This window comes from Humitalea rosea, from assembly GCF_003253705.1.
In the GTDB taxonomy this organism is placed as follows: Bacteria; Pseudomonadota; Alphaproteobacteria; order Acetobacterales; family Acetobacteraceae; genus Humitalea; species Humitalea rosea.
Window position 1 is genome coordinate 1 of the sequence record NZ_QKYU01000016.1, and the last position, 57,332, is coordinate 57,332.

Genomic DNA, 57,332 nt, shown 5'->3' on the forward strand with positions numbered 1-57,332 from the left:
AAACACCTGCTGCGCAAGGCCGCCGCGCGCACCAGCGACGCCGTCTGCGCTACCATCGGCACTCTCCTCGACACCTACACACCCGCGGAATGCACCAACTATTTCACCCATTCAGGATACAATCGAACCTAAACGCATCCCGCTCTATCGCGTGAGCACGGCGGGGTTGACCACATCGATCGGACGCCCCGCGGCAAAAGCCTTGATCTGGTCAGTCGCGTTGGTCAGCAGCGGGCCATACATCTCGCGCACCGAATAGCCGAGATGCGGCGTGCACAGCGCATTGGCCATGCCGATCAACGGGTCCGCCGCGCCCAGCACCGGCTCGTCGTCGAAGACATCGACGGCGGCGCGCCCGGGCCTGCCGGCAGCCAAGGCGGCGGCGAGCACCCCCGGCGCGATCAACCCCGCGCGCCCCGTGTTCACCAGCAGCGCATCCGGCTTCATCCGCGCCAGATCCACCGCCGACACGATGCCACGCGTCTCATCATTGAGTGCCAGATGCAGGCTGAGCACATCGGCGGTGGCGAAGAGCGCGTCGCGATCCTCCGCGACGGCGAAGCCGGCCTCGCGGGCCCGCTGGTTCGCGCTCTCCCGCCCCCAGCAAACCACCCGCATGCCAAAGGCCTTGCCGATGCTGGCGACCAGGCTGCCGATCGCGCCGAAGCCATAGACGCCAAGCGTCTTGCCCGAGATCGTCGTGCCGATCGAGTCGAGCCACAGCCCATCGCGCAGGCGCTGCGCCTCGCGCGGGATATCCCGCAGCGCGGCCAGGATCAGCCCCCAGGTCAGCTCGGCGGTGGCGCTGGACTGCCCGGTGCCGCGCGCGGAGACCACGATCCCATGCTCGGTGCAGGCGTCGAGATCGATATGCCCGGTGTTGCGCCCGGTCTGGCTGACCAGCCGCAGCTTCGGCAGGCGCTCGATCACCGCGCGCGGCAGGCGGGAGCGCTGCTGGATCAGCAGCACCGCCTCCGCATCGGCCAATCGCTCCACCATTCTATCGGCCGTCCTGGCCGTGTCGCGGAAGATGGTGACCGCATGCCCCGTGAGCGAGGAGAGGCCGATCACCTGGCGCAGCGCATCGGCGTAATCGTCGAGCACCACCACCTTCACGACGAGCGGCCCTCGGTGAGGCGTCGGAACAGCTCGGGGTCGGGCGGGGCGTAGCGGCCGCGGCGGGTGACGCCGAGCCCGCTGCTGGCCCGCAGCTCGGCCAGCATGCAGGCATAGCTCCAGGTGACACCGAAGACATCCATGACCGGGGCGTCGCGGAAGCGGAAGATGCCGCGGTCCGTGAGCAGGGCGGCGATGATCCCCTCGGCCGGGATCAGCACATCGGCGCCCATCGCGAGCGCGCGTTCGGCGGCGCGCTCGAAACCCGTCAGCATCGGCTCCGGCGTCTCGAAGGAGGCATGCAACGCCTTGCCCTCCAGCGGCGGGTCGAGCGCGAGCACCGCCGCGACGCGCGACCCCAGACCATGCTGCGGCAGCGTCTTCTCGATCATGCCCTTCACATCGCCCGAGGTGGTGACGAAGCCAAGCTTGGTGCCGAGCGAACATCCGACCAGGAGCGTCGTCTCGAAGATCGACACCACGGGGATGTCCACCACGGCGCGGATCTCGGCCAGGAAAGGCTCGCTGAAGGAGCCGATGATGAAGGCGTCATACCCCTCGCGCTCGGCGGTGATCGCCTGGTCGATGATGCGATCCAGGATGCGGTGATAGATGAAGGCATTCCCGAGGGAGACCGAAACCGCCTTCCCGCCATAGGTGCCGGGCGGCAGGCCGAAGGTCTCGACCACCGCGCGCTCGCCAAGGGCCCGCTCGCCCAGGCGGACCAGGGCCGCGCTATAGGCATTTCCGCGATTCAGCTCCGTTACCGCGATGATGCGCGGTGGGTGGCACGCGCCGATCCGGCATGTGGCGCTGCTCACCCCGGGATCCGTCGAAAGAAGCCGTAAAAGGCTCTGCATCGGGGAGGAACCGAAGATGCGAAAACTCCTAGGCATGATGGCAGCACTTCTCTTTGGCGCGATGGGGGCCGCGCAGGCGGCGTCGGATTACCCGTCCCGGCCGGTCTCGATCATGGTCCCCTATACCGCCGGTGGCCCTTCGGACATCGCGGTCCGGATCCTGGCGGAAGAACTCCAGAAAGTCTGGAACCAGCGTGTGCTGATCGACAACCGGCCGGGCGGCGGCACCATCATCGGCACCGCCGCGGTCGCCCGGGCCGCCCCGGATGGCTATACCCTGGCCTTCGCCGGCGGCTCCTTCGTGGTCAATGCCGCGACCCGCACGAACCTGCCCTACGACACGCTGAACGACTTCCGCGGGATCACGGTCTTCGCCGATGCCCCGCTCGATATCGTCTCAGCCCGGGCTTCGCGGCGAGCACGCTGCCCGAGGTGATCGCCCTGGCGCGGACGCGGGAGCTCACCTTCGCCACGGCCGGGCCGGGCAGCGTCGCGCACATGTCGGGCGAGTTGTTGGCGCGGGAAACCGGCATCCGGCTGGAGCATGTGCCCTATCCCGGCGATGCCGCGGCCTTTCCCGATGTCGTCTCGGGCCGCGTCAACTTTCGCGTGGGAAGCTGGTCGGACGACCGGCAGCATGTGCAATCGGGCGCGCTGAAGCTGCTGGCGGTGTTCTATCCGCACCGCCTTCCCGACTTCCCCAATACCCCGACGGTGACGGAGAGCGTGCCCTCGATGGGCAACTACCCGGCCGGGGTGTTCAACTCCATCGTCGTGCCGGCGCGGGTGCCGGAGGAGCTGGTTGCGCAGATTTCCGATGGGCTGCGCCGGGCCCTTGCCTCCGACGGCTTCAAGCAGCGCATCAGCGCCCTTGGCCTGTATCCGCGGTACACGACCGTGGAGGAGACCGCGGTGTTCCTGCGCAACCAGGTGACCACCTGGTCGGAGATCGCGCGCAGCGCCGGCATCCTGATCCAATAGGCGGCAACGTCGCGCCCGTCAGCCCTCGGGCGGGCGGGCGCAGGAGGCGCGGGGCAGCATCGTCGTCCGCGCCTGGAACCGCCGCGGCGGCAGGTCGGGGGTGCCGACCCGGTCCAGCAGGAAGCGCGCGGCGGCAGCACCCAGCTCACCATGGTCCCAACGCACCACCGCGATCGGCGGCGAGTGGAACTCGGCCAATTCGCTGTCCGCCCCCGCCGCGATCGACAGGTCGCGCGGGATCGACAGCCCGAGCTGGCGCACCGCGCGCAGCACACCCGGCAGCAGCGCCGTGCCGGCCGCGAAGATCGCCGTCGGGCGATCGGGCCCGGACAGAAGCTCCAGCGCGGATTCGAAGCCATATTCGGTGGCAAAGCTGCCCAGGCGCAGCAACCCCGGCAGCACCGGCACGCCCTGCGCCTCATGCGCCTCCGAGTAGCCGCGCAGCCGCTCCCGGGTCGGGCTCAGCGACGGCTCACCGGAGATGAAGGCGATCCGCCGATGACCCAGGCTCAGCAGATGCGCGATCGCCTCCTGCGAGCCCGAGGCATGATCCACCGTCACCGCATCGAGATTGGCGGGTGCCGCGCGATCCAGCAGCGTGATCGGCACGCGGCAGCGATTCAGCAGCCCCAGCAGATGCGGGCTGCGTTCGGAGGAGGTGGCGATCACCAGCCCATCCACCCGCCGCAGCTCGAAGCTGCGCAGCAGATCCCGTTCCCGCGCGAAGGTGTGGTAGGAGGAGGCGACGAACAGCGCATGGCCGCGCGCATCGAGTTCACGCTGCATGGCATCGGCGAAGCGCGCCAGCACCGGGACGGTCAGGTCGCGGACGACGCAGGCGAAGGAGCGCGTGGCGCCGCCACGCAGGCTGCGGGCGGAGGCATCGGGCGTGAAGCCGAGCTGCCGCACGGCCTTTTCCACGCGACCGCGCAGCTCCACCCCGACATTGGCGCTGTCATTGATGACGCGGGAGACGGTGCCGATGGACACCTCGGCAAGCCGCGCGACATCGCGGATCGTCGGTACGCCATTTGGCGTCTCGCCCTTGCGGCCGGCCGGCGGCCGAAGCGTCATGCCGATGCATCCCGTGCTGTTCGCATGCGGGCGAGACTGTCCCAGATCTCGCCCGCGCGCATCCCCCCATGGGCGGGGGCGGTCAGCTCTCGATGGTGATATGCGCCTCCCGGACCACCTGGCCCCAGCGCGCGGATTCCTGCCGCAGGAATTCCGCGAAGCGCGTGGGGCCGTAGGCGAGCTTGGTGAAGCCGTTGGTCCGCAGCACATTCCCGAACTCGGGGGTGGCCAGCACCTCCTGCACGGCGGCGTTCAGGGCCTCGGCCATGGCAGGCGTGGTGCCCGGGGCGGCGAGCAGCCCGATCCAGGCGTCGGCGACCATGGGCAGGCCGGCCTCGGCCATCGTCGGCACATCCGGCACCATGGCAAAGCGCTCGGCGCTGGCGACCGCGAGCATGCGCAGCCGTGCCCGTTGCGGGTTGGCGACGGCGACCGGCACCATCATCACATCGACCTGGTCGGCGGTGATGGCCAGGACCGCGGGGCCGGCGCCCTGGTAGGGGACGTGGACCATGGTGGTGCCGGAGGCGAGGCAGAACATCTCCCCGGCCGCATGCGAGGCGCTGGCGACGCCGTAGGAGGCATAGGTCAGCGGCTGCGGCGTGTTCTTGGCGAGTTCCACGAGTTGGCTGACCGATGTCACCGGCAGGCCGGGCCGGGTCACCAGGGCGAAGACCACGCTGGCCACACCCGTCACCGGCACGAATTCGGCGACATTGTAGGGCAGGCGCGGGTTCGCGGCCGGCAGCACGGTATGGGTATCGGCGGTGGCCAGCAGCACGGCATGGCCATCCGGCGGCGAGGCCAGCAGGCCCATGGTGGCCACGACGCCGCTGCCGCCGGGCCGGTTCTCGATGACCAGCGACTGGCCGAGCTTGGCGCCGAGATTCTGCGAGATCAGCCGCGCCAGCATGTCGGTGGCGCCACCGGGCGGATAGGGCACCAGCACGCGCACGGGCCGGTTGGGACGCCAGGCGCCCTGCGCCACGGCCGGGCTCGCCAGCCCGGGGAGGGCCGCGATGGTTGCCGCCCCGAGCAGCGCACGGCGGCTCGGCGAGGTGATGGTGCCTTTATGATCGGTCATGTTTTTTTCCTCCCTTTTCCTTGGTCCACAGCCTGCCCGGTGCGGGTCAGGCGCCCTTGAAACGCGGCGGCCGCTTCTCGTTGTAGGCGGCGATGCCCTCACGCCGGTCGTCGGTCGGGATCAGCTGGTAGTAGGCTTCGATCTCGAACAGCATGCCGGTGCGCAGATCCGTCTGCAGACCGTTGTCCACCGACTTCTTCGCCTGGCGCACGGAGATCGGCGCGTTGGCGCAGATACGGGCGGCGGTGGCGAGCACCTCCTCCAGCACGCGGCCGGGCTCGCACAGCCGGTTCACGATGCCCCAGGCCAGCGCCTGTTCGGCGGTGAAGGGCTCGCCGGTGAAGATGGCTTCCTTGGCGCGGCGGGCGCCGATCGCGCGCGGCAGATGCTGCGTGCCGCCGCCGCCGGGCATGATGCCGCGGGTCACCTCGGTCAGCGCGAAACGGGCGGTGTTCACGGCGTAGCAGAAGTCGCAGGACATCGCGATTTCGAGCCCGCCCGCGAAGGCCGCGCCATTGATCGCCCCGATCAGCGGCGCCGGGCAGGCGAGCAGCGCGCGCATCATCCGCTCGAACATGTAGTGCTGGCGCGAGAAGTCGGCATCGCTCATGCCGTCGCGCTCCTTCAGGTCGGCGCCGGCGCAGAAGACGCGCTCGCCCGCCCCGGTCAGCACGACGCAGCGATAGGCGTCGGGCACGACCTCCAGCGCGTTGAAGACGGCGATGATCTCCTCGCCCATCGTGCTGCTCATCGCATTGGCGCGTTCGGGGCGGTTCAGCGTGACCAGAAGCACGCCCTCGCTGGGCTCGGCAATGGCGAGCGTCTGGAAGGGCCGGTCGAGTTCGGCGAGCCTCATGGCGCGTCCTCCTTGATGGGTGCGGTGGCAAGCATGTGCTGGTGTTCGCCGAGGCGCGGCGCGCGGCCGGCCAGCGGCGGCCGGTGCCCGTCGAAGGACACCGGCAGGGCCACCGTCCGCACCCCATCCTCCGGCGTGGCGGCGAGCATGCCGAGCGCCTGGGTCTGCGGATGCGCCAAAGCGGCGTCCAGGGTCAGGACCGGGCCGCAGGGCACCCCGGCGGCGGCGAGGGCCGCACTCAGCTCCTGCGTGGTGCGCAGCCGCACCGCCTCGGCCAGCAGGACGATGAGGGTAGTGCGATTGGCGACGCGGCCGCCATTGGTCGCGAAGCGCGGATCGGTCGCGAGCCCCGGCAAGCCGAGTGCGGCACAGAGCCGCGCGAACAGCAGGTCGTTTCCCGCCGCGATCATGATCGGCCCATCGGCGCAATCGAAGGCCTGGTGCGGCACGATATTGCCGACGCCGGAGCCGAGGCGCTCCGGCAGCAAGCCGCTCGCGAGATAGTCGGAGGCCGGCACGGTGAGCCAGGCCAGCGCGGTTTCGTAGAGCGACACATCGACGATGCCGCCGCGCCCGGTGTCCTTGCGGCGCAGCAGGGCGGCGAGGATGCCGAGTGCTGCCCAGATGCCGGTGCCGATGTCGTTGATCGCGACCGGCACGCGGCTCGCCGGCTCGCCCGGATGGCCGAGCATGCTCATCAGCCCGCTCGCCGCCTGGATCAGCGGATCATAGCCCGGGTCGTTGCGCTGCGGGCCGCGGTGGCCGAAGGCGCCGATGTTGCAATAGACCAGGGACGGCTTGGCCTCGGTCAGCGCCGGGCCACCCAGCCCGACGGCGTCCAGCGTGCCGACGCGCAGGTTCTGCAACACCACATCGGCGCGGTCGAGGATGAGCGCGCGCAGGGCCGCGGCCGTGCCGGGATCGCGCAGATCGGCGCGCAGGCTGCGCTTGCCGCGATTGACGGCGTGGAACAGCACCGCCGCCCCGGCCGCGAAGGGCGGGCCCCAGTCGCGGGCATGGTCGCCCTTGCCCGCGTTCTCGACCTTCAGCACCGTGGCGCCGAGGTCGGCCAGCACCATGCCGGCGAAGGGACCGGCCAGGCTATGGCCGATCTCCACCACGAACATGCCGGCCAGGGGCAGGGGGGCTGGGTCAGCCAAGACCGGCCTCCCGCAGCAGCGCCTCGGCCTCGGCCGAGGGAACGCCAAGACCGGCCACGGTCACATAGCCATCGCGCAGATCATCCAGGATGCGTTCGCGCTTGCGCAGCGCGGGGTCGCCATAGCCGCCGCTGCCGGCGGGCTGCAACAAAACCTGGTCGCCAGCATGCACGATCTCATGCCCGGACTTGGCGGGCACCCGGACGGTGCTGCCGTCAGCGCGCCGGATCTCGCACCGAAACGTGCTGCCGGCCTCGCCACCGAACTGGCCGAGCGGGGGATGGATGCCGCGTTCGCCGCAGACGGTGAAGGTCGCCTCGTCATACTCGACGCGATAGACGCGGCGGGAGGTGAGGCCGCCACGGAACTCGCCCGCGCCGCCGGTATCGGGGACCAACGACCATTCCTCGACGGTCAACGGCGAGGTCTGCTCGATCAATTCGACCGCGGTGCTGCCGGCATTGCCGACATAGACGCGGATGCCGTTGACGCCATCCTTGTCCGGCCGCGCGCCCATGCCGCCGGCATGCGGATCGATCATGCCGACGAAGGGGCGGCCGGTGCGGCGCACGCGCTCCGCATCCGGATCGGGGCCACCGAAGACGCCGGAGAAGGCGCCGCAATTGCTCTGCCCGACCACGCGCCTCGGCACCGCCGGGGCCAGCGCCCGCAGCAGCAGGTCGATCAGCCGCGGCGAGGTTTCGGTGTTGCCCGCGACCACGGAGGCCGGGAAGGAGCAATTCACCAGGCTGCCCTTGGGCGCATCGATCGAGACCGGACGGTAGCAGCCCTGGTTGATCGGGATGGAGACATCCGTGATCGCCTTCACCGTGAACCAGGTGCTGTTGCAGGTCACGGAGAAGGGGCAGTTGATGCCACCGCGCGTCTGCGGGCCGGTGCCGGCGTAGTCGAAGTGGATGGAATCGCCGGACTTCGTGATCTTCACCTTGATCGGGATCTCGGCGGTCGGCCAGCCGGCCGGGCCGGCGACGGGCTCGACCTTATCCTCGGCTTCGTAGACGCCATCGGGGATCTGGCGGATCGCTTCCCGCATCAGCCGCTCGGAATGATCCAGCGCGCGGGCCATGGCATCGCGCAGCGCATCGACGCCATGCTTGCGCGCCATCGCCGCGATTCGCCGGTCACCCACGAAGCAGCCCGCGTATTGCGCCTGGATATCCAGCAGCCGCACCGAGGGATCGCGCGTGTTCTGCACGATCAGGGTCATCACATCCTCGACCGGCTTGTCATCGCGGTAGAGCAGGACAGGCGGGATGCGCACGCCTTCCGCAAAAATGTCCCAGGTCATGGCGGTGTAGGAGCCGGGGGCCTGGCCGCCGATGTCGGTCCAATGCCCGCGTGTCATGACGAAGGCGATGATCTGGCCATCGACGAAGACGGGGCGGGTGAACTGCACATCCGGCTGGTGGTTGCCGCCGCCGAGGTAGGCGTCGTTGCTGACGATCACATCGCCCGGCCGCAGCCGGTCACGGCCGATCGCCTCGACCGAGGCCTTGGTGGAGATCACCGCCGAGCCCAGCATGGTCGGGATGTCATTGCCCTGCGCGACAAGCTGCATCTCGGCATCGAACACCGCCGCCGAGGCGTCGCCGCCCGAATGCACGATGGGGCTGCCGGCCGTCCGCATCATCGCGATCTTCATTTCGCGGGCGCAGGCGTAGAGTCCGTTGCGGAGGATCTCGTAGGTCACGATGTCCACGGGTGCGTCCTCACAATTCGATCGACAGGTTCAGCGCGGAATCGACGCGGGCGGTGTCGCGGGCGCCGAGCACGACACAGCTGCTCTGCTCCTCGATCACGGCCGGGCCGGCGAGCACCATCCCCGGCGGCAGGTCGGCCCGGCGATAGACCGGCAGGTCGTGGAAGGCGCCATCGGCATAGACCGCGCGCTGGCGCCAGGGCTCCGGCTTGGCGACCGTGGCCCCCATCAGCATCTCGCCCCGCCAGCCGGTGGGCGCGCGGCCCTCCACGCGCAGGTTGTTGACGATGACGGGCTGGTCGGCTTTGTCGAAGTTCCACAAGCGGCGATGCGCCGTCTCGAAGGCGTCTCGGACGGCGGCAAAACCGCCTTCCGGCAGGTCGAAGGAGATCGCGTCGGGCTGGCCCGCGTAGCGGCAGTCCAGGCGGCGCATCACCTGCGTCGTGCAGTCGGTGGCGCCACCAGCGCGCAGCGCCTCCCGCACCTGGCCTTCGAGCGTGCGAAAGCCATCCTCCAGCGCGTCGCCATCCAGGGTGGAGAGTTCGCGTTCCAGCGCCGCCTGGCGATCCACCTGGCGATCCGCGAGCACCATTCCCAGCGCGCTGAACAGCCCCGGCGCGGGCGGGATGACGACGCGGCGCATTTCCAGCTCCCGCGCCAGGTCGATCGCATGCACCGGCCCGGCGCCGCCGTAGCAAAGGTAGGTGAACTCCCGCGGATCATGGCCGCGTTCCACCGTCATCAGCCGCATCGCCTGCGCCATCAGCGCATTGGCGACGGAGCGCACGGTGAGGGCTGCTTCCTCGATCGAAAGCCCGAGCGGCACGGCAAGATGTTCGCGGATCGCCTCCCGCGCCGCCGCGAGGTCGAGCCGGAAACTGCCCTCCAGGAAGGTCGCGGGATCGAGGTAGCCGAGGATCAGGTTGCAGTCGGTCACCGTCGGCTTTGTGCCGCCGCGGCCATAGCACGCGGGGCCGGGATCGGCACCCGCGCTTTGCGGGCCGATGCGGACACCGCCGCCGGCGTCGATCCAGGCGATGGAGCCACCCCCGGCACCGATGGAATCGATGTCGATGGTCGGCGCCCGCAGCGTGTAGCTGTGCAGCAGGCTGGAGGTGCGCAGCTCCGGCCGCCCGCCCCGCACCAGCGAGACATCGAAGGTGGTGCCGCCCATGTCGCCGAGGATCGCATCCGGCATGCCGCTGCGCTCGCACAGCCGCAGCGCCGCGCTGACCCCGCCGGCCGGGCCGGATTCGGCCAGCAGCACCGGCCGCGCCGCGACCAGATCGGCATGGGCGAGCCCGCCGTTGGAGGTCATGAACAGCAGCTCGCCGCCAAAGCCGACCTCGGCCAGCCGCCCGCCGAGGGTGCGGATGTAATGCGCGCAGACCGGCCCGAGCATGGCGTTCATCACCGTGCTGCTGGTGCGCTCATATTCCCCCATCTCGGGGTTGATGTCGCAGGAGGCGGTGACGAAGCAACTCGGCAGCCGCTCGGCCAGCAGGGCGGCCGCGGCGCGCTCATGCGCGGGGTTCAGGAAGGAGTGCAGGAAGCACACCGCCACGGCCTTCACGCCGCTGACGGCGATCGCCTTGGCGACCTGCTCCAGCTCCCCGATATCGAGGGGGACCGTGACGTTGCCGCGATGGTCCAGCCGTTCCGTGACCTCGAAGCGATGCCGCCGGGCCACCAGCGGGCGCGGATTGTCGAACATCAGGTCATAGAGGTCGGCCCGGTCGTGCCGGGCGATGCGGCGCAGCTCCAGCACGTCGCGGAAGCCGCGCGTGGTGACCAGCGCCGTGGGCGCGCCGGTGCCCTCGACGATCATATTGGTCGCCATGGTGGAGCCATGCCCGACGAAGCCGATGCGCTCGGCGGGAACGCCGGAGACCTCGATGATGCGCCGGAATCCCGCGACCGCGCCGATCACGCGATCGGCCGGGGTCGTCGGCACCTTGACGGTGTGGACGCGGCCGTTTTCCTCGATCAGCACGACATCGGTGAAGGTGCCACCTACGTCGATGCCAACACGCACCGTTGCGCTTGGGGACATGTGTTTCCTCTGGCTCTGTGCCTTTGGAAACGATGAAACGTTTTCACGGGCACGTCAACCACAGGCACGTCAACCACGGGCCGCCGCGGGGACCGTGGCCCCCGCGGCCTGCTCAGTGGGACATGAGAACCGGCGCCGTCATCTGGCCGAGCAGGGTCCGTGTCGCCCCGCCGAGGACGAATTCGCGCAGCCGCGAATGACCGTAGCCGCCCATGACGATCAGGTCGGCATCCATGTCGGCCGCCTCGTTCAGCAGGGTCTCGCCGGTCGAGATCTCACCGCGGATGACATGGCGCACGGTGACCTTCAGCCCATGCCGGGCAAGGTGCTGGGCGATATCGGCGCCGGGCTCCCCCCGGTTCTCCTCGGCATGGGGGTCGGGGTCGATGACCAACACCGTCACCGCCTCGGCGCCGGCCAGCAAAGGCAGCGCGTCATGCACCGCGCGCGCGGCTTCGCGGCTGGCGTTCCAGGCGATCAAAGCGCGGCGGACCGGGCCTTCGTACCGCCCGGCGTAGGGCACCATCAGCACCGGCCGGCCGCTGTCGAACAGCGCCGCCTCGACCGTAGCCGGGCCGGTCAGCCCGGAGCCCGAGGGATCGGGCTGGCCGACGATCACCAGATCCGCATAGCGGGCGTTGGTGGCCACGATCCAGGGGGTCAGCCCGTCCTGTTGCCGCCATTCCCCGCGCAGGGCCTCGCGCCGCAGGCATTCGCGGAACAGGGTTTCGGCGCTCGCGGCCTCGGCCGCGGCACTTTCCTGCATTCGGGTCATCATCTCCGCCATCGCGGTGCTCGCACCCGCCTCGCCCCCGGCGAAGACGGGGATCTGCACGTCGATGACGAAGAGACCGATCAGATGCGCGTCCAATCGGCGGGCCAGGCCTGCCGCCAGCTCAAGGCGCCGCGGGGAGGCCGGTGTGGAATCGAGGTGAACGAGGATGTCCTTGATCGGCATTGGTCTTCTCCCGCGAGGCTGCGTTGGTGGCGGACCCTAGGGCGATCCGCCATCCCCGCCTTGATCCGTATCAAGACCGCATGGGGCAGGGCGCGTCACAGCCGCTCCCACAGATAGGTGTCATTCTCCAGCCGCGCCTCCTCGGTCGCCTGGAAATCGCCGCGCGAGACCACGCCGAGCAGGCGGTCGCCCTCGACCACGGGCATGTGGCGGAAGCCGGCATCGCGCATGACGCGCAGCGCCTCGACCGCCCGCGCCTGCGGACCCATGGTGTCGGGGTGCTCGGTCATCACCTCCGCCAGCGTCGTCTTGGCCGCGTCGCGGCCCTCGGCGGCGATCCGGCAGACCGCATCCCGGCCGGTGAAGATGCCGAGCAGATGGCCCTGAACATCCGTGACCAGCACGGCGCCGATCCGTTGGGCCCGCATCTCGCGGCAGGCGTCCTGAACGGTGGTGTCGGGGCGCATCGTCACCGGCGCGCGCCGGACGATGACCTCTTCCATATGCCGATTCGTTTCCATGTCTTACGCCCTCCCACTTTACGCGGCCAAGCATCGAAGCGGTGGAGTCTGCCACGAAGCCGGGGGCAAGGTATTTGATCCGGCGCAAGCGGGTTCAAGTGGGGCTGGCTACTCCTCCCAGCCATGCGGCGCGCCGGCCAGCCAGCGGCCCCCGGCGGCGTAGAGCGCCTGGACCCGATCGCCCTTCAGCCCGGGCATGTCGGTCTTCACCGCATAGCCGATCCCGGTCTGGAGGTAGGCGAGGTGCCGGTACCCCTCCGGGAAGCGCCGCAGCAGCGCGGGGTCGAGTGCCAGCCGCGCCGCGGGATCGACCGGGTCCATGCGGTCCTTCTCATAGATAGGCTGGCGCAGCACGATGCCCCAGCGGGGGCCGTCCGGCGCGTCGCGTTCCTCGATGAAATCGTGGAAGCGCCCGGTGCAGACGACATCGACGAGCACGCCATGCACCTCAGCGCGCTGGCTGATCGTCATCTTGGTCTGCGCGATGGCGCGCCGTCCGGCGAGATCGACCGAACACCCGCCCAGGAAATGCAGGATCGAGACCCCCTTCGCCCATCCCGCCTTGGAGGCTTCGATGAATTCCGCGGCCGGCGCCTGGCACCAGGTCGCCATCATGCGCCCATCGTCATGCCAGCAGGTGGCGAAGCGCTCCCAGTCGCCGGCATCCCGCCACACGGCCCAGTTCTGCACGAGTTCGGCCACTTGCAGGCGGCGCATGAGGAGGGCGTCGGACATTGGGAGCTCCCGATCTGGCGGCCGGTTTGCGGTGATCGAACGCACGGGGATGGAGCGGCATTGAGCCGCTTCAGGCCTCGGCCGTGCTGGCCCCCTGGGCATAGCGGGCGATCATCTCCGCCACATCCTGCACCGGCTGCGGCCTGCTGAACAAATAGCCCTGCAACTCGTCGCAGCCCTCGAGCTTGAGGATCCTGAGCTGTTCCGCGGTCTCCACGCCCTCGGCCAGCACATCCATGCCGAGCGCCTTGCCGAGCCCGATGACCGCGCGGACGATGGCGATGCTGCCGGTGTCCTGCGCCAGCGCATGGACGAAGGACCGGTCGATCTTGATCTTGTCGAAGGGGAAGCGGCGCAGATAGCTCAGCGAGGAATAGCCGGTCCCGAAATCATCCATGGAGATACGCACCCCCATGGCATGCAGGCGGTGCAGGCTGGACAAAGTGGTTTCATTGTCCTGCAGCAGCACGGATTCGGTGATCTCCAGCTCCAGCCGTTCGGCCGGCAGGCCGGAGGCCGCAAGCGCCAGCTCCACGTCCCGCACCGGATCGCCGTCCATGAATTGCAGGGGCGAGAGGTTGACCGCGATCTTGATGTGGCTGGGCCATTTGGCGGCGTCGGCGCAGGCCTTGCGCAGCACCCAGGCGCCAATCGATTTGATCAGGCCGATCTCCTCGGCCAAAGGGATGAATTCCCCCGGCTGCACCAGGCCGCGCCGCGGATGCCGCCAGCGGACCAGCGCCTCGAACCCGACCAGGGCCTGGGGCTCGGCCGCCAGCAAAGGCTGGTAGTGGAGTTCGAACTGCTCCTCGATGAGGGCGCGGCGCAGCTCCGCCTCGAACTGCCGGCGCTTCAGGATTTCGGCATCCATGCCGGGCTCGAAGAAGCGCCAGGTGCCCCGACCCTCGGCCTTGGCGCGGTAGAGGGCGATATCGGCATTCCGCAACAGCTCATCGGCCGTGGCCTGCGTCTCGCTCCTCGGCATCACGCCGATGCTGGCGCCGATGGCGACGACCTGGCCCTGGATTTGGAAGGGGGCCTGGAGCGCGCCCACGAGCCGGGCGGCCAGCGCCTCCAGCTCGGCGGGTTGCTCCAGCTCCGTGATGACGGCGAATTCGTCGCCGCCGAGCCGCGCCACGATATCCGCCTCCCGCGTCGCATCGCGCAGGCGGCGGGCGACCACGCGGAGCAACTCGTCCCCCGCGGCATGGCCGAGCGAATCATTGACGCCCTTGAACCCATCGAGATCGATGCAGAGCACCGCCATCCGGCTCGGGGCGCCGCCATGCGACAGCCGCCGCTCCATCTGCTCGCGGAACAGCGTCCGGTTCGGCAGGCCGGTCAGCGCGTCATGCCGCGTCATGTGCAACAGGCGCTCATGCGAACGCCTGCGCTCGGTGACGTCCTCATAGGTCGCGACCCAGCCGGCCTCCGCCATCGCCTGGTGGGAGACCTGGATCACCCGCCCGTCGATCAGCTCATGTGTGCCGCCTTCGAGGCCGTCCAACCGCGCGGAGCCGCCGAGCCCCCGCTCACGCAGCATCCCGATCGCCACGCTGCCCGACCGGGCGGCCTCGGGGTCGGGCGCGCCGAACATCTCGTCGAAGCGCCGGTTGTGCACGATCAGCCGGTTCTGCCCGTCGAACATGCACAGCCCCTGCGTCATGTTGTTCAGGGCCGCCTGGAACCGCGCGCTCTGGGTGGAAAGGGCGGACAGTGTCTTGTCCAGCGCCCGCAGCGGCAAAAGGAGCATCGCGAACCATTCGAGCAGGCCCAGCAGCAGGCCGAAAAGGGCGACATAGCCGGTTTCGATCAGCAGCGGCCGCAGGCTGGTGTCCGCGGCCAGCCAGGCGATGGTCTCGCCGCCGACCACGACGGGAACGCGCAGTTCATGGGTGGGGGACAGCAGCGCGCCCGATTCCTGGACGACCATGCGGCCGGCCGTGTCCTCGATCCGCATGCGCGGCTGCACGCCATGGTCCGGCGGGAATTCGATGAGCTCGAGCAGGCGCACATGCTGGTACTGCCACAGCTCCTCATGCGCGTAGATGTAGCGGGCGACGCGATCGGAGCTCAGCCTGGCCTTGAGCGCCGCGGTATGGCCGATGTCGATGGCGCCGACGGCAAAATACCCGGCCGGCAGCCCGACCGCGATGATGACGGCCAGGGCAAGGCCGGCACCGCGGATCAGGGTCCGGATTTGTAGCTGGCTCAAGGACAGGATCATGGCGGGGCTCAGTTGGCGCCGGGCAGGCACCCGGCCTCGTTCAGCAGACCAATGGCCTCGGGGCTCCGCATGAACCGCATGAAGGCCACAGCCGGCTCGCTCGGCACCTGGAAGTGCACGAGGTGCAGGTCCTTGGCGAAAGGATAGGCGCCGCTGCGCAGGGCTTCGGCGGTGGGGGTGACGCCATTGATCGGAATCAGCCGCAGGTCGCGGTGTTCCATCAACATCTGTGTCAGCGTGGCGCCGATCAGCGACCCCCCGAGGTCCAGCGCCATATCGGCATTGTCCTGGTCGGTCGCCGCGGTCGGCAGCTCCGGCCGTCGGCGCGCGGCATCCAGCGCCGCGTCCATGCCGGGCAAGAGCGCGATCATGACCTGATTGTCGCTTTCGGCCCGCGGGCGCAGCACCACCTTGATCCGCGACCCATCCGGCCAGTTCATCCGCGGCGACTGGAATGCCGCCACGATGGCCTCCGGCGTCATGCTCGGCGGCGCGGGGTGGGAGGTGGCAAAGACATAGGGCGTGCGAATGGCGCCGGCCATCCTCAGGCCGCGGGCCGTTTCGGCGGCGGAGAGCGGGCGGCCCGACAGGGCGATGTCCACCAGCCCATCCGCCGCGGCGCGGATGCCCCCGCTGCTGCCCAGGCTCGGGATAACCCGGACGCCGATTCCGGTCTTCGCCGTGAAGGCCACCGCGAGATAGGTCATCAGCGCCGTCGCCGCGCCGGTGCCGCCGATACGCAGGATGTCGGCCGCGGCGGCCCGGCGCGCCGGCGGCAGGAGGGAGAGGGTGGCGACGGTGAAAAGGAGGAAGCGGCGAGTGGACAGAGTCTATTCCTCCATTGCGGTTGGGGGGGGCGGTTGAGTTCCGCCAATCCCTCGGAACCGCGAGTGATTCCGATCTCGCGGCGGAACGCGCGGCGAGGCGCGGCCCTGCCTGGGGAAGGTAAACATTGCGTCTAGCGGAAATCTCGGGGGAGTCGACGCAATTCCGCGCGCGGTGGGGCCCCGTGCCGGGCGATCACACGGCGAAGTGCAGAGGAATGGTGCTGCCGGAGGGGATTGAACTCTCGACCTCTCCCTTACCAAGGGAGTGCTCTACCACTGAGCTACGGCAGCATCTTGGGCGCACTCCTAGCCTCGCCTCCCGGCGGTGGCAAGCCCGCCTTGTGGCCCGGGGCCGGATATCGACGACTGACCCCGCTTGTCGAGGCGCCGGGCCACATCCGCGCGCTCAGCGGCCCACCGTCACGGGATTGCAACCGGACCATCATCTGCCCGCCATCCCCAGGGTCTAACCCGCGCCCCGTCAGTTGCTTTGGGGGTTGGGATGCCGGGTCGGCGCAATGTGCTGCTTATTGTTGTGGATCAATGGCGGGCGGACTTCATGCCCGTGCTTGGGGCGGATTTTCTGCGGACCCCCAACCTGGACCGGCTGTGCCGGGAAGGGGTGACCTTTCGCAATCATGTGACGACGACCGTCCCCTGCGGCCCGGCGCGTGCCTCGCTGCTGACCGGCCTGTACCAGATGAACCACCGCGCGGTGCAGAACACCGTGCCGTTGGATGCGCGGCACATGGGCCTCGGCCGGGCGCTGCGGAACGCGGGCTATGACCCCGCGCTGATCGGCTACACCACCACCACCCCCGACCCGCGCACCACCGGCCCCAAGGACCCGCGCTTCACCACCCTCGGTGACCTGATGGACGGGTTTCGCAGCGTCGGCGCCTTCGATCCCAATATGGAAGGCTATTTCGGCTGGCTGGCGCACAAGGGCTTTCCCTTGCCCGCGCGCCGCGCCGATGTCTGGCTGCCGGAGGGCGAGGACGCCGTGCCCGGCGCCACCTCCCGCCCGTCCCGCCTGCCGGCCGAGCTGTCGGACAGCTCCTTCTTCACCGAGCGCGCGCTGACCTATCTGAAGGGCCGCGGCGACAAGCCCTGGTTCCTGCACCTCGGCTACTACCGCCCGCATCCGCCTTTCGTCGCCTCCGCGCCCTATCACACCATGTACCGGCCGGAGGATATGCCGCCGGTCGTGCGGGCCGCGAGCGTCGAGGCGGAATCCGAACAGCATCCGATGCTGGATTTCTACCTGCGCAGCATCCGCCAGGCCTCCTTCTTCGAGCGCGCCGGCGGCGCGGCCGCGGAGCTGGACGAGGCGGATATCGCGCAGATGCGCGCGACCTATTGCGGCATGATGACCGAGGTCGACGACTGCCTCGGCCGGGTGTTCGAGCATCTGGATGAGACCGGGCAGTGGGAGGACACGATGATCGTGTTCACCTCCGACCACGGCGAACAGCTTGGCGACCATCACCTGCTCGGCAAGCTCGGCTATTTCGATGAAAGCTTCCGCATTCCGCTGGTGGTCAAGGATCCCGACCGCCCGCAGGAAGCCGGCCGCATCGAAGCCGCCTTCACCGAAAGCGTCGATGTCATGCCGACCATCCTGGACTGGGTCGGCGGCACCATCCCCCGCGCCTGCGACGGCCGTTCGCTGCTGCCGCTGATCGAGGGCGGTGCGTCGCATCCCTGGCGCGATGTGATGCATTACGAGTTCGATTTCCGCGACATCTTCTACTCCAAGCCCGAGGGCGATCTCGGGCTTGCGATGGATGAATGCTCGCTCTGCGTCGTGCAGGACGCGAAGTGGAAATACGTGCACTTCGCGGCCTTGCCGTCGCTGCTCTTCGATCTGGAAGCCGACCCGCAGCAGTTCCGGAACCTGGCCGAAGATCCCGGCCACGCCTCGGTCGTCGCGACCTATGCCCAGAAGGCGTTGTCGCTGCGTCTTCGCCATGCCGACCGAACCCTGACGCACTTCCGTGCGACACCCCAAGGCCTTGAGGAGAGGACCACCCCATGATCACGTCCCGTCGTTCCACCTTGGTCGGCGCCGGTCTGGCCGGCGCCTCGCTGCTGCTGCCGCGCTTCGCCATCGGCCAGTCGGACACCCGCCGGTCGATCACCATCGCCGTGCAGAAGACCGCGAATTCCAACACGCTGGAGGTTCTGCGCGAACAGTCCAACGTCGGCGAACGCATCTTCTTCACCTCGCTCTGGGAAGGGCTGATCGGCCGCAACTGGCTCGGCGACCTCGGCAACACGCCGTCGCTGGCGGCCGAATGGCGCCGCCTCGACGACCGCACGGTGGAGCTGAAGCTCCGCCAGGGCGTGAAGTTCCACAATGGCGATGAGATGACCGCCGAGGACGTGGTCTTCACCTTCGGCCGCGAGCGCATGTTCGGCAACAGCGGCGATGCGCCGCAGGGCCGCACGCTGTTCACCACCGAGACGATGCCCGGCCGTGCCGGCAACACCCTGCCGCCGGAAGTCCCGGCCGTCGCCCTGCGCAACTGGCCGGCGCTGGAGCGGGTGGAAGCGGTGGACAAATACACCGTCCGCTTCATCAACAAGACACCCGACGTCACCATGGAAGGCCGCCTCGCCCGCTACGGCAGCGAGATCATCAGCCGCCGCGGTTTCACGGAAGCCGAGACCTGGCTCGACTGGGCGCGCAAGCCGATCCTGACCGGCCCCTACAAGGTCGCCGACTACCGGCCCGACCAGTCGCTGACCCTGGTCGCGCATGACGAGTATTGGGGCGGCCGCCCGCCGCTGAAGCAGATCCGCTTCGTCGAGGTCACCGAAGTCTCCGGCCGCATCAACGGGCTGCTGACCGGCGAATACGACTTCGCCTGCGACATCCCCCCCGACCAGATTCCCGCCATCGAAAGCAACCGCGCCTTCGAGGTCCTGGGCGGCACCATCCTGAACCACCGCCTCACCGTGTTCGACAAGACGCATCCGGTCCTGGCCAACCCGCTGGTCCGCCGCGCCTTCACCCATTCGATCGATCGCCAGGCGATCGTGGACAGCCTCTGGGCCGGCCGCACCATCGTGCCGAAGGGCCTACAGTGGCCGTATTATGGCGAGATGTACATCAACGACTGGGATGTGCCGAAGTTCGACCTGGCCGAGGCCCGCCGCCTGCTGCGCGAGGCGAACTACCGCGGCGAGCCGATCCCCTATCGCCTGCTGAACAACTACTACACCAACCAGACCTCGACGGCCCAGGTGCTGGTGGAGATGTGGCGCCAGGCCGGGCTGAACGTCGTCATCGAGATGAAGGAGAACTGGACGCAGATCTTCGACCGCAACAGCCAGCGCGGTGTGCGCGATTGGTCGAACAGCGCGCCCTTCAACGACCCCGTCTCCTCCATCGTCAACCAGCACGGCCCCAATGGCCAGCAGCAGCAGGTCGGCGAATGGACCAATGAGGAGATGAACCGCCTCTCGGTCGAGCTGGAGACCAGCATCGACCGTCCGCGCCGCAAGCAGGTGTTCCGCCGCATGCTGGAAATCTGCGAACGCGAAGACCCCGCCTATACGGTGCTGCACCAGAACGCGACCTTCACGGCCAAGCGCAAGGATGTGGCGTGGAAGGTGGCACCCGCCTTCGCCATGGACTTCCGTCCCGGCAACTGGGGCCGCTGAGATGGCGGCGCGCATCGGCCGCAGGACGACACTTGCCCTGCCGGCGGCGGCGATGCTCGCCGCCCCCGCCCTCGGGCAATCGGATCAGCGGCCGTCGGTGACGGTCGCGGTCCAGAAGATCAGCAACTCCAATCTGCTGGAGATGCTGCGCGAACAATCCAACGTCGGCACCCGCATCTTCTTCAACTATGCGGAACCGCTGATCGGCACCGACTGGACCGGCGACATGTCGATCCGGCCGGGGCTCGCGACCTCCTGGCGCCGCCCGTCCGAGAACGTGGTGGAGATGACGCTGCGGCAGGGTGTGCGCTTCCACAATGGCGATGAGATGACGGCCGAGGATGTGGCCTTCTCCTTCGGCCCCGATCGCATGTTCGGCGGCGGCAGCATGGCCGGGCACGAGCCGCCGCGCGATGCCATCGCCATCGCCCGCCGCAGCTTCCCCGGCTTCGAGCGCATGGAGATCGTTGACCGTCACACGGTCCGCTTCATCAACAAGGTGCCGGATGTGACGCTGGAGGGCCGGCTGTCGCGCACCACCGCCATCATCGGCTCCCAGCGCGGCTTCGCCGAGGCCGCATCCTGGACCGATTGGGCGCGCAAGCCGATCGGCACCGGCCCCTACCGCGTCGCCGAGTTCCGCCCCGACCAGGTGCTGGTGCTGGAGGCGCATGACGACTACTGGGGCGGCCGCCCGCCGATCAGGCGGCTGCGCTTCCTCGAAGTCCCCGAGGTCTCCGGCCGCATCAACATGCTGCTCTCGGGCGAGGCCGATTTCGCCTGCGATATCCCCCCCGACCAGATCGCGACCGTGGAGAGCAATGCGCGCTACGAGGTCGTCGGCGGGCCGATCCTCAACACCCGCGTCCTGACCTTCGACAAATCGCATCCGGTGCTGGCCAATCCGCTCGTCCGCCGCGCGATCACCCATAGCATCGACCGCCAGGCGATCGTCGATGCGCTGTTCTCCGGCAAGACGCGTGTGCCGCCCGGGCTGCAGTTCGAGTTCTTCGGCGAGACCTTCGCCGAAGGCTGGAGCGTGCCGAAGTTCGACCTGGCCGAGGCACGCCGCCTTCTGCGTGAGGCGAACTACAAGGGTGAGCCGATTCCCTATCGCCTGTTGAACAACTACTACACCAACCAGACGCCGACGGCGCAGGTGATGGTCGAGGGCTGGCGCGCGGTCGGGCTGAACATCCAGATCGAGATGCGCGAGAACTGGTCCCAGATCACCAGCCGCGAGACCCAGCGCGGCATCCGCGACTGGTCCCAGGGTGCGAGCTTCGGCGATCCGGTGGCGCAGACGCCGCCGAACTTCGGCCGCCAGGGCAGCGCCTGGATCAGCAATGAATGGCGCAACGAGGAATTCGGCGACCTGTCCGAACTGCTCGAAACCTCCACCGACCGCCCGGCGCGCAAGGCCGCCTGGCGCCGGATGCTGGAGATCGCCGAGCGCGAGGACCCGGCCTGGACCGTGCTGCACCAGAACACGAACTTCACCGCCAAGCGCCGGGACCTCGGCTGGAAGTCATCGCAGACCTTCGTGATGGATTTCCGCAATGACAACTGGGGAGTCTGAGATGCGCGACGTTCCTCTGGTTTCCGTGCGCGACCTGCGCGTCGGCTTCGATGGCCTGCCGGCGGTGCGCGGCATTTCGCTCGATGTCGGGATGGGCGAGGCGGTTGGCCTCGTCGGTGAATCCGGCTGCGGCAAGTCCGTCACCTGGCTCGCGGCCCTCGGGCTGCTGCCGAAAAGCGCGCAGGTCGCCGGCAGCGTGAAACTCGCCGGCGAGGAGATCCTCGGCGCGGCCCCGCATGTGCTCGACAGCGTGCGTGGCGGCCGCATCGCGATGATCTTCCAGGACCCGGCCAGCAGCCTGAACCCCGTGCATCGCGTCGGCGCGCAGGTGGTGGAATCGTTGCGCCTGCATCGCGGGATGCGCGGCGGGGCGGCCCGGGCCGAGGCCAAGCGGCTGTTCGACCTCGTCGGCATCCCCGATGCCGCGCGCCGCCTCGATGCCTATCCGCATGAGCTGTCCGGCGGGCAGAACCAGCGCGTGATGATCGCCATAGCCCTTGCCGGGCAGCCGGAACTGCTGGTGGCGGATGAGCCGACCACGGCGCTCGACGTCACCATCCAGGCGCAGATCCTGGAATTGCTCGGCGCGTTGCGGCGGGATCTGGGCATGGCGCTGGTGCTGATCAGCCATGATCTCGGCGTGGTCGCGGAAACCTGTGACCGGGTCTGCGTGATGTATGCCGGGCGCATCGTCGAGGAAGCGCCGGCGGATGCGTTGTTCCACGCGCCGTCGCACCCCTATGCACGCGGGTTGCTGGGCGCCTTGCCGCCGATCGACGGGCCGCGCCGGCCGCTGGCCGCGATCCCGGGCAGCGTGCCCGATCCCAATGCCATGCCGCCCGGCTGCGCCTTCGCGCCGCGCTGCGCGCATCATATCGCCGCCTGCGATTCCGCCGTGCCGGGCCTGCGTCCGATGGGTCTGGATCGCCGCGCCGCCTGTATCCGCGCCGAGGCCCCGGTGCGCGCCGCGCTGGTGCCGGCATGACGGCGCCTCTGCTCGAAGCAAAGGGGCTGGTGCGGCGCTATGTGATGCGCCGCGGCGTCTTTGGCCGCACCGTGCCGGTCGAGGCCGTGGCGGGCGTCTCGCTCGACCTGCGGGTCGGCGAAACCTTGGGCCTGGTCGGCGAATCCGGCTGCGGGAAATCGACGGCGGGGCGTCTCGTGCTCGGGCTGGAAACCCCGGATGAGGGCAGCGTGCGCTTCGACGGCGCGCCGATGCCGGAGCCCGGCACCGATGCCTGGCGCAAGCTGCGCGCGCGGATGCAACTCGTGTTCCAGGACCCGCTGGGCGCGCTCGACCGCCGCATCACGATCGGTGAGCAGATCGCCGAACCCCTCGTCATCCACGCGACCCCCGGCGACCACGCCGCGCGCGTCGCCGAACTGCTGACCTCGGTCGGGCTGCGGGAGGAACAGGCGAGCCGCTATCCGCATGAGCTTTCGGGCGGGCAGCGCCAGCGCGCGGTGCTGGCGCGGGCGCTGGCGACCGAGCCCGCGCTGATCGTGGCGGATGAGCCGATCAGCGCGCTCGACGTCTCGATCCAGGCGCAGGTGATGAACCTGCTGGCCGATATCCAGGCGCGGCGCGGCACCGCGCTGCTGTTCATCAGCCATGATCTGCGCGTGGTGCGCCAGGTCAGCCACCGGGTCGCGGTGATGTACCTCGGCAAGATCGTCGAGGAAGGCGATCCCGATGGCGTCTTGCAGGAACCGGCGCATCCCTATGCGCAGGCGCTGGTCTCCGCGATCCCCGCCCCGGGGCGGCAGGGCAAGCGCATCGTGCTGCAAGGCGATCCGCCGAGCCCGGCCGACCGCCCCACCGGCTGCGCCTTCCACCCCCGCTGCGCCGTCGCCGTGGCCATGTGCCGCGAGGTCAGCCCGGCGCTGAAGCCGCGCGCCTCCGACGGCCGCCTCGTCGCCTGCCATCTGGTGCATGGCGATGCCGTCTCTCTCAAGGTTGCTGCCTGATGCTCCGCTTTCTTGGCTTTCGCCTGCTGCGGGCGATCGTGACCATCGTTCTGGTCGTCACCTTCGCCTTCGTGGTGCTGCGCCTGTCGGGCGATCCCGCGCTGCTGATCATGAGCGTGGATGCGCCCCCCGAGGCCATCGCCGCCTTCCGCGCCGCCTGGGGCCTCGATGATCCGCTGTGGGTCCAGTATATCCGCTACTTCAACGCGATCTTCCACGGCGATCTCGGCCGTTCGATGCGTGACGGGCGCGATGCCATCGTGCTGGTGACGGAGCGTATTCCCGCCACCCTGGCGCTGACCTTGCCGGCGCTGGCGATCAAGATCGGGATCGGCGTGCCGGCCGGCGTCTATGCAGCACTTCATCGCAATTCCCTGGCGGACCGGATGGTGATGGTGATGGCGGTGGCGGGGTTCACCATCCCCTCCTTCGTGCTGGGGCTGATCCTGGTGCTGGTCTTCGCCGTGCAACTCGGCTGGCTGCCCTCGGGCGGCCAAGAGTCCTGGCGCCATGCGATCCTGCCGGTCATCACCCTGGGCGTCGGCGGTGCGGCGGTGCTCGCGCGCTTCACCCGCAGCGCGATGCTGGAGGTGCTGGGCCAGCCTTTCATCCGCAGCGCCAGCGCCAAGGGCGTGCCCTGGGCCGCCGTCGTGCGCAATCATGCGCTGCCGAATGCGGCGATCCCGACGGTCACCATCATCGGCTTCATGGTCGGCAGCCTGATCGCCGGTGCCGTGGTGGTGGAGAGCGTCTTCTCCTGGCCTGGCGTTGGCCGGTTGCTGGTGGTCGCGGTGGCGAACCGCGATCTCGCGGTGGTGCAATGCATCCTGCTGCTGGTGGCGATGACCATGGTGATCGCCAATCTGATCGTCGATCTTCTGTATGGCGCGCTGGACCCGCGACTGCGCGCGACCCGTACGGCAGGGGCGCATTGAGATGAGCGACATGGTCCTTCCCGCCGCCACCACGCGCCCCCGGCGCCCGCTGGCCATCCCGGCGCTGGTGCTGTTCGGGATTGCCTGGCTGGTGCTGATGCTGCTCGTCGCCTTCTCGGCCGATCTGATCTCGCCCTTCCCCTATACCGCGCTCGACCTGCGCAACCGGCTGGCGGCGCCGATCGGCTTCGGCGGGCCCTGGCTGCATCCGCTCGGCACCGATGAACTCGGGCGCGACGTGCTCTCGCGGCTGATCGTGTCGATCCGGCTCAGCCTGCTGATCGCCTTTGGCGCCACCTTGATCGGGGCGTTTGTCGGCACCTCGCTCGGCTTCCTGGCGGCGCATTTCCGTGGCTGGGTCGAGCATCTGGTGCTGGCACTGGTGGATTTCTCCGCCAGCCTGCCGTTCCTGATCCTGGCGCTGTCGGTGCTCGCCTTCTTCGGCAATTCGCTGACGCTGTTCATCGTGTTGCTCGGCTTCCACGCCTGGGAGCGCTACGCCCGCATCGCGCGGGGGCTGGCGATCAGCGCCGGCGCCCAGGGCTATGCGGCGGCGGTGCGCCAGTTGGGCGCCTCGCCCTGGCGGATCTATGGGCGGCATGTGCTGCCGAACATCGCCTCGACCCTGATCGTGTCGATGACACTGGCCTTCCCGGAGATCATCCTGCTGGAAAGCGGGCTGTCCTTCCTCGGCCTGGGCGTGCAGCCGCCGGCGACCTCGCTCGGCAACATGGTGGGCTACGGGCGCGAGTATCTGACCCGCGCGCCCTGGATCCTGCTGGCACCGGCCTTCATCATCGTGCTGACGACCTTCTCGGTCAGCCTGATCGGCGATTGGCTGCGGGACCGCCTGGACCCGACGCTTCGGTAACGCGGGGGCGGGAGGGCGCTGCCCTCCCGCGTCACTTCAGACGGCGCGGCGCATCGCCGTCGGGTAGAGGCGCCCGTCCTGGGTCATCGTCTCCAGCACGAAGCCGCGGCCGCAGTCATGCAGCCCGCGATCCGGCGCCGCATCGGCGCTGGCCTCCAGCGCGCCCAGGCGCGGACGCCCGGCCATGCTGGGCGCGGTCAGCCCCAGCAGATGCAGCACGGTGGGCGCGATATCGGTCAGGTCCGCCGCCTGGCGCACCACCACCGCCTGGCGGATCGGCCCGCCCTGCATCACCAGCACCGTCGCCAGCTCCGCCCGGTGCAGCCCGCCATGCATGCCGCCGCCGACCGGCACATCCGGCCCGTCGAAGCCGCCGGTGCCGGCGTAGCCATGGGCATCCGGCCCCTCGGTGCCGGCGAAGGTCATCATGATATCGGCCGAGCGGGCATGGGCCGAGCCCAGCAGCGCCAGCGGCTCGGCGCCCGGGAAGGGTTCTCGCGCGAATAGCGCGCCGCACCAGGGCTGCGCCCCGAGCCAGGCCGCGACCTGGCCCACATCCCCTGGATTGCGGAACCACAGCCCGGGTGCCGCGCCGGGGGCGACGGCGATATCGCCGTCCTCAAACGTCTCGGCGGCGGGGAAGCCCGCCTCCCGCAGCGCCGCGGCGACCGACAGCTTGGTGGTCCCGGTGACATGGCCGTGGTCGGACAGCACCATGACCACGATATCGGCGGCGTCCGGCTGCGCATCGCGCCAGTCCAGCACCCGGCCGACGGTGCGATCGGCGCAGGCCAGCGCCTCCAGCGTCTCGGGGCTGGAGAGGGTGCGATAGTGAAAACTCACATCCGGCTCCGAGCACCAGAGCAGCGCCACATCCGGGCGCATCTCGTCCAGCACCACATCGGTCAGCACCTGGGCCGCGAAATCGCAGCGCGGGATGTTGGGCACGCCGGCCGGGGGCGTCTCGCCCAGGCGGGCGCGGACCAGAGCGGCGGCCTCGCCGGCCGTGTCCTCGACATTCCAGCGGAAGGCGCCGAGCGGCCCCGCCATCGGGTGCAGCGCCACCGCCGCCCCCGGTGTGCCAGCCGAGACCAGCGCGAAGCTGCGGCCATTCGCCGCCAGGATCTCGCCCAGCGAGGGCCGTTGCAGCGGCGAGCCGCCGGGCGGGGCCAGCAGCGCGATATCGGCCAGATGCTTGGTGCGGATCAGCTTGGGCGAGATCTCCGGGGCATAGAAGGTATTGGCCACCATCCCATGCTCGCCCGGCCGGCAGCCGGTGCTGAAGGAGGGGGTGGCGCAGCGTGTCTCCGAGGGGAAGACGCTGCGGCTATCGGCGAAGCGTGCCCCTTCGGCCGCCAGCCGCGACAGGCGCGGCATGGTCTGGGGTTGCACGAGGTCGGGGCGGAGCCCGTCGAGGGCGATGAGGATGAGTCGCATCCCTTCCCCTTGCGGCAGCGCAAGGCGCCCCGCCAGTGGGCCCGCCAGATTGTCAAGAAACGGTAAGGGGGCATGCGCCCTTCAGGATGCGGGCAAGACACCCCATCCTCTGGGCGCCTATACGGGGCGCCTGGGCCGCAAGAACCGGAAGGGAAGGCAGGCATGGACTACGAGGCCTTTTTCACGGCGCAACTCGATGATCTGCGTCGCGAGGGCCGCTACCGGGTCTTCGCCGATCTGGAGCGCAAAGCCGGCGCCTTCCCCCGCGCGACCCGCCATGCCGGCGGCGAGGTGACGGTCTGGTGCTCCAACGACTACCTCGGCATGGGCCAGCACCCGGATGTGCTGGCGGCGATGCATGAGGCGCTGGACCGCTGCGGCGCCGGCGCCGGCGGCACCCGCAACATCGCCGGCACCAACCACTACCATGTGGTGCTGGAGCAGGAACTGGCCGATCTGCATGGCGCGGAGGCGGCGCTGCTGTTCAACTCCGGCTACATGTCCAACTGGGCGAGCCTCGACACCTTGGCCTCCCGCCTGCCGGGCTGCGTCGTGCTGTCCGATGCGCTGAACCATGCCTCGATGATCGAGGGCATCCGCCACAGCCGCGCCGAGCGGCAGATCTGGGCGCATAACGACCTTGGCGACCTGCGGCGGAAGCTGGCGGCCATCGCGCCGGGGCGGCCCAAGCTGATCGCCTTCGAATCCGTCTATTCCATGGATGGCGACATCGCCCCGATCGCCGCCATCTGCGACCTCGCGGATGAATTCGGCGCCATGACCTACCTCGATGAGGTGCATGCGGTCGGCCTCTACGGCCCCCGTGGCGGCGGCATTTCCGAACGCGAGGGCCTGGCGCGGCGCCTGACCGTGATCGAGGGCACGCTGGCCAAGGGCTTTGGCGTCGTCGGCGGCTATATCGCCGGCTCGCACGCGATGTGCGACTTCATCCGCAGCTTCGCTTCCGGCTTCATCTTCACGACCTCGATGCCGCCCGCCTGCGCGGCGGCGGCCATCGCCAGCATCCGCCACCTCAAGGCCAGCGGCACCGAGCGGGCGATGATGCATGAGAATGTGGCGCTGCTGCGGGCCAGGCTCACCGCCGCCGGGCTGCCGCATCTGGCGAACCCCAGCCATATCGTGCCGGTGATGGTCGGCGATCCGGTGCAGTGCAAGCACATCAGCGACCGGCTGCTGGAGGAGTACGGCGTCTATGTGCAGCCCATCAACTACCCGACCGTGCCGCGCGGGACGGAACGGCTGCGGCTGACGCCCTCGCCGCTGCATGGGGCGGCGGATATCGAGCATCTGGTCGGCGCCCTGTCGGCGATCTGGTCGGATCTGAGCCTGAAACGCGCCGCCTGACGCCTGAAACCGGCCGGGGAAGGCGCGTTGCCCCGGCCAGAGCCCCTCCAGCAGGGCGAAGCCCGCCCGCTGTTTCCGTCGCAAAGGGCTTTTCTACCCCAGCGCGATCCGCGCGATCTGGATCAGCGCCGAGATCACCAGCAGCACCAGCGCGATCCGGCCGAGCACATGGGGCGAGGGCATGTTCAGGCCCCGCTCCGGTCGATCAGCCCGCGTAGCAGCGCCCGCATCGTCCCCGCCTGGTCATCCGGCATGGCGGCGGTCAGCTCCGCCTCATGGGCGCGGGCGGCCTCGGTCAACTCGGCCGCGATCGCCGCACCGCGCGGGGTCAGCCCGACGCGCACGATGCGGCGGTCGCCGGGCTCGGCGTGCCGCTCCACCAGCCCTTCCAGGGCCATGCGGCCGATGAGCTTGGTCATGGTCGGCTGCTGCATCAGGCAGGCCGCGGCCAATGTCCCCACCGCCTCACCGCTGCTCCCCGAAAGGCTGGCCAGCACCCGCCATTCCACGACGCCGATGCCCTGGGCCTTCAGCCGGGCATGGAATTCGGAGGAGACGGCGTGGCTCGCCCGGGCCAGGAGGTAGGGCAAATACCCGTCGATGAAGCGGGGCTCGGGGGAGGGGTCGCATGCCATGGCGCGAACGGTAGGACAGGCGGCAGGGCCGCGTCATCCCATGCCTTTTCATGCAACCGGGGCCGTGGTGACATGGGCGGATGTTGACCGATCGCATAGAGGCCCCCTGGCTTGACGCCTTCGAGGCCGTGTTCCGCCTCTGCGCCGCCGCCCCGGGGGAGGCCGTCTGCCTGCTGGCGGAGAGCCAGTCGCGGCCCATCAACCTGGCGCTGGCCGAACTCGCCTTGCTGCGCCTCGGCTGCCGGCCCTTCCGCTGCATCCTGCCCAGCCCCGCGCCCACCGGGCCGGTGCCGCTGCGCTCGACCGGGGCCAGCCGGGCGCTGGCGGGGCATCCGGCGGTGCTGGCCGCACTCGCGGCGTCGTCCTTCATCGTGGATCTGACCGTGGAGGGGCTGCTGCACGCACCCGAACTGCCCGGCCTCCTCAAGGCCGGGTCCCGCGTGCTGATGGTCAGCAACGAACACCCCGAGGCGCTGACCCGGCTGGTGCCGCGGCCCGAGGATATGGCGGCGGTGAAACAGGGGGTGAAGCAGGCCCGCGCCGCGCAGGCGATGACCGTGACCAGCCCCGCCGGGACCGACCTCACGGCGCGCATGGCGGGGGCGGCGGTCGCCGGTGTCTGGGGCTGGACCGATCGGGCCGGGACCATCGCGCATTGGCCGGGCGGGGTGGTCGTGGCCTTCCCCGCGGCGGGGACGGTGAATGGCACGCTGGTGCTGGCGGCGGGGGATGTGAACCTGACCTTCAAGCGGTATCTCGCCGCCGACATCCGCCTGACCATCGCCGAGGACCACATCTCTGCCATCGAGGGCCGTGGCGCCGATGCCGAGATGATGCGCCGGACCCTCGCCGCCTGGGGCGACCGCGCCGCCTATGCCGTCTCCCACCTCGGCTGGGGCACCAATCCCCGGGCGAGGTATGAGGCGTTGTCGATGTATGCGACGGATGACACCAACGGCACCGAGTTGCGGGCGGTGGCGGGGAATTTCCTGTTCTCGACCGGGGCCAATGAATTCGCCGGGCGTTTTTCCGAAGGCCATTTCGACATTCCCTGTTTCGGGACGACCATCGCGCTCGATGGCGTGGCGGTCGTGCGCGACGGGGTGCTGCTGTGATCGTCGAGGCCGGGCAGGGGCCCGCCGTGCTGCTGCTGCACGGGATCGGCGGGCGCGCCAGCCTGTGGCAGGCGAGCCTGGACGCGCTCTCCCCCCGCTACCGGGCGGTGGCGCTGGACATGCCCGGCTATGATGGCGGGGCGGTGCCCGACCCCTTCACCTTCCCGGTGCTGGCGGCCGAGGCGATCGCGGCGATGGACCGGCTGGGCATACCGGCCGCGCATGTGATCGGCCATTCGATGGGGGGAATGCTGGCGCTGGAACTGGCCGCCGCCCATCCGGGCCGGGTGCTGTCGCTGGTGCTGGCGGCGACCTCGGCGGCCTTCGGCAGCCGTGACCCCGCCTTTCGCGAAACCTTCCTGGCCGCGCGCCAAAAACCGCTGGATGAGGGGCGCGGCATGGCCGGCGTTGCCTCCGACCTGGTGCCGGGCATGGCGGGGCCCGCGGCCGATCCGGCGGCGGTGCCGGCGGCGATGGCGGCCATGGGATCGGTGCCGGAGGCCGCCTATCGCGCCGCTTTGCGCTGCCTCACCGGGTTTGACCGCGCCGCCGCCCTGGCCGGGCTTGCGATGCCCACCCTGGTCCTGGCGGGGGAGGCGGATGCGACCGCGCCGCCGCGCGGCATGGCGCGGATGGCCGCCGCCATCCCGGGCGCCCGCTTCGCCACCCTGCCCGGTGTCGGCCATCTGCTGCCGCTGGAGGCGCCGGACGCCTTCCATGCGGACGTCCTGGCCTTCCTGGAGGCGCAGCGGTGAGCGAGCCCCGGCTGCATTGGCTGGAGGCGGCGGGCGGCCTGCAACGCTGGCGCCGCCCGATCGAGGCCGAGGTCGCGGGCGGCTGGGATGCCGCCAGCGCCCATGCGACCCTGCCGGTGATGGACCTGCTGATCCAGCGGGTGCCGCAGGCGGGCATCCCGGAACTCGGCATGGTGGGGAATGCCCACCGCCCCCATTGCTTCAGCCTGACCCTGGACCCGGACAACCCGGCCTTCATCGAGGCCCTGGCCGGCGGTGCCCTGCGGCGGCTGGTGGTGCATGAGATCGGCCATTGCCTGCGCTTCGCCGCCGCGGGCTACGACCACACCTTGGGCGATGCGCTGGTGAGCGAGGGGCTCTGCGGGCATTTCGTGCACCAATGCCTGGGCACGCCGCCCGAGCCCTGGGAAAGCGCCCTGACCCCGGAACAGATGGAGGAATGGCTGCCCCGCGCGCATGCGGCCGAGGCCACCCGCCACGACCACCCCGCCTGGTTTTTTGGTCGCGGACGCGGCGCGGCGCCGCGATGGGCGGGGTATACGCTCGGTTTCTTGCTGGTCGGGCGCTATCTGGCCGCCAATCCGGAGGCCCGGGCCTCCGCGCTGCTCGGCATGCATGCCGCGCGGCTGCTGCGGGATGCCTGGCCGTGACGGCGCCGCTCTTCGCCCCCGGCGCCTTCCGGCTGACGCCCCAGGAAGCCGATCTGACCGCCCGCGCCCGCGAGTTCGGCACCCGTATCCTGGCCCCGCGCGCCGCGCGCTGGGACCGCGAGGCGAGCTTCCCCGCCGAAAACTACGCCGACATGCATCGCGAGGGCTGGCTCGGCATCTGCATCCCCGCGGCGGAGGGCGGCATGGGGGCGGATTTCCGCGCCTATTGCCTGGTCGCGGCGGAATTCGGCCGTTTCTGCGGCGCCACCGCGCTCACCTGGAACATGCATGTCTGCAGCACGCTCTGGAGCGGGCCGCTGACCGACGACCTGGAGATGGAGGCCGAAACGCGCGCCACCCATCGCGCCCGGCGCTCGGCGCATTACGCCGGCATCCTGGGCCAGGGGCTGATCTACTCCCAACCCTTCTCCGAGGGCGGGGCTGCGGCGGCAGGGGGCGTCGCCTTCGGCACCACCGCGCGCCGGGTGCCCGGCGGGTTCCTCGTGAATGGGCGGAAGATCTTCGCCTCCCTCTCCGGCCATGCCCATCGCTACGGCATCCTGGCGACCGAGGCTCGCGAGGGCCAGAATGCCTCCCGCCGCGACACGCTGTATCTGGCGGTGCCGGCGGATGCGCCGGGGGTCTCCGTGACCGGCGATTGGGACCCCTTGGGGATGCGCGGCACCGTCAGCCGCACTCTGGTGTTCGAGGATGTCTTTGTCGCCGAGGCGGCCGCGCTGATGCCCGCCGGCCTCTACTTCCAGGCCGCCAGCCGCTGGCCGCACATGTTCCTGACCCTGTCGCCGACCTACATGGGCCTCGCCCAGGCGGCCTACGACTTCTGCGTCCGCTATTTGCGCGGCGAACAGCCCGGCACACCCCCGGTGAAACGCCGCCAATACCCCACGAAACAGATCGCGGTCGCCCAGATGCATGTCATGCTGGAACAAACCAAAGCGATCTGGTTCCAGGCCATCACCGAGGCCGGGCCCGATCCGTCCAAGGAGGGGGTCATGCGGGCCTATGCCGCCCAGTACAGCGTCATGGAAAACGCGAACGCCATCGCCACCCTCGCGCTGCGCACCTGCGGCGGCCAGGCCATGCTGAAGTCCCTGGCCCTCGAACGCATCTACCGCGACAGCCGTTGCGGCGCGCTGATGCTGCCCTGGACCGCCGAGCTTTGCCTGGACCGGCTGGGGCGGGACGCGCTGTACGAACGCGGCGAGACCGACACATGACGCCCAGCACCCTGCCCGCCTGGTTCCGCCAGGGGAGCGGCTGCCGCCTCACCTCCGGGGAGACGGATTGGGACCGCGAGGATCTGGTCGGTGCCTCGTTGGAGGTCGCGGACCGGCTGCGGGCCGAGGGGCTGGTCGTGGGCGACCGGGTCGGCTGGATCGGGCTGAACGATGTCTGGATGATCGCGGCCCTGCTGGCCTGCGCCCGGGCGGGGATGGTGCTGGTGCCGCTGAACTGGCGGCTGGCGCCGGAGGAGCTGGCCTGGATCGCCGCCGATGCCGATCTGCGGCTGGTGTTCCGCGGCGCCGGCGTTGCCGCGCCCCGCGCCTGGCTGCCGCAATCGGTGGCGCTGGTCCCCGCCGATCTGTCGGATATCGAGCTGGAGGCCCTGGGCGGGCCGCAGATCGGCGCCGGCGAGGAGCAGGCCGAGGCGCCCTTGCTGCTGGTCTATACCAGCGGCACCAGCGGCCGGCCGAAGGGCGTGATCCTGACCCAATCGGCGGTGGTCGCGAATATCCGCAATGCCATCGGGCTGTTCGGCCTGACGCCGGACGACCATGTGCTGACCGTGCTGCCGATGTTCCATGTCGGTGGCCTGTGCATCCAGACCCTGCCCACGCTCTGCGCCGGGGGGTGGGTCACGCTGCTGCCGCGGTTCGAGCCGGCGGCGTTCTTCGAGGCGCTGGCCCGCGACCGCCCGAGCCTGACCCTGCTGGTGCCCGCGGTGATGCGGGCCCTGGTGCAGAGCCAGGGCTGGCCGGGTGCCGATCTGAGCTGCCTGCGCGCGGTGGGGGCCGGCTCGTCGGAGGTGCCGGCCGATATGATCGAGGCCTTCCAGTCGCGCGGCGTGCCGGTGCAGCAGGTCTATGGCGCCACCGAAGCCGGCCCCATCGCCATCGCCCAGAGCATCGCCGAGGCCTGGGCCGCGGCGGGCTCCATCGGCCGGCCGATCTGCGAGGCGCGGGTGGTGGCCCCCGATGGCACCCCCCTGCCGCCGGGTGCGACCGGGGAGATCGAGCTGCGCGGCCCCAACCTGCTCTCGGGCTATTGGGGGCAGGAGCCGGCGGCGACCAGCGCGGAGGGCTGGTTCCGCACCGGCGATGTCGGGCATTTCGATGCCGATGGCCGCTGGTGGTTCACCGACCGGCTGGGCAATGTGATCGTCTCGGGGGGTGAGAACATCTACCCGGCCGAGGTGGAGCGGGTGCTCGCCACCGCACCGGGGGTGCTGGAGGGCGCCGTCTGCGGCCGCCCCGATCTGAAATGGGGGGAGGTGCCGGTCGCGGTGGTGGTGCCGGGGCCCGGATTTGACGCCGCCGCCGTCCTCAGCCACTTCGAGGGCAAGCTGGCGCGGTTCAAAAAGCCCCGGGATGTGGTCGCGGTGGCTTCGCTGCCGCGCAACGCCCTGGGAAAGGTCGTGCTCGCCGAGCTGCGTGCGCTTGCTGGCGGTTGCCGGGCGACCGGCGGCTGTTAGATTGCGCCCAGCGAATCGTGGCGCCGGTGTGTAAACAGGGCCACGCATTTCGATTTTGGCACGTAGGAGCAGGGCGATGAAGATTTCGGTGGACCGCACGGTGCTGCTGAAGGCGCTCGCCCATGTGCAGAGCGTGGTCGAGAAACGCAACACCATCCCCATCCTGGCCAATGTCATGCTGGAGGCCAAGGATGGCGTCCTGACCCTGACCGCGACCGACATGGAGATCGCGGTGGTGGAGCGGGTGGCCGGCGTCGAGGTGTCGCGCCCCGGCCGCACCACCGCCCCGGCCTCGACCCTGTATGAGATCGTCCGCAAGCTGGCCGATGGCGCCAAGGTGGAGCTGGACCACAAGGGCGGCGACGCGCCGCTGGTGCTGCGCGCCGGCCGGGCCAATGCCAACCTCAACGTGCTGCCGGTGGAAGACTTCCCCTCGATGACCGAGGGCAAGATGCCGCACCATTTCGCGCTCAAGGCCGGCACGCTGCGCGACCTGATCGACCGCACCAAATTCGCGATTTCCACCGAGGAAACCCGCTACTATTTGAACGGCATCTACCTCCATGCCGCCGAATCCGATGGCGCCAAGGTGCTGCGCGCGGTGGCGACCGATGGCCACCGCCTGGCCCGCGTCGAGGAGCCGCTGCCCGAGGGCGCCGCCGGGATGCCCGGCGTGATCGTGCCCCGCAAGACGGTGGCCGAGGTCCGCAAGCTGGCCGATGAGACCCAGGACGAGGTCAGCATCCACCTCTCCGACACCAAGATCCGCTTCGACATCGGCACCGTGCAACTGACCAGCAAGCTGATCGACGGCACCTTCCCCGAATACGAGCGCGTCATCCCCAAGGGCAACGACAAGATTCTCCGCGTTGGGAAGAAGGCGTTTGCGGATGCCGTGGGCCGTGTCGCCTCGATCAGCACCGAGAAGTCCCGCCCCGTGAAGCTCTCGGTCAGCCGCGGCAATCTGATGCTGACCGCCAACAGCCCCGAGCTTGGCCAGATGCAGGATGAGCTGGATGAGGAGCTGGTCAGCTACGATGCCGCCCCGATCGAGATCGGCTTCCAGGCCAAATACCTGACCGACATCACCGACCAGATCAGCGAGCAGGTGGAATTCCACTTCGCCGATGGCGCCGCGCCGACCATCGTCAAGGATGCGGGGCGCGGGGATGCGCTTTACGTCCTGATGCCGATGCGGGTCTAACGCCGCATCGCTTGACCCCAGCGCTTCGCCTCACCGCGCTGCGCCTGACCGATTTCCGGTCCTGGGCGCAGTTGGACCAAGGGTTTTCCGGCCGCATCGTGGTGATCGCCGGGGAGAACGGCGCCGGCAAGACCAATCTGCTGGAGGCGATCAGCCTGCTCACCCCCGGGCGCGGCCTGCGCTCGGCGCGGCCCGGCGATCCGGCGCGCCGAACGGCCGAGGCGCGGGCGCCCGCCTGGGGCGTGGTCGCGGGGCTGGAAGGCCCGCAAGGCCCGGTGCAGATCGCCACCGGCACCACCCCCGAGGCCCCGGATCGCCGCGCCTTCCGGCTGGATGGCACGCAGGTCCGCACCCAGGCCGAGGTCTCCGCCCATGTCGCCGCGGTCTGGCTGACGCCGCAGATGGATGCGCTGTTCCAGGAGAACGCCAGCGGGCGGCGCGCCTTCCTGGACCGGCTCGCCTGGGCGCTGGAGCCGCACCACGCCCGCGAGGTCGCCGCCCACGACAATGCCATGGCCCAGCGCAACCGTCTGCTGGCCGAGGGGCGGCGGGATGACCGCTGGCTCGCGGCGTTGGAGGATGCGATGGCCCGCCATGGCGTCGCTGCCACCGCCACCCGCCGTTCGCTGATCGCGCGGCTGAACGCGCTGCTGGCCGCAGGCACCTTGGGCGCCTTTCCCCGGGCGCGGCTGGGCATGGTCTGCGCCATCGCCGCCGCGCTGGATGCCGCCCCGGCGCTGGCGGTTGAGGACAAGCTCCGCGCCGATCTGGCCGCCAACCGCCCGGTGGACGCCGCCGCCGGCGGCGCCAGGATCGGGGCGCACCGGGCCGACCTGACCCTGGCCCAGGCCGATAGCGGCATCCCCGCCGAGCAAAGCAGCACCGGGGAGCGCAAGGCGCTGCTGGTCGCGACCGTGCTCGGCCATGCCGGGCTGATCGCCGCCGACCGGGGCTTCGCGCCGCTGCTGCTGCTGGATGAGGTCGCGGTGCATCTGGACGCGGGGCGCCGGCGGGCGCTGTTCGAGGCGCTGGCGGTGCTGCCGGCGCAATCCTTCCTCACCGGCACGGACCTGGATGTGTTCGCGCCGCTTGCGGGGGCCGCCGAGGGTTTTTGTGCCAGCCCCGGTATCCTGGCCCCGGCCGAGGGTTTCCCCCCGCCGCTGGCCTCCTAGGCCGATCCGGGCTAGGATGCCGGTTGCAAATCTTCCCGATTTTCGACGGAGTTATTCGCCTTCATGAGCCAGCCTGTGCGTGCGCCGGAAGAGGCCGGCTACCAGGCCTCCGACATCACCATCCTTCGCGGGCTGGACGCGGTCCGCAAGCGGCCGGGGATGTATATCGGCGACACCGATGATGGGTCCGGCCTGCATCATATGGCCTTCGAGATCATCGACAATGCGGTGGACGAGGCCCAGGCCGGCTTCGCCACGCGGGTGACCCTGGTCCTGAACGGCGATGGCAGCGTGACCGTGACCGATGACGGCCGTGGCATCCCCGTCGATCTGCACCCCGAGGAAGGCGTGTCCGCCGCCGAGGTGGTGCTCACGCGCCTGCATGCGGGCGGCAAATTCAACCAGACCAACTACAAGGTCTCGGGCGGGTTGCACGGCGTCGGCGCCGCCGTGGTCAACGCGCTCTCCGACTGGATGAACGTCCGCATCTGGCGCGACGGGCGCGAGCATTTCATCCGCTTCGAGCGTGGCGATGCCGTGGCGCCGCTGTCGGTCACCGGCGAGTCCGTGCATGTCCGCGGCACCGAGGTGACCTTCAAGGCCTCGCCCAATACCTTCAGCAAGACCGAATTCGACTACGCCATCCTGGAACGCCGCCTGCGCGAGCTGGCCTTCCTGAACTCCGGCCTGCACATCCTGCTGCGCGACGAGCGCTCGGTCGAGGCGAAGGAGACGGCGTTCCTGTATGAGGGCGGCCTCGTCGCCTTCTGCGAATGGCTGGACCGCAGCAAGGAGCCGATCTTCAAGCCGCCGATCAGCGTCTCGACCTTCGATGAGAAGTCCGGGATCAAGGTCGAGCTGGCGATGTGGTGGAACAGCAGCCCGCATGAGCTGGCGCTGTGCTTCACCAACAACATCCCCCAGCGTGACGGTGGGTCGCATCAGGCGGGGTTCCGCCAGGCGCTGACCCGCGTGGTGATGAAGATCTCCGAGGACCTGGCCAAGAAAGAGAAGGTCGAGCTGTCCGGCGAGGACATGCGCGAGGGTCTCACGGCCGTCATCAGCGTAAAGGTGCCTGACCCGAAATTCTCCAGCCAGACCAAGGACAAGCTGGTCTCCTCCGAGGTGCAGCCGGTGGTCCAGAAGGCCGTCGCCGATGGGCTGGAACACTGGTTCGAGACGCATCCGCGCGAGACCAAGACCGTCATCGAGCAGGTCGTGCTCGCCGCCGCCGCGCGCAAGGCCGCGCAGATGGCGCGTGAGAAGGTGAGCCGGAAGACCGCGCTGGATGTCGCGACCCTGCCCGGCAAGCTGGCCGATTGCCAGGAGAAGGACCCGGCGAAGTCCGAGCTGTTCCTGGTCGAGGGCGACAGCGCCGGCGGTTCCGCCAAGCAGGGCCGCGATCGCCGCTTCCAGGCGATCCTGCCGCTGAAGGGCAAGATCCTGAACGTCGAGCGCGCGAGGCTCGACAAGATGCTGGGCTCGGCGGAAATCGGCACGCTGATCACGGCCTTGGGCACCGGCATCGGCTCCGGGCCGCCGGATCGGGGGGGCTTCGACCTCGGCCGCCTGCGCTACCACCGCATCATCATCATGACGGACGCGGACGTGGACGGCAGCCACATCCGCACGCTGTTGCTGACCTTCTTCTTCCGCCAGATGCCGGCGCTGATCGAGCGCGGGCATCTGTATATCGCCCAGCCGCCGCTCTACCGCGCCAAGCGCGGGCAGGAGGAGCGCTACCTCAAGGACGATCGCGGGCTTGAGGAGTTCCTGCTGGAGAAGGCGCTGGCCAATGCCAAGCTGACCTTGGGCGGCGGCGGCGTGTTCATGGGCGATGAGCTGCGCGAGCGCACCGAGATGCTGCGCCAGCAGACCAGCCGCATCCGCCGCCTCGCGACCCGCGTGCCGGTCGCGGTGGTGGAGCAGGCGGCGATCGCGGGCGCGCTCGACCCCGCGCGCGACGGGCTGGCGGCGCAGGCCCTGGCCGCGCGCCTGGATGCGCTGGCCCGGCCGGAGGAGCGCGGCTGGAAGGCGACGCTGGATCAGGACGGCTTGGTGGTCGGCCGCGTGGTGCGCGGCGTTGCCGAGCGGCATCATCTGGACCCGGCGGCCCTGCGTTCGGCCGAGGCCCGCTGGCTCGCCGAACGGGCCGAGTCGCTGGCCGCAGATTGGGCCGAACCGGCCATCCTGGGCTTTGGCGCCGCCGAGCCGCTGTCGGCGGCCGGCCCGCTGGCGGTACTCGACCGCATCCTCGGCGAGGGACGCCGGGGCCTGACCATCCAGCGCTTCAAAGGCCTGGGCGAGATGAACCCGGACCAGCTCTGGAACACCACGCTCGACCCCGCGATCCGCAGCCTGCTGCGGGTCCGCGTGGAGGATGTGGAGGATGCCGAGCAGGTGTTCAGCACGCTGATGGGCGATGTCGTGGAGCCGCGGCGGGAATTCATCGTCGGCAATGCGCTGAAGGTGGCGAACCTGGACGTGTAGCCGATGCGGCGTCTGGTTTTGTCCCTGCTCCTGCTGCTCGGTGCCTGTTCGCCGGTGTGGCTGCTGAACGCCACGGTGCCCTTCGGGGCGATGCGGGCCGAGACCGGCATCGCCTATGGCCCACTTGCCCGGCAGAAACTCGACATCTACCGGCCGGCCACGCAGACCGGCCCGGCGCCGATGGTGGTGTTTTTCTATGGCGGCAACTGGCGCACCGGGGAGCGGGGCCACTACCGCTTCATCGCCTCGGTGCTGACCAGGCGCGGCGTGGTGGTGGTCATCCCCGATTACCGCGAATACCCCGAGGCCGCCTTCCCGGGCTTCGTCGAGGATGGCGCCGCCGCCACCGCCTGGGCCGCCGCCCATGCCGCCGAATATGGCGCCGACCCCCGGGCGATCTACCTCGCCGGGCATTCGGCCGGCGCCCATATCGCGCTGATGCTGGCGCTGAACCCCGCCTATCTGGCGCGGGCGGGCTATGATCGCGGCCGGCTTGCCGGGGCCATCGGTCTCGCCGGCCCCTATGATTTCGTGCCGGCGGAATACCCGGATGTGCAGCCGGTCTTCGCCCCCGCCGCCGACCAGCGCCAGACCCAGCCCGTGACCTTCGCCGATGCCGGGGCGCCGCGGATGCTGCTCGCGACCGGCACCGGGGATACCACGGTCATGCCGCGCAACACCCGGTCCCTGGCCGCAGCCGTCACCGCCGCCGGCGGCCAGGTGCAGGCCCGCTACTACCCCGAGGTCGCCCACGCCGGGATTTTGATGGCGATAACCCCGCTGTTTCGCCGCCGCGCGCCGGTGCTGGCCGATGTCATGGCCTTCATCGGGCGCTGACGGGGTCACACCACCCCGGCGGCCAGCAGGTCGTGCAAATGCAGGATGCCGATGGGCCGCCCGTCCTCGACCACGAAGAGGCTGGTGATCTTGCCCTCCTGCATCAGCGCCAGCGCCTGCTGCGCCAGCAGGCTGCCGGGAATCACGCGCGGCGTCCGGTTCATCACCGCCGCCACCGGCTGGTCGGTGAAGCCGCCCTTGAAGGCGCGGCGCAGGTCGCCGTCGGTGATCACCCCCACCAGATGCCCAGCGGCATCGACGACGGCGGTGACGCCGAAGCGCTTGCCCGTCATCTCCACGATCGCATCGGACAGCGTCGCGTCATCGCCGATCCTGGGCATGTCCCCGGCGCCATGCATCAGCTCGCGGGCCGCTTTCAGCCGTGCGCCGAGCTTGCCCCCCGGGTGGAACTCCCGGAAATCCAGCGCCGAGAACCCCCGCCCCGAGAGCAGCGCCACCGCCAGCGCATCGCCCAGCGCGAGCTGCATGGTGGTGGAGGTGGTGGGCGCCAGCCCGTTGGGGCAGGCCTCCTCCATCGCCGGCAGGATCAGCGCCACATCCGCCGCCCGGCCCAGCGCGCTATTGGCGCCCGAGGTGATGGCGATCAGCGGCACGCCGAAGCGGCGGGAATAGGCGATGATATCGCCCAGCTCCGGCGTCTCGCCCGACCAGGACAGCGCCAGCACCACATCCTTCACCCCGATCATGCCAAGGTCGCCATGGCTCGCCTCGCTGGGGTGGACGTAGGAGGCGGGGGTGCCGGTCGAGGCCATGGTCGCCGTGATCTTGCGCGCCACATGGCCGGACTTGCCCATGCCGGTGACGATGACGCGGCCGGTGGTCGCCTTGATCACCGTCGCCGCCTGGTCCAGCCGCTGGCCCAATTCGCCCGACAGCGCCGTCCGCACCGCGCGCAGCCCCTCGATCTCCAGGTCCAGCGTGCGCTGCGCGGCACCGAGCTCGATGCTCGCATCCGTGGTCGTCTGCCCCGGGGTGGTCGCCATGGTCACTGTCCCGCCTCGGCGGCGAGCAGGCGCCGCGCGGTTGCAAGATCCTCAGGCGTATCGACGCCGAGCGGCACCTCGGCCACCAGCATGGCGTCGATCCGCATCCCCGCCTCCAGGGCGCGAAGCTGTTCCAGCTTTTCCCGGCGTTCGAGGGGCGAGGGCGGCAGCCCGACAAACCGCGCCAGCGCCGCCCGCCGATACGCATAGAGCCCGATGTGGTGGTAGAGCGGCCCCTCGCCCCAGGGCGCGGTGGCGCGGGTAAAGTACAGCGCGCGGAAATGGCCCGGCGCGACCTGGCTGCCGATCATCTTCACCACGCTGGACGCGTGGCGCTCCTCCTCGGTGTGGATCAGCGCGACGGCGGTGCCGATGGCGACCTCCGCATTGGCGAGCGGTGCGGCCGCGGCGCGGATGGTGTCGGGGGAGACGGTGGGCAGGTCGCCCTGCACATTGATCACCGCATCGAAGGCACCGTCCGGGTCGATCAGGCTCAGCGCCTCGAAGATTCGGTCCGAGCCCGAGGGGTGGTCGGCGCTGGTCATCACGCTGCGGCCGCCGACGGCGGCGATGGCCTCGGCGATCAGCGGGCTGTCGGTCGCGACCACGACCGGGGCGACATCGGCCTCCATCGCCCGGCGCCAGACCGCCACGATCATCGGCTCGCCGCCGATATCGGCCAGCGCCTTCTCCGGCAGCCGGGTGGAGCCGAGGCGGGACGGGATGAGGATGACCGGCCGCATCTCAGGCGGCAGCCGCCGCTTGGGCCTTGGACAGCCGGTCGAGCGCCACGAGATCCCGCAGCAGCGCCTCGAACTGCGCCAGCGGCACCATGTTCGGCCCGTCCGAGGGGGCGTTGTCCGGGTCTTGGTGCGTCTCGATGAACAGCCCGGCGACGCCCACCGCCACGGCGGCCCGCGCCAGCACCGGCACGAATTCCCGCTGCCCGCCCGAGCTTGTGCCCTGCCCGCCCGGCTGCTGCACCGAATGGGTGGCGTCGAAGATCACCGGCGCCCCGGTCTTGGCCATGATCGGCAGGCCCCGAAAATCGGAGACCAGTGTGTTGTACCCAAAACTGGTGCCGCGATCGGTCAGCAGCACCCGGTCATTGTCCGCGCCGTTCAGCTTGGCGACGACATTGACCATGTCCCAGGGCGCCAGGAACTGGCCCTTCTTCACATTGATCGCCCGGCCGGTGGCGGCGGCGGCCAGCAGCAGGTCGGTCTGGCGGCAGAGGAAGGCCGGGATCTGCAGGATATCCACCGCCTCGGCCACCGGGGCGCATTGATCGGCGCTATGCACATCGGTCAGCACGGGAATGCCCAGGCTCTCGCGGATCTCCGCGAAGATCGGCAGCGCCGCCTCCAGCCCGAGGCCGCGCGCGGCGCTGGCACTGGTGCGGTTGGCCTTGTCGAAGGAGGTCTTGTAGACCAGCCCGAAGCCGACCCGTGCGGCGATCTCTTTCAGCGCCTGCGCGGTTTCCAGCGCATGCGCCCGGCTTTCCAACTGGCAGGGGCCGGCGATGACCGTGACCGGAAGGTGGTTCCCGAAGCGGACATTTCCGACTTCGACCACGGAGAGTGTCGGCTTCATACGCGCGAATTCCTGCCAGGGTGGTCCCGATGCGCGTGCATATAGCCCATCGCTCCCCGATCCCTAAGGCAAGTGCCCATGCTTGCCGATGCGGTCTGCCACGCCAATCTGAAGCCGGCGGACAGCAAGGGAGAACAGCATGACGGCGGCCGAGCCCTACATCCGCCTCGGCGCCTTCCTCGGCGTCCTCGCGCTGGTGGCACTTGCCGAACTGCTGGCGCCTTGGCGGCGGCCCCAGGCGCGGGGCCGGCGCTGGCTCGCCAACCTCGGCGTGCTGGCGCTGGATGGGCTGGCGGTGCGCCTCGCCTTCCCCGCTGCCGCCATCGGCGCGGCCTTCTGGGCCGAGGCGGAGGGCATCGGGCTGCTGCGCGGCCTGCCCGGCTGGGCCGCCATTCCCCTCGCGGTGCTGGCGCTGGACCTGGCGATCTACCTCCAGCACCGGGTCTTCCATGCGGTGCCCTGGCTGTGGCGGCTGCACCGGATGCACCATGCCGATACCGAGATCGACGCCACCACCGGGCTGCGCTTCCACCCCGGCGAGATCCTGCTGTCGATGGCGATCAAGATCGCGGTGGTGGTGGCGCTAGGCGCGGCCCCCGTCGCGGTGCTGGTGTTCGAGGTGCTGCTGAATGCCACCGCCATGTTCAGCCATGGCAACCTCGCCTTGCCGCCGGCGCTGGACCGGCGGCTGCGCCGGCTGTTGGTGACGCCGGCCATGCACCGGGTGCATCATTCCGTGCTGCGGGCCGAGACCGACAGCAACTTCGGCTTCTGCCTGCCGTGGTGGGACCGCCTGCTCGGCACCTATCGCGCCGCACCCGCGGCGGGGCCGGATGGGGTGACGATCGGGCTGCCGGTGTTCCGGGGCGCGGAGGAGCAGCGGCTGGACCGGCTGCTCACCCAGCCCTTTCGCGCCGAGACACCCTAGCCAACAGGCCCAGTGTCGTGCTGGCCTGCGACCAACAAACGGGAGAATGCCGCAATGGCCATGACCATCGAATCCTTCGCCGCCAAATGCCGCGCGGCGTTGCAGGCGCACCCCGACGCCAGGGGGCGGGCCCAGGTCAACCTGCTGGTGAAGGAAGCCCTGAAGGACCCGGATTTCGTCGCGACCTACATCCCCGAGGGCGGGCCGGAGCGGCAGGTGCTCTATGAGGACCCGGAGCTCGGCTTCACCGTGCTCGCCCATGCCTATTCCGATGCCAAGGCCAGCGGCCCGCACGACCACGGCCCGACCTGGGCGATCTATGGCCAGGCCGCCGGCGCCACGGTGATGACCGATTGGGACTGCATCGAGCCCTCTTCGGCGGAGCATCGCGGCAAGGCGGCGCGCCGGCAGGACTACACGCTGGCTCCGGGCGATGCGCATCTCTACGAACCCGGCGTGATCCACTCCCCGCGCCGCGACGGCCCGACCCGCCTGCTGCGGATCGAGGGGCTGAACATGGATCGGGTCAAGCGCTACCCCTATGACGTGGTCGCCGCCTGAGACATTCCTCACGGCCGGAGCGAGCGGGGGAGGCTCGCCCGGCCCTGGGTGGTGCGTGGCAGGCGGCGGATCAGCCCGATCACGGGCAGGTTCCGCCGCGCGACCGCGTCGGCCCCTGCCCGCGGATCAGCACCAGGCCGAGGATAGGATGGGCGCGGCGGCAGGCCTTGAAGATGAAGGCCTCGATCCAGCGCAGCGGATGGCCCGGCCCCAGAGCGAGCAGCGCCCGGAGCAAGTTCTGCCATGGCCCCGCATGGGTCAGGCGTCGGTAATACCGCGCGATCGTATCGGGCTTGCCGTAGCGCGTCGGCACCGCGCTGGCGCGATGCGCCGACCTGCCGGCCCGCGAGCGAACGCGGCGGCAGATACGGGTGCAGCGCGTGCCATTCGAGGTCGGAGAGCGGGCCCAAGGGCGGAAGGAGGTCTGGCGCATCAGGGGATGATAACGCCAGCTCCCAAAAATAGGTTGTAAGACCTAAATCGAAAGGGCGCGACGCCTATTCCGCATAGATCATCTTCCGGGTCATCCCGCCATCGGTGACGAATTCCGCGCCGGTGACGAAGCCGCTGTCCGGCCCGACCAGCCAGGCGACCAGCGCCGCCACATCCTCCGGCCGGCCGACTCGTCCGGCGGGGTGCTGCCTGTGGTCCTCCGGCCGAAGGTCTCCCCCCTTGGTCTCGATCCACCCCGGGCTCACGCAATTGACCCGCACGGCCGGCCCAAGGCTGATCGCCAGCGCATGGGTCAGGGCGAGCAGCCCGCCCTTGGAGGCCGAATAGCTTTCGGTATCCGGCTCGGACTGGTGCGCGCGGGTGGAGGCGACCGTCACCACCGCACCATGCGTCGCGCGCAGCATGTCCTCGGCCGCGCGCACCAGCAGGAAGGTCGCGGTCAGGTTGGTCGCCAGCACCGAGGACCATTCGGTCAGCGAAAGCTCCCGCAGCGGCTTGCGGATCATGATGCCGGCATTGGACACCAGCGCATCCAGCCGGCCCTCACGCGTGCGGATGCTGGCGATGAGGCCCGCGACCGCGGCCTCGTCGGAGACATCGGCATGGAGGTAGCGGGCCGCCAGGGTCTGCGTCATGCCCCCGTTGAGATCGGCGATGACCACGGCCCAGCCGTCGCGGACCAGCCGTGTTGCCGTCGCCAGGCCGATCCCGGACCCACCGCCGGTCACCAGGGCAACCTTCTGATCATGCTGTACCATGCGCGTCCTCGATGACGGGAATTCAAACCTAATTTTTGCGATGCGGCATTATGCTGGCCGGATCGACGCCGGGCATCCCCTCCTTTTGGATGACGGCTCCCTCCGGGAGGCGGGCAGGGCATCGCGCTGACGCCCGACATGCTCTGATATGCCGGCACGTCCAGGAGACACCCGCATGGCATCCTTTCCCTATCGCACCGCGCTGATCGTCGGTGCCGGCGCCGGGATCAGCGCCTCCGTGGCGCGCGGGCTGGCGCAGGCGGGGCTGAGCCTCGGCCTCGCGGCGCGCAACACCGCCAAGCTGGCGCCGCTGGCGGCGGAAACCGGTGCCACGACCTTCACCGTCGATGCCGCCGATCCGGCGAGCGTGGCGCGGCTGTTCGAGGCGATGGACGCCGCCTTGGGGGCGCCGGATGTGGTGATCTACAACGCGAGCCAGCGCGCCCAGGGCCCGATCGCCGAGCTGGACCCGGAGGCGGTGCTGAAGGCCGTCGGCATCACCGGCCTCGGCGGGTTCCTGGTGGTGCAGCAGGCGGCGCGGCGGATGATCCCGCAGGGGCGGGGGGCGATCCTGCTGACCGGCGCCACCGCGAGCCTGAAGGGCTTCGCGATGTCCTCGGCCTTCGCCATGGGCAAGTTCGCGCTGCGCGGGCTGGCGCAGAGTGCCGCGCGGGAGCTGGGGCCGAAGGGCATCCATGTCGCCCATTTCGTGATCGACGGCGGTGTGCGCAGCAAGGCGCGGCCGGAGGCGGCGGACCGTCCCGACAGCATGCTGTCGCCGGATGGCATCGCGCAGACCTACCTCAGCGTGCTGCGACAGCCGCGCGACGCCTGGTCGATGGAGGTGGAGCTGCGGCCCTGGGTGGAGAAGTTCTGAGGGATCAGGCTTTCCGCTCCCAGCCGCGCTCGCCCTGCTGCCAATAGGCCAGGGCGTGGCCGGCGGCCTTCCAGTCGCGCCAGCGCGCCCGGGCGGCGGCGACGGCCTCCGGGTTCTCGCCGTCGAACAGGTCGAACACCCGGTCGTATTCGGCGAGATGCGCCGAGGTCGCGCCATCGGCGAGGAACAGGAATTTTGCGCCATTGGGGGCGGGCGCGTCCTCGCCCGTCAGCCAGATCGGCTGCAAGGCGGCATGGCCGGTCTCCGGCGTGCCATGCGGCAGCCAGTCCGGGTCGGCGCAGGTCCAGAGCGCCTGGTCCAGGGTCGGCAGCCGCGCCGGCTCGCCAAGCAGCACCATTGCGCGGCCCTTCTGGTCCAGCACCCGGCCAAGCAGCCGGGGCAGGGTCTGCTCCAGCGTGCTGCGGGTGAGGTGGTAGAAGGCGATCTCCGTCATGTCAGCCGGTCGGGGTCCTCGAACCGCGCGGCGGCCAGGGCGTCCAGCAGTCGCACGCCAAAACCGGTGGCCCCGGCCGGGCCTTGCCAATTGGCCTCCTCGCGGCTCTCCACCCCCGCGATATCCAGATGCGCCCAGGGGACGCCCTCCGCAAAATGGCGCAGGAAGGCGGCGGCGTGGCAGGCATCGGGTTGCAGCTTGCCGCTGGCGCATTGGCGCAGATCGGCGATGTCGCTTTTCAGCGCCTCCTCATGTTCCTTGGCGATCGGCATGGGCCAGACCGCATCGCCCACCGTCTCGCCCGCCGCCGCCACCATCGCCAGCAGCGGCGGGTCATTGCCGAACAGCCCGGCGCGGTGATGGCCGAGCGCTGTGACGATGCTGCCGGTCAGGGTCGCGAGATCGACCAATGCGGCGGGCTCCAATTCCCGCACCGCCCAGGCCAGGGCATCGGCCAGGACCATGCGGCCCTCGGCATCGGTGTCGATCGTCTCGACGGTGCGGCCGGAGAGGGTGTGGATGATGTCGCCGGGGCGCCAGGCATCGGCGCCCGGCATGTTCTCCGCCAGGGCCAGCACGGCGCAGGCGGAGGCAGGGGAGTTACGCAGCGCCAGGGTCAGGATCGCGCCCGCCGCGGCGGCGGCGCCGGCCATGTCGGCCCGCATATCCTCCATGCCCAGGGCGGGTTTGATGCTGATGCCGCCGGTGTCGAAGGTGATGCCCTTGCCGACGAAGACCACCGGATCGCCCTCACCGGGCCAGCGCAGCACCACGAGGCGCGGCGGATTGGCCGAGGCGCGGCCGACCGCCAGGATCGCCCCCGCGCCCGCCGCCTCCAGCGCGCTGCGGCCGAAGACCTCGACCTGCACGCCGCAACGGGCGAGGTGCCGCATCCGCGCGGCGAAGCGCTTCGGCGTCAGGATATTGGCCGGCTCGGCGACCAGGGTGCGGGCGAGGGCGACGCCGCGCAGCATCGCCTCCATCCGCGCGAAGGCGGGCGCCATGGCCTCGTCCTCGATGACATGCAGCATCAGGCGGGGGGGCCTGGGCGTGGCGCCCCGCCGCCGGATGGGGGGCTGCCAGCCGCGCAGCGCGGCGCCGGTGGCGACGGCCATCGCCGCCTCGGCCGGCAGGCCGCGCAGGTCGAGCGCGATGCGGCGCAGCGGCCGCATCTCGGCCGGGCCGGCGCGGAGCGAGGTGGTCGGCCGCGGGCCGGCGGCGGTGGCGGCGGGTTCGGCCAGCAGCAAGGCCATCGCCTCGCCGCCCGCGCGTTCCCAGTCCCGCGCCTCGCCCGCCCCGGCCCCGGCCATGACCAGATCGGGGAAGCCGGGGGCGGAGAGGCGGACGGCCTGGCCGGAGGCGCCGGTGAAGCCCGCCGCCGCCGCCGCCTCATGCGGCGCGGGGCCGGCCGCGAGGGCAAGCAGGGTGGTCCGCCCCGGCTTCGGCGCGTCGAAACGCAGGCGGAGGCGGGGCAGGCCGTATCTCATGCGTCTTCGTCGTGATCCGCCACAATGCGGTCGAGCAGCCGCACGCCATAGGCGGTGGCGCCCTTGGGCACCGTGGCGGTGTCCTTGGTGCTCCAGGCGGTGCCGGCGATGTCCAGATGCGCCCAGGGGGTGCCGTCGTCGATGAAGCGCTGGATGAACTGCGCGGCGGTGATGCTGCCGCCCGGACGGCCGCCGACGTTCTTCATGTCGGCGATGTCGGATTTGATCTGCTTGTCGTAGGCCTCGCCCAGCGGCATCCGCCACAGGCTCTCGCCCGTCACCGTGCCGGCGGCCAGCAGCTTCTGGGCCAGGGCGTCGTCGTTGCTGAACAGGCCCGCGTGCTCATGGCCGAGGGCGACGATGATCGCCCCGGTCAGCGTCGCCAGATCGACGATGTACTTCGGCGCGAACTGCTTCTGGGCGTACCAGAGCACATCGGCCAGGACCAGGCGCCCCTCGGCGTCGGTGTTGATGATCTCGATGGTCTGGCCGGAGGCGCTGGTGACCACATCGCCCGGGCGCTGGGCCTTGCTGCCCGGCATGTTCTCGACCAGCCCGACGAGGCCGACCACATCGACCTTCGCCTCACGCCCGGCGAGGGCCGCCATCAGCCCCACGACGCAGCCGGCGCCGGCCATGTCCCACTTCATGTCCTCCATGCCGGCGGCGGGCTTGATGCTGATGCCGCCGGTGTCGAAGGTCACGCCCTTGCCGACGAAGCAGACCGGCTGGCCGCCCTTCTTCCTGGCACCGTTCCAGCGCATCACCACCATCCGGGGCTCGCAGGCCGAGCCCTGCGCCACGCCCAGCAGCGCGCCGAAGCCGAGCTTCTTCATGTCCTTGGGCCCAAGGATCTCGACATCGACGCCGAGCCTGGTCAGCGCCTTGCAGCGATCGGCCATCTCGGCCGGGGTCAGGACGTTCGGCGGCTCGGAGACCAGCTCGCGGCTGAGGAACACGCCCTCGGCCACGGCCTTCAGCGGCTTCCACGCCGCCTTGGCGGCCGGCACGCCGCTGGTCGCGATGGCGACCTTCTCGGCCTTCGGCTTCTCTTCCGGCTTTTCGGTGGTGCGGTATTTGTCGAAGCGCCAGCCGCGCAGCACCACGCCGAGCGCCATGCGCGCGGCCAGGGCCGGGGGCAGGGTATCGGCGGCGACCAGCACCTCCGTCGCCGAGGCGACGCCGGGCCAGAGCGCGCCACCGGCGCTTTCCGCATCCTCGGGCGTCAACTCATCGGGCTTGCCGAGGCCGAGCAGCAGCACCCGGCCGATGCCGGCGCCAGGGGCGAACAGCGTGGTCGCCTGCCCCTTGCGGCCGGAGAAGCCCGAGGCCTCGATCCCCCGCGTGATGGCGCCGCCGGTCGCCGCATCGGCCTCCGCCGCCAGCCCGACCAGGGCCGTGCCCTCCGGCAGCGGCAGCACCAGCGCGCCCGCGCGTGGCAGAGCCGGCTTGACGAAGGCGATCTCGGGCTTGGTGTCGGACATGTGAACTCCGCTTGGTCTGGTCAAAGGCCACCTTACCCCAGGCGCCGCCCGCCGTAAGGGGCGGGGCGCATGGCGGGGTTCACCATCCGGTGGTGGCAGCGGGCGCGATCCCGTCCTATCAGCATGGGATGGACCCTATGCCGCTGCTGGATCTCGCCACCCGCCTCGCCCGTTCCGCCGCCTATGCCATCGAGGCCATCCGCGCCGCCGGCTGCGCGGTGGATGAGAAGCGCGACGGCAGCCCCGTCACCGAGGCCGACCGCGTCGCCGAGGCGCTGATCGTCGAAGGCCTGCGCGCCGCCACCCCCGACATCCCCGTGGTGGCCGAGGAGGAGGTCGCCGCCGGGCGCCTCACCGAATGCGGGGCGCTGGCCTGGCTGGTCGATCCGCTCGACGGCACCCGCGAATTCGCCGCCGGGCGGCTGGAGTTCACCGTCAATGTCGGGCTGATCCGCAACGGGCGCCCCTGGCTCGGCGCCGTCGCGATCCCGGCCAAGGGCGAGATGTTCCGCGGCATCATCGGTGTCGGCGCCTGGAAGCAGGATGCGACGGGGGACCGCGCCATCGCCGCCCGCCGCCCGCCGCCGGCGGGCCTCACCGTGCTCGCCAGCCGCCACTACCAGGGCGACCCGAAGCTCGCGCCCTTCCTGGAAGGGCGGCATGTCGCGGAGATCATCTACATCGGCAGCGCCGAGAAATTCTGCCGCATCGCCGAGGGCGTGGCCGACCTCTACCCCCGCTTCGGCCCCACCATGGAATGGGACACGGCGGCCCCCGAGGCCGTGCTGGTCGCGGCCGGCGGGCGGGTGCTGGGCTTCGACGGGATGCCGCTGGCCTATGGGCGGGCGGGGTACAAGAACCCGCCCTTCGTCGCCTCCGGCGCGTGACCGAGAGCGTCGATCTGGCGGGGGCGGCGGCGCTGCTGCGCGCCGGCGCGCTGGTCGCCTTCCCGACCGAGACGGTCTATGGCCTCGGCGCCGATGCGCGGCAGGGGCCGGCGGTCGCCGCCATCTTCGCGGCCAAGGGGCGGCCGCATTTCAACCCGCTGATCTGCCATTTTCCGAATGCCGAGGCCGCCTGGGCCGAGGTCGTCCCCGACGACCGCGCGCGCGCCTTGGCGGAAACATTCTGGCCCGGCCCGTTGAGCCTGGTGCTGCCCCGCCGCGATACCTGCCGCATCGATCTGCTGGCGGGTGCGGGGCTCGACACCCTGGCGGTGCGGGTGCCGGCGCATCCCTTGGCGCTGGCGCTGCTGGAGGCCGCGGGCGTGCCGGTCGCCGCCCCCTCGGCCAATCGCTCGGGCCAGGTCTCGCCGACCACGGCGGCGCATGTGCTGGAGGGGTTGGGCGGGCGGATCGCGGCGGTGCTGGATGGCGGGCCCTGCGGCGTCGGGTTGGAAAGCACGGTGCTGGACCTGACCCAGCGCAGCCCGGTGCTGCTGCGCCCGGGCGGGGTGCCGGTGGAGGCGATCGAGGCGGTGATCGGCCCCGTCTCCCGCCCGCTGCCGCTCTCGGCGGCCGAGGCCAGCCGGAGCCTGCGCAGCCCGGGGATGATGCTCTCCCACTACGCGCCGAACCTGCCGCTGCGGCTGGGGGCGAGGCAGGTCGCGGCGGATGAGGCGCTGCTCGCCTTCGGCCCGCCGCTGCCGGGCGCCGGCGTGGTCTGGCAGTTGAGCGAGAGCGGCGATGTGACCGAGGCGGCGGCGCGGCTGTTTGCCGGCCTGCGCTGGCTGGATGCGGAGGGCGCGCGGCGCGGGGTTTTGGGCATCGCCGCCATGCCGGTGCCGGAGGCGGGGCTGGGGGCGGCGATCAACGACCGGCTGTTGCGGGCGGCGGCGCCGCGGGGGTAGCGCGATCGCGCAATGTGTTCTTGCCTGACCACGGGTTGAGCCGCAGCATCCACACTGACGCCGGGCCTTCTTGACCGGAACGATTTCGTCATGGTTGGCTTCGTCGATCAGACTGCCTGCTCCATGCGGGCCAACGAAAATCCGCAAAGGATCCAGACATGCCCCCCGCTCTCGGCCGCCGCGCCGTCCTCGCCACCCTGCCGCTGGCCGCCGTGCCGGCATGGGCGCAGGACGCGTTCCCGTCGCGCCCGATCACCGTCGTCAACGCCTATGGCGCCGGCGGGCAGACCGACATCGCGACGCGGCTGACCGCCGACCGGCTGGCGACGGCCATCGGCCAGCGGGTGCTGGTGGAGAACCGGGTGGGGGGTGCCACCTCGATCGCCTCGACCGCCGTCGCGCATGCGCGGCCTGATGGATACATGCTGCTGGCCGGCACCAGCTCGCTCGCGATCAATCCCACGCTGCAGCCCCGGCTGACCCCGCGCGACCCGATGACGGAGCTGGCCCCGGTCGGGGCGGTGTATCGCGGCGCCTTCGTCTTCCACATCTATCCCGGCCTTCCGGCGCGGACGCTGCCCGAGTTCATCGCCTATGCGAAGGCGAACCCGGGCAAGCTGAACTATGGCGGCGTGGTGGGCACCGTCGTGCATCTGGCGACCGAGATGCTGTGCCAGCGGGCCGGCATCGAGATGACCGCCGTGCCCAATCGCGGCGGGGTGGAGGGGCTGCTCGACCTCCAGGCCGGGCGCATCCACTGCAATTTCCAGTCGCCCGTGGAGGCCATGCCGTCGCTGGAGGACGGCAAGACCATCGCGCTGGCCATCTCCTCCCGCGAGCGCCTGCCCAATTTGCCGAATGTCCCGACCGTGGCCGAAACCCTGCCGGGATTCGAGGCGGTGCTGTGGATGGCCCTGTTCGCGCCGGCCGGGACGCCGGAGCCGGTGATCGACAAGATTGCCGCGGCCCTCGGCACGGTGACGGAGGACCCCGCCTACAAGGCGCGCATGGCCCAGCTCGGCCTGACGGCGGAAACCGGCGGCCCCGCCGATGTGCGGGCGCTGCTCGCGGCGGATACGGTCAACTGGCGCCGCGTGATCACCGAGGCGCATATCCAGACGAATTGAGCCGGTCGGCTGTGCCGGGCCGGAGCCTCAGTCCACGTTGATCGCGCCGGCCCGCACCACCTGCGCCCAGCGCGTCCGCTCCTCCGCGATGAAGGCGCCGAAGGCGGCGGCATCCATCCGGCTCGGCTCCGCGCCCTCGTCGCGCAGGCGGGTGGCGACCTCGGGGGTGGTGACGCTGGCCAGCACCGTCGCCGACAGCTTGTCGCGGATCGCCTGGGGCACGCCCTTGGGCACCAGGATCCCGTACCAGGCGGTGGCACGGTAGTTGGAGAAGGTTTCGGCGATGGGTACGATCGGGCAGCGCTGCCGCGCAAATGTTCTATTAAAACTGCATTAGCCATACACTTGGCAATTAAATCGCCCCGATTTCATGGAATCGATCACGCGCTGCGAAATGGTATTCGCCAAATTGCGATCAACTGGTGGATAAGTATCAAAATTCGCGGCGTTACTTCGACTCGCTCTCGCGCTGATATTAATATATATTTCAGGATCGGGCGCTGTGTTGTTGGTTATCGCCCCCACGACATCGGCAGAGATTGATAGAAACATGAATCTGTTAAATGATGCGTCATGACCGCCCTCCCGAAAGGCCCGAACAAGCCGCCGCGGGCTAGAAAACACGGTATTTTGAGGCACTGTTAAGGAAAGACGCGCACCTTCAAGACCACGTGCGACATCAATCGACAATTGTCGCAGGTCGGTGGCGCCGTCGCGAGAACAAGCGATTTGAATACGGCCGGGCTCCTCGTCACCGCCACCAACACCGTCCGCTACCATCGGCCCGAATACCGATAGGACATATCGCACTCCTGACGTACTGGTGTAGGCGACAGGCATACAGCTAGTGGCATATGCGTTTCTGGCCGGTACTCCGTCACCAAGCCGGCACAGAGCGAAGCCTCCGGCCACGCCCGCCCAGCCTCCGCCGAAGGCGACGATCGCCATTCGAGCGCATTCAGGTGGATCATCAAGATTGATCTCGTCATGCCATTGCACCCGTAGCTGTGCCTGATCGCAGTTCGAGGCACCTTGCTGCGACAGTCGCGCCCAAGCCTGCCAAGCATCGTTCAGCAAAGTATCATGATCGACTTGTTCATAGCTATAGGGACCATATCCACGAATAAACAAATATCTCCAAAATCCTGAATCAAAAAAGTAATGATCAAAGTAATGAATCGAAATATTTCTAACAAATAACTGAAGAATCGACCTGTTGAGATTTGGGTAGGTGTGGGTAATGTCGAGATCCTGCTCGTTAAATGTCTGAAGAAAGGTAAAATTCCCGACCGCGGGGAAGAGAGGCAGGGGAGCCTCAGAAAACACCGAAGTTTTATACCTGAACTCCGGATGAACCAAGCGCGCATGAATTCTTGAAAGTGAGGTTGTCTGGTGGTTTAGAGCGGGGAATCCATCGGGTACTAAGCCGCTGTGCCCCGTTATATCCTGAAGCCGGTCAAGCATGTTCCGTGGATAGGCAGGCACACTGCAAGCGAGGCTCACCTCCGGCTGCACGCACGTCCAACGCAGTAAGGGTGGCAGAGGTGCGAGCCGTCTCCAATAATCAACTGGAATAAAATAGAAATCTTGATTTAAAATCAGTGATCCGAACGGAACTGTCTGCGCTATTGCCCAATTCGGCACCGAAAAGACAAACATAAGCAGTGCAAAAAGCATGCTTTTGGATCTCAAATGCGGCATTTTTCCGCTTCTCACTCCCCGGTTATTTTAAAGGCGTAAGCGGCAAGCGTTCCGATGGTGCCAGTGAGCAGACTCAATGTAATGGAAGTAATAAGAGAAAAATCATCAAGCGTCATGCCTGATCCAGGATCTGCCCAATGACTGTTAGAATAGCCAAAACCAATGATCACAAGCGCAAATATAGCCAAAAACACAAAGAAAAATAGATTCAATAATAATAAAAGAAAAACGGTCCGTGGATTTGGGGTTTCTTCGATATTTCCCTGCACAAAAAACCTTGCCCCGAGCGCCATGTATCCGATGAAGACTGGCGCAATTTGTTGGATCATGGTCAATGGTTCACGGGGATAGGACAGAGGATAGCCGGCAATTGGTGCGATCATGAAAAAAAATACCAAGCCAACGAGGGACGCGGCGCTCAGGTAGCAAAGACGCATTCGAAACGCATTCATCTCCATCGCCGCTCCCAAGCCGGGTGTGTTTCTCGACGACCCACGCCCGTCGAAAAGCATGCCCGAGCTCGTTGCGCAACGCTACAATAAAAGCCTGCTCAAATGGATTCTTTGGAGCACTCTCTCGTAGATTAGTAATGGGTGCGGATTGCACCACGCTACGATTCATGAAACGCTAAGCAGACCTGCAAAAAGGTAAAAGCAGAGCATCATCGCGAAGCGATAATGCTCAAGAATAAAGCACTTCTGGGAGCATGATCAGGCCGAATGTACCGATCATGCTCCAAATAGACCTCATGACAATCGTTGGCCGCGTCGAATTGGATGTCAGTAACTGCCAACGCCTATTAGGCTGCCTCAGTCCACGTTGATCGCGCCGGCCCGCACCACCTGCGCCCAGCGCGTCCGCTCCTCGGCGATGAAGGCGCCGAAGGCCGCGGCATCCATCCGGCTCGGCTCCGCGCCCTCGTCGCGAAGGCGGGTGGCGACCTCGGGGGTGGTGACGCTGGCCAGCACCGTCGCCGACAGCTTGTCGCGGATCGCCTGGGGCACGCCCTTGGGCACCAGGATCCCGTACCAGGCGGTGGCGCGGTAGCCGGGGACGGTCTCGGCGACCGTCGGCACGTTCGGCAACTGAGTCAGGCGGGTGTCGCCGGTCGTCGCGATCGGGCGCAGCAGCCCGCCGCTGATCATGCCCATCACCGAGGGGACGGTGGTGATCATGAAGCCGACATTGCCGCTGATCACCTCGGTCAGCGCCGGGGCGGCGCCGCGGAAGGGGACATGCGTCGCCTCCAGCCCCGTCGTCTGCAACAGCAGCGCGGTGGAGAGGTGGCTGGCCGAGCCGTTGGAGGCGCTGGCATAGGTCATGTCGCCCTTCTCCGCCCGGATCTCGGCGAGCAGTTCGGCGACCGTGTTGGCGCGGCTCTTGGGTCCGGCGACCAGCAGCAGCGGCGCATCGGCGACCATGCCGATCGGGTCGAGCGCGGTCGCGGGATCGACGCGCAGGTTGGGGAACAGGGTGGGGTTCACGCTCATCGGGCCCTGATTGCCCATCAGCAGCGTATAGCCATCGGGCCGTGCCGCGGCGGCCAGCTCGGTCGAAAGATTGCCGCCGCCGCCCGGACGGTTGTCCACCAGCACCGCCTGGCCGAGCAGGGTCGTCATCCGCGCGGCGAGGGTGCGGGCAACCAGATCGGTGCCGCCGCCCGAGGCGAAGGCGAGGATCAGGCGGATCTGGCGGGTCGGGTAGGCCGCGTCCTGCGCCAGCGCGGGCGCGGCGAGGGGGGCCAGGGCGGCCACGAGGGCGGCGCGGCGGGTGATTGTCACGACAATATCCTTCCGGGTGATGGCACTGTCGCTGCCCTGTAGCGGGGGCGGGAGTGGGGAGGAAGTGCCTGCAACGCGCAGCCCAGAGCCGTGATGTGGTGCCCCCTCACTCCGCCGGCAGCGCCTGCTCCGGTGCCGGATGCGCGCGGCGAAAACTCAGCGCCCGCCCGAGCCGGTCGAAGCCCAGATACAGCACCGGCGTCACGAACAGGGTCAGGCACTGGCTGACCGCGAGCCCGCCCAGCACCGCGAGGCCGAGCGGCTGGCGCAGCTCCGCCGCCGCCCCCCAGCCCATGGCGATCGGCACGGCGCCCGCCGCCGCGGCCAGCGTCGTCATCAGGATCGGGCGGAAGCGCAGCAGGCAGGCGGTGCGGACGGCATCGACGGGCGCCATCCCGTCACGCTGCCGTTGCAGCGCGACATCGACGATCATGATCGCGTTCTTCTTCACCAGCCCGATCAGCAGCAGCACGCCGATCACCGCGATCACCGACAGATCCATCCCGAACCACCACACCGTCGCCAGCGCGCCCAAGGCGGCCGAGGGCAGGCCGGAGAGGATGGTCAACGGATGGATCAGGCTCTCGTAGAGGATGCCCAGCACCAGATACATCACGCAGATCGCCGCCAGCAGCAGGAAGCCCTGGCCGGCAAGGGCCGCCTGGAACACCTGCGCCGTGCCGGAAAACCCGGTGACGACGGAGAGCGGCAGGCCCAATTCCCGCTCGGCGGCCTGGATCGCGGTGACCGCCTCGCCCAGCGACACGCCCGGCGCGGTGTTGAAGCCGATGGTGACGGCCGGCAACTGCCCCTGGTGCGCCACGGTCAGCGGCCCGGTCGAGCGATCGATCGTGGCCAGCGCCGAGAGCGGCACCAACCGCGTCGCACCCGTCGCCGCGCCATTCGCGGTGGCGCGGATATAGAGCTTGGCGAGCCCGGTCTCATCGCGCTGGTCTTCCGGCAGCGCCTCCAGGATCACCGGATAGGCATTCGCCTGGCCGAAGATCGTCGCGATCTGCCGCGCGCCGAAGGCCGAATACAGCGCCTGCCGGACCTGATCGAGGGTGACGCCGAGCGTGCTGGCGCGGTCGCGATCGACCGAGACATTCACCACCGGCGCATCCATCTGCAGATCAGTGTTCACATCCTGCAAGCCCGGGATGCGGCGCAGCCGCGTGGCCATGCGTTCCGCGCTCTCATACAGGTCGCCGGTCGAGAGCCCCTGCATGGTGTAGATGTATTGCGTGCGCGCCTGCCGTGCGGTGAAGGACAGGTTCTGGATCGGGTTGAAGAAGACCGCGAGCCCCGGCACGCGTGAGGTCCGCCGGCGCAGATCCTGGATGACCTCCTGCACCGAGGGGCGTTCGTCGCGCGGCTTCAGCTCCAGGAACATGCGGCCCTGGTTGATCACCTGGCTCTGGCCGCTGGCGCCGACATTGTTGACGACGGAGACGACATAGGGGCTTTCGCCGATGATCCGGGCGGCCTGGGCCGAGAGGTCGAGCATCGCCTCATAGGAGGCATCGCGCGGCCCTTCGGTGGAGACCGAGACCTGCCCGGTGTCCTCGATGGGGAAGAAGCCCTTGGGCATCACCGTCGCGATATAGCCGGCGCCGAAGAGCGTGGCGAAGAACACGATCCAGACCACGAAGCGAAACCGCAGCGCGAGGTCCAGCACGAAGGCATAGCCGCGCTCGATGCCGCGGAA

At 69.5% G+C, this 57,332-nt stretch carries 51 protein-coding genes, 1 tRNA gene and 1 pseudogene (1 of these 53 running past the window's edge); 24 read left to right on the top strand and 29 right to left on the bottom strand.

Translation table 11 applies throughout. The features are described 5' to 3' along the window. Window positions 1–144: 144 nt before the first annotated feature. Together C8P66_RS14310 and C8P66_RS14315 are read right to left on the bottom strand one after the other, a co-directional pair. A complete protein-coding gene (locus C8P66_RS14310; RefSeq protein WP_211314148.1) occupies window positions 145–1,110 on the bottom strand; it encodes a D-2-hydroxyacid dehydrogenase family protein in 966 nt (321 codons plus the stop codon). A 2-nt stretch (window positions 1,111–1,112) separates the two neighbouring features. Further along, complete coding sequence (locus C8P66_RS14315; RefSeq protein ID WP_146422868.1) at window positions 1,113–1,937, bottom strand: aspartate/glutamate racemase family protein; 825 nt, start codon at window positions 1,935–1,937, stop codon at window positions 1,113–1,115. Window positions 1,938–2,088: 151 nt separating this feature from the next. Between C8P66_RS14315 and C8P66_RS24390 the strand changes: the two are divergent. Then, window positions 2,089–2,957 (top strand): annotated as a pseudogene (locus tag C8P66_RS24390) (Bug family tripartite tricarboxylate transporter substrate binding protein). A gap of 18 nt (window positions 2,958–2,975) precedes the next feature. On the opposite strand, the gene C8P66_RS14330 reads toward C8P66_RS24390, so the two are convergent. The 12 genes from C8P66_RS14330 to C8P66_RS14385 all read right to left on the bottom strand — a co-directional run bounded on the left by C8P66_RS14330 (window position 2,976) and on the right by C8P66_RS14385 (window position 16,463). Further along, on the bottom strand, window positions 2,976–4,031 hold the full coding sequence (locus tag C8P66_RS14330) for a LacI family DNA-binding transcriptional regulator (RefSeq protein WP_158537254.1): 1,056 nt from the start codon (window positions 4,029–4,031) through the stop codon (window positions 2,976–2,978). Between the two features lie 82 nt (window positions 4,032–4,113). Continuing rightward, the gene (locus tag C8P66_RS14335) at window positions 4,114–5,115 is read right to left on the bottom strand and encodes a Bug family tripartite tricarboxylate transporter substrate binding protein (protein ID WP_111398964.1); all 1,002 of its coding nucleotides are present in this window, start codon (window positions 5,113–5,115) and stop codon (window positions 4,114–4,116) included. A 46-nt stretch (window positions 5,116–5,161) separates the two neighbouring features. After that, a complete protein-coding gene (locus tag C8P66_RS14340; RefSeq protein ID WP_111398965.1) occupies window positions 5,162–5,971 on the bottom strand; it encodes an enoyl-CoA hydratase-related protein in 810 nt (269 codons plus the stop codon). Then, the gene (locus C8P66_RS14345; RefSeq protein ID WP_211314149.1) at window positions 5,968–7,131 is read right to left on the bottom strand and encodes a CaiB/BaiF CoA transferase family protein; all 1,164 of its coding nucleotides are present in this window, start codon (window positions 7,129–7,131) and stop codon (window positions 5,968–5,970) included. Before C8P66_RS14345 ends, C8P66_RS14340 begins: the two co-directional genes overlap by 4 nt. Then, window positions 7,124–8,851 (bottom strand): hydantoinase B/oxoprolinase family protein, encoded by a 1,728-nt coding sequence (locus tag C8P66_RS14350; protein WP_111398967.1) that lies wholly within the window; start codon window positions 8,849–8,851, stop codon window positions 7,124–7,126. The genes C8P66_RS14345 and C8P66_RS14350 overlap by 8 nt, the downstream gene beginning before the upstream one ends. 10 nt (window positions 8,852–8,861) lie before the next feature. Next, window positions 8,862–10,904 (bottom strand): hydantoinase/oxoprolinase family protein, encoded by a 2,043-nt coding sequence (locus C8P66_RS14355; protein WP_111398968.1) that lies wholly within the window; start codon window positions 10,902–10,904, stop codon window positions 8,862–8,864. Between the two features lie 112 nt (window positions 10,905–11,016). Further along, entirely contained in the window at window positions 11,017–11,862 is an 846-nt protein-coding gene (locus C8P66_RS14360) for a universal stress protein (RefSeq protein ID WP_111398969.1), read from the bottom strand. Between the two features lie 95 nt (window positions 11,863–11,957). Further along, a complete protein-coding gene (locus C8P66_RS14365; RefSeq protein WP_111398970.1) occupies window positions 11,958–12,383 on the bottom strand; it encodes a CBS domain-containing protein in 426 nt (141 codons plus the stop codon). Window positions 12,384–12,491: 108 nt separating this feature from the next. Further along, entirely contained in the window at window positions 12,492–13,118 is a 627-nt protein-coding gene (locus tag C8P66_RS14370; protein ID WP_111398971.1) for a nuclear transport factor 2 family protein, read from the bottom strand. Between the two features lie 70 nt (window positions 13,119–13,188). Then, window positions 13,189–15,333: a putative bifunctional diguanylate cyclase/phosphodiesterase gene (locus C8P66_RS14375; RefSeq protein WP_211314150.1), complete on the bottom strand. Its 2,145-nt coding sequence runs from the start codon at window positions 15,331–15,333 to the stop codon at window positions 13,189–13,191. A gap of 20 nt (window positions 15,334–15,353) precedes the next feature. Further along, window positions 15,354–16,172, bottom strand: coding sequence for a substrate-binding domain-containing protein (locus tag C8P66_RS14380; RefSeq protein ID WP_111398973.1), 819 nt, complete (start codon window positions 16,170–16,172; stop codon window positions 15,354–15,356). A gap of 216 nt (window positions 16,173–16,388) precedes the next feature. Then, window positions 16,389–16,463: transfer RNA gene (locus tag C8P66_RS14385), tRNA-Thr, on the bottom strand. 211 nt (window positions 16,464–16,674) lie between these two features. Between C8P66_RS14385 and pehA the strand changes: the two genes are divergently transcribed. From pehA to C8P66_RS14420, 7 genes are read left to right on the top strand one after another with little or no spacing between them, the layout of a single operon-like run. Next, window positions 16,675–18,210 carry a phosphoric/sulfuric ester hydrolase PehA gene (gene pehA / locus C8P66_RS14390; protein WP_111398974.1) on the top strand — a complete coding sequence of 512 codons (1,536 nt, stop codon included), beginning with the start codon at window positions 16,675–16,677 and terminating at the stop codon, window positions 18,208–18,210. Beyond that, on the top strand, window positions 18,207–19,841 hold the full coding sequence (locus tag C8P66_RS14395) for an ABC transporter substrate-binding protein (protein ID WP_111398975.1): 1,635 nt from the start codon (window positions 18,207–18,209) through the stop codon (window positions 19,839–19,841). Before pehA ends, C8P66_RS14395 begins: the two co-directional genes overlap by 4 nt. 1 nt (window position 19,842) lies before the next feature. Beyond that, complete coding sequence (locus C8P66_RS14400; protein WP_111398976.1) at window positions 19,843–21,420, top strand: ABC transporter substrate-binding protein; 1,578 nt, start codon at window positions 19,843–19,845, stop codon at window positions 21,418–21,420. Between the two features lies 1 nt (window position 21,421). Beyond that, on the top strand, window positions 21,422–22,405 hold the full coding sequence (locus C8P66_RS14405; protein WP_111398977.1) for an ABC transporter ATP-binding protein: 984 nt from the start codon (window positions 21,422–21,424) through the stop codon (window positions 22,403–22,405). Beyond that, window positions 22,402–23,388, top strand: a complete 987-nt coding sequence (locus C8P66_RS14410) for an ABC transporter ATP-binding protein (protein WP_111398978.1) — start codon at window positions 22,402–22,404, stop codon at window positions 23,386–23,388. Before C8P66_RS14405 ends, C8P66_RS14410 begins: the two co-directional genes overlap by 4 nt. Beyond that, window positions 23,388–24,323, top strand: coding sequence for an ABC transporter permease (locus C8P66_RS14415; RefSeq protein ID WP_211314151.1), 936 nt, complete (start codon window positions 23,388–23,390; stop codon window positions 24,321–24,323). Before C8P66_RS14410 ends, C8P66_RS14415 begins: the two co-directional genes overlap by 1 nt. Window position 24,324: 1 nt before the next feature. Further along, window positions 24,325–25,194, top strand: a complete 870-nt coding sequence (locus C8P66_RS14420; protein ID WP_111398979.1) for an ABC transporter permease — start codon at window positions 24,325–24,327, stop codon at window positions 25,192–25,194. Between the two features lie 36 nt (window positions 25,195–25,230). On the opposite strand, the gene C8P66_RS14425 is transcribed toward C8P66_RS14420, so the two are convergent. Next, complete coding sequence (locus tag C8P66_RS14425) at window positions 25,231–26,631, bottom strand: alkaline phosphatase family protein (protein ID WP_111398980.1); 1,401 nt, start codon at window positions 26,629–26,631, stop codon at window positions 25,231–25,233. Window positions 26,632–26,793: 162 nt separating this feature from the next. On the opposite strand from C8P66_RS14425, the gene hemA reads away from it, so the two are divergent. Next, a complete protein-coding gene (gene hemA, locus C8P66_RS14430; protein ID WP_111398981.1) occupies window positions 26,794–27,996 on the top strand; it encodes a 5-aminolevulinate synthase in 1,203 nt (400 codons plus the stop codon). A gap of 185 nt (window positions 27,997–28,181) precedes the next feature. On the opposite strand, the gene C8P66_RS14435 is transcribed toward hemA, so the two are convergent. After that, window positions 28,182–28,631 carry a MarR family winged helix-turn-helix transcriptional regulator gene (locus C8P66_RS14435; protein ID WP_111398982.1) on the bottom strand — a complete coding sequence of 150 codons (450 nt, stop codon included), beginning with the start codon at window positions 28,629–28,631 and terminating at the stop codon, window positions 28,182–28,184. An 83-nt stretch (window positions 28,632–28,714) separates the two neighbouring features. Here C8P66_RS14435 and C8P66_RS14440 point away from each other — a divergent pair, with 83 nt between their 5' ends. The 9 genes from C8P66_RS14440 to C8P66_RS14480 all read left to right on the top strand — a co-directional run bounded on the left by C8P66_RS14440 (window position 28,715) and on the right by C8P66_RS14480 (window position 39,567). Then, on the top strand, window positions 28,715–29,746 hold the full coding sequence (locus C8P66_RS14440) for a hypothetical protein (protein WP_211314152.1): 1,032 nt from the start codon (window positions 28,715–28,717) through the stop codon (window positions 29,744–29,746). Then, entirely contained in the window at window positions 29,743–30,501 is a 759-nt protein-coding gene (locus C8P66_RS14445) for an alpha/beta fold hydrolase (RefSeq protein WP_158537255.1), read from the top strand. Before C8P66_RS14440 ends, C8P66_RS14445 begins: the two co-directional genes overlap by 4 nt. Further along, entirely contained in the window at window positions 30,498–31,151 is a 654-nt protein-coding gene (locus C8P66_RS24125) for a DUF2268 domain-containing putative Zn-dependent protease (protein ID WP_111398985.1), read from the top strand. Before C8P66_RS14445 ends, C8P66_RS24125 begins: the two co-directional genes overlap by 4 nt. Continuing rightward, window positions 31,148–32,389, top strand: coding sequence for an acyl-CoA dehydrogenase family protein (locus C8P66_RS14455; protein WP_211314153.1), 1,242 nt, complete (start codon window positions 31,148–31,150; stop codon window positions 32,387–32,389). The genes C8P66_RS24125 and C8P66_RS14455 overlap by 4 nt, the downstream gene beginning before the upstream one ends. Continuing rightward, complete coding sequence (locus C8P66_RS14460) at window positions 32,386–33,864, top strand: class I adenylate-forming enzyme family protein (protein WP_111398987.1); 1,479 nt, start codon at window positions 32,386–32,388, stop codon at window positions 33,862–33,864. Before C8P66_RS14455 ends, C8P66_RS14460 begins: the two co-directional genes overlap by 4 nt. A 76-nt stretch (window positions 33,865–33,940) precedes the next feature. Continuing rightward, window positions 33,941–35,068, top strand: coding sequence for a DNA polymerase III subunit beta (dnaN, locus tag C8P66_RS14465; protein WP_111398988.1), 1,128 nt, complete (start codon window positions 33,941–33,943; stop codon window positions 35,066–35,068). Between the two features lie 11 nt (window positions 35,069–35,079). Further along, a complete protein-coding gene (recF, locus tag C8P66_RS14470; protein WP_111398989.1) occupies window positions 35,080–36,240 on the top strand; it encodes a DNA replication/repair protein RecF in 1,161 nt (386 codons plus the stop codon). 63 nt (window positions 36,241–36,303) lie between these two features. Next, a complete protein-coding gene (gyrB, locus tag C8P66_RS14475; protein WP_111398990.1) occupies window positions 36,304–38,730 on the top strand; it encodes a DNA topoisomerase (ATP-hydrolyzing) subunit B in 2,427 nt (808 codons plus the stop codon). A 3-nt stretch (window positions 38,731–38,733) separates the two neighbouring features. Then, on the top strand, window positions 38,734–39,567 hold the full coding sequence (locus C8P66_RS14480; protein ID WP_111398991.1) for an alpha/beta hydrolase: 834 nt from the start codon (window positions 38,734–38,736) through the stop codon (window positions 39,565–39,567). 5 nt (window positions 39,568–39,572) lie between these two features. Here C8P66_RS14480 and C8P66_RS14485 read toward each other — a convergent pair whose 3' ends face one another. From C8P66_RS14485 to kdsA, 3 genes are read right to left on the bottom strand one after another with little or no spacing between them, the layout of a single operon-like run. Beyond that, window positions 39,573–40,571 carry a KpsF/GutQ family sugar-phosphate isomerase gene (locus C8P66_RS14485; protein ID WP_111398992.1) on the bottom strand — a complete coding sequence of 333 codons (999 nt, stop codon included), beginning with the start codon at window positions 40,569–40,571 and terminating at the stop codon, window positions 39,573–39,575. Window positions 40,572–40,573: 2 nt separating this feature from the next. After that, the gene (locus C8P66_RS14490; RefSeq protein WP_111398993.1) at window positions 40,574–41,314 is read right to left on the bottom strand and encodes a 3-deoxy-manno-octulosonate cytidylyltransferase; all 741 of its coding nucleotides are present in this window, start codon (window positions 41,312–41,314) and stop codon (window positions 40,574–40,576) included. 1 nt (window position 41,315) lies between these two features. Further along, complete coding sequence (kdsA, locus tag C8P66_RS14495) at window positions 41,316–42,164, bottom strand: 3-deoxy-8-phosphooctulonate synthase (protein WP_111398994.1); 849 nt, start codon at window positions 42,162–42,164, stop codon at window positions 41,316–41,318. Between the two features lie 139 nt (window positions 42,165–42,303). On the opposite strand from kdsA, the gene C8P66_RS14500 reads away from it, so the two are divergent. After that, window positions 42,304–43,092 (top strand): sterol desaturase family protein, encoded by a 789-nt coding sequence (locus C8P66_RS14500; RefSeq protein WP_111398995.1) that lies wholly within the window; start codon window positions 42,304–42,306, stop codon window positions 43,090–43,092. 60 nt (window positions 43,093–43,152) lie between these two features. Then, window positions 43,153–43,653, top strand: coding sequence for a hypothetical protein (locus tag C8P66_RS14505; RefSeq protein ID WP_146422870.1), 501 nt, complete (start codon window positions 43,153–43,155; stop codon window positions 43,651–43,653). A gap of 79 nt (window positions 43,654–43,732) precedes the next feature. Here the strand turns inward: C8P66_RS14505 and C8P66_RS14510 are convergent, their stop codons facing one another. Beyond that, window positions 43,733–43,966 carry a hypothetical protein gene (locus C8P66_RS14510; protein WP_158537256.1) on the bottom strand — a complete coding sequence of 78 codons (234 nt, stop codon included), beginning with the start codon at window positions 43,964–43,966 and terminating at the stop codon, window positions 43,733–43,735. Between the two features lie 184 nt (window positions 43,967–44,150). Then, the gene (locus C8P66_RS14515) at window positions 44,151–44,864 is read right to left on the bottom strand and encodes an SDR family oxidoreductase (RefSeq protein WP_111398998.1); all 714 of its coding nucleotides are present in this window, start codon (window positions 44,862–44,864) and stop codon (window positions 44,151–44,153) included. A gap of 175 nt (window positions 44,865–45,039) precedes the next feature. Between C8P66_RS14515 and C8P66_RS14520 the strand changes: the two genes are divergently transcribed. After that, window positions 45,040–45,741: an SDR family NAD(P)-dependent oxidoreductase gene (locus C8P66_RS14520; RefSeq protein WP_111398999.1), complete on the top strand. Its 702-nt coding sequence runs from the start codon at window positions 45,040–45,042 to the stop codon at window positions 45,739–45,741. A 4-nt stretch (window positions 45,742–45,745) separates the two neighbouring features. Here C8P66_RS14520 and C8P66_RS14525 read toward each other — a convergent pair whose 3' ends face one another. From C8P66_RS14525 to C8P66_RS14535, 3 genes are read right to left on the bottom strand one after another with little or no spacing between them, the layout of a single operon-like run. Further along, window positions 45,746–46,195: a DNA polymerase III subunit chi gene (locus C8P66_RS14525; RefSeq protein ID WP_111399000.1), complete on the bottom strand. Its 450-nt coding sequence runs from the start codon at window positions 46,193–46,195 to the stop codon at window positions 45,746–45,748. Continuing rightward, window positions 46,192–47,682, bottom strand: coding sequence for a leucyl aminopeptidase family protein (locus C8P66_RS14530; protein WP_111399001.1), 1,491 nt, complete (start codon window positions 47,680–47,682; stop codon window positions 46,192–46,194). Before C8P66_RS14530 ends, C8P66_RS14525 begins: the two co-directional genes overlap by 4 nt. Continuing rightward, window positions 47,679–49,166 carry a leucyl aminopeptidase gene (locus C8P66_RS14535; protein ID WP_111399002.1) on the bottom strand — a complete coding sequence of 496 codons (1,488 nt, stop codon included), beginning with the start codon at window positions 49,164–49,166 and terminating at the stop codon, window positions 47,679–47,681. Before C8P66_RS14535 ends, C8P66_RS14530 begins: the two co-directional genes overlap by 4 nt. 128 nt (window positions 49,167–49,294) lie before the next feature. Between C8P66_RS14535 and cysQ the strand changes: the two genes are divergently transcribed. From cysQ to C8P66_RS14550, 3 genes are all read left to right on the top strand, one after another. Next, a complete protein-coding gene (cysQ, locus tag C8P66_RS14540) occupies window positions 49,295–50,053 on the top strand; it encodes a 3'(2'),5'-bisphosphate nucleotidase CysQ (protein ID WP_111399003.1) in 759 nt (252 codons plus the stop codon). Further along, window positions 50,050–51,015, top strand: coding sequence for an L-threonylcarbamoyladenylate synthase (locus tag C8P66_RS14545; protein ID WP_211314154.1), 966 nt, complete (start codon window positions 50,050–50,052; stop codon window positions 51,013–51,015). The genes cysQ and C8P66_RS14545 overlap by 4 nt, the downstream gene beginning before the upstream one ends. A gap of 158 nt (window positions 51,016–51,173) precedes the next feature. Next, window positions 51,174–52,142 (top strand): Bug family tripartite tricarboxylate transporter substrate binding protein, encoded by a 969-nt coding sequence (locus C8P66_RS14550; protein WP_111399005.1) that lies wholly within the window; start codon window positions 51,174–51,176, stop codon window positions 52,140–52,142. 27 nt (window positions 52,143–52,169) lie between these two features. On the opposite strand, the gene C8P66_RS14555 is transcribed toward C8P66_RS14550, so the two are convergent. The 5 genes from C8P66_RS14555 to C8P66_RS14565 all read right to left on the bottom strand — a co-directional run. Beyond that, a complete protein-coding gene (locus tag C8P66_RS14555) occupies window positions 52,170–52,436 on the bottom strand; it encodes a tripartite tricarboxylate transporter substrate-binding protein (protein WP_111399006.1) in 267 nt (88 codons plus the stop codon). Between the two features lie 39 nt (window positions 52,437–52,475). After that, window positions 52,476–53,819, bottom strand: a complete 1,344-nt coding sequence (locus C8P66_RS23560) for a hypothetical protein (protein WP_146422872.1) — start codon at window positions 53,817–53,819, stop codon at window positions 52,476–52,478. Between the two features lie 35 nt (window positions 53,820–53,854). After that, complete coding sequence (locus C8P66_RS23565) at window positions 53,855–54,355, bottom strand: hypothetical protein (RefSeq protein WP_146422874.1); 501 nt, start codon at window positions 54,353–54,355, stop codon at window positions 53,855–53,857. Window positions 54,356–54,652: 297 nt separating this feature from the next. Further along, entirely contained in the window at window positions 54,653–55,624 is a 972-nt protein-coding gene (locus C8P66_RS14560) for a Bug family tripartite tricarboxylate transporter substrate binding protein (RefSeq protein ID WP_111399007.1), read from the bottom strand. 106 nt (window positions 55,625–55,730) lie between these two features. Beyond that, window positions 55,731–57,332, bottom strand: partial view of an efflux RND transporter permease subunit gene (locus C8P66_RS14565; RefSeq protein WP_111399008.1) — the 3' portion only. The gene runs 1,515 nt beyond the window's last position; only the last 1,602 of its 3,117 coding nucleotides appear in the window; its start codon lies beyond the right edge, outside the window — the gene reads right to left on this strand; its stop codon occupies window positions 55,731–55,733.

Coding starts and splice junctions, on each gene's coding strand:
- C8P66_RS14435 (WP_111398982.1), bottom strand. CDS start 28,631: ATGGCATGCGACCCCTCCCCCGAGCCCCGCTTCATCGACGGGTATTTG.
- hemA (WP_111398981.1), top strand. CDS start 26,794: ATGGACTACGAGGCCTTTTTCACGGCGCAACTCGATGATCTGCGTCGC.
- pehA (WP_111398974.1), top strand. CDS start 16,675: ATGCCGGGTCGGCGCAATGTGCTGCTTATTGTTGTGGATCAATGGCGG.
- C8P66_RS14505 (WP_146422870.1), top strand. CDS start 43,153: ATGACCATCGAATCCTTCGCCGCCAAATGCCGCGCGGCGTTGCAGGCG.
- C8P66_RS14525 (WP_111399000.1), bottom strand. CDS start 46,195: ATGACGGAGATCGCCTTCTACCACCTCACCCGCAGCACGCTGGAGCAG.
- C8P66_RS14360 (WP_111398969.1), bottom strand. CDS start 11,862: ATGCCGATCAAGGACATCCTCGTTCACCTCGATTCCACACCGGCCTCC.
- C8P66_RS14415 (WP_211314151.1), top strand. CDS start 23,388: ATGCTCCGCTTTCTTGGCTTTCGCCTGCTGCGGGCGATCGTGACCATC.
- C8P66_RS23565 (WP_146422874.1), bottom strand. CDS start 54,355: ATGCTTTTCGACGGGCGTGGGTCGTCGAGAAACACACCCGGCTTGGGA.
- C8P66_RS14420 (WP_111398979.1), top strand. CDS start 24,325: ATGAGCGACATGGTCCTTCCCGCCGCCACCACGCGCCCCCGGCGCCCG.
- C8P66_RS14400 (WP_111398976.1), top strand. CDS start 19,843: ATGGCGGCGCGCATCGGCCGCAGGACGACACTTGCCCTGCCGGCGGCG.
- C8P66_RS14405 (WP_111398977.1), top strand. CDS start 21,422: ATGCGCGACGTTCCTCTGGTTTCCGTGCGCGACCTGCGCGTCGGCTTC.
- C8P66_RS14485 (WP_111398992.1), bottom strand. CDS start 40,571: ATGGCGACCACCCCGGGGCAGACGACCACGGATGCGAGCATCGAGCTC.
- C8P66_RS14480 (WP_111398991.1), top strand. CDS start 38,734: ATGCGGCGTCTGGTTTTGTCCCTGCTCCTGCTGCTCGGTGCCTGTTCG.
- C8P66_RS14515 (WP_111398998.1), bottom strand. CDS start 44,864: ATGGTACAGCATGATCAGAAGGTTGCCCTGGTGACCGGCGGTGGGTCC.
- C8P66_RS14355 (WP_111398968.1), bottom strand. CDS start 10,904: ATGTCCCCAAGCGCAACGGTGCGTGTTGGCATCGACGTAGGTGGCACC.
- C8P66_RS14520 (WP_111398999.1), top strand. CDS start 45,040: ATGGCATCCTTTCCCTATCGCACCGCGCTGATCGTCGGTGCCGGCGCC.
- dnaN (WP_111398988.1), top strand. CDS start 33,941: ATGAAGATTTCGGTGGACCGCACGGTGCTGCTGAAGGCGCTCGCCCAT.
- C8P66_RS14340 (WP_111398965.1), bottom strand. CDS start 5,971: ATGAGGCTCGCCGAACTCGACCGGCCCTTCCAGACGCTCGCCATTGCC.
- C8P66_RS14370 (WP_111398971.1), bottom strand. CDS start 13,118: ATGTCCGACGCCCTCCTCATGCGCCGCCTGCAAGTGGCCGAACTCGTG.
- C8P66_RS14535 (WP_111399002.1), bottom strand. CDS start 49,166: ATGTCCGACACCAAGCCCGAGATCGCCTTCGTCAAGCCGGCTCTGCCA.
- C8P66_RS14500 (WP_111398995.1), top strand. CDS start 42,304: ATGACGGCGGCCGAGCCCTACATCCGCCTCGGCGCCTTCCTCGGCGTC.
- C8P66_RS14335 (WP_111398964.1), bottom strand. CDS start 5,115: ATGACCGATCATAAAGGCACCATCACCTCGCCGAGCCGCCGTGCGCTG.
- gyrB (WP_111398990.1), top strand. CDS start 36,304: ATGAGCCAGCCTGTGCGTGCGCCGGAAGAGGCCGGCTACCAGGCCTCC.
- C8P66_RS14425 (WP_111398980.1), bottom strand. CDS start 26,631: ATGCGACTCATCCTCATCGCCCTCGACGGGCTCCGCCCCGACCTCGTG.
- C8P66_RS23560 (WP_146422872.1), bottom strand. CDS start 53,819: ATGCTTTTTGCACTGCTTATGTTTGTCTTTTCGGTGCCGAATTGGGCA.
- C8P66_RS14550 (WP_111399005.1), top strand. CDS start 51,174: ATGCCCCCCGCTCTCGGCCGCCGCGCCGTCCTCGCCACCCTGCCGCTG.
- C8P66_RS14530 (WP_111399001.1), bottom strand. CDS start 47,682: ATGAGATACGGCCTGCCCCGCCTCCGCCTGCGTTTCGACGCGCCGAAG.
- cysQ (WP_111399003.1), top strand. CDS start 49,295: ATGGACCCTATGCCGCTGCTGGATCTCGCCACCCGCCTCGCCCGTTCC.
- kdsA (WP_111398994.1), bottom strand. CDS start 42,164: ATGAAGCCGACACTCTCCGTGGTCGAAGTCGGAAATGTCCGCTTCGGG.
- C8P66_RS14365 (WP_111398970.1), bottom strand. CDS start 12,383: ATGGAAACGAATCGGCATATGGAAGAGGTCATCGTCCGGCGCGCGCCG.
- C8P66_RS14490 (WP_111398993.1), bottom strand. CDS start 41,314: ATGCGGCCGGTCATCCTCATCCCGTCCCGCCTCGGCTCCACCCGGCTG.
- C8P66_RS14460 (WP_111398987.1), top strand. CDS start 32,386: ATGACGCCCAGCACCCTGCCCGCCTGGTTCCGCCAGGGGAGCGGCTGC.
- C8P66_RS14395 (WP_111398975.1), top strand. CDS start 18,207: ATGATCACGTCCCGTCGTTCCACCTTGGTCGGCGCCGGTCTGGCCGGC.
- C8P66_RS14410 (WP_111398978.1), top strand. CDS start 22,402: ATGACGGCGCCTCTGCTCGAAGCAAAGGGGCTGGTGCGGCGCTATGTG.
- C8P66_RS14330 (WP_158537254.1), bottom strand. CDS start 4,031: ATGACGCTTCGGCCGCCGGCCGGCCGCAAGGGCGAGACGCCAAATGGC.